The following is a 54,135-nucleotide window of genomic DNA, read 5'->3' as shown; positions in this document are numbered from 1 at the left end:
TGAGCCACCGCGACCTGAACGCCTGCGGCTTCTCCTCCGAGACCATCGCCGCCGAATACGAAACCGACCAAGCCCTCCGCGAGGCGGACAACGACATGGCTGACCCGTACTTCACCGCCGCATGGAAGGCAGAAGCCGCACACCGTGCTCTCGACTGGGAGGCGCAGCGATGACCGAACCCACCACCGACACCGGACCCCACCCCTGGCAGCCGAAGGGCTGGCGCCGCTGGATCTGCCTCCACTGCTACGCACCCAAGTCCCTGCACCCACGCACCGACTGGGGCCGCTCCCGCCCACTCCACGACAACCGATACATCAGCCCGAACGCCCCGCACCTCAACGAAGGCTGGTAACTACATGACCATCGCAGTCGACTTCGACGGCGTCATCCACGCCTACAGCAAGGGTTGGGCCAACGGCACCATCTACGACCCGCCCATGCCCGGCGCGCTCGAAGGTCTACGCCAGCTCATGGCGCAGGACGCCGTCTTCATCTTCACCACCCGCGAGCCCGAGCAGGTCGCGAAGTGGCTGAGTACGCGCCGCTTCATCTGCCGAACCGAGCACGACGGCCCTTTCTGGAACGTGCGCGGCCAGCTCTTGGTAACGAACCGCAAGCTCGCCGCGACCGCGTACCTCGACGACCGGGCAGTCCCCTTCACCGACTGGGCGCAGGCCCTTGCCGACCTCGCCCCGGAGGCGCAGCGATGACCACCCGCCGCCGCTACCAGCTCGCCTGCGCAGCGACCGCCTGCACCCTCGCCGTGTTCGGCCTCTGGTGCGCCCGACAAGGCCAGTGGCTGCCGACGTTCGCACTCGGGTTCGGCGCCATGTTCTTCGTCGATCTCAGCCTCCGCGAACGCCGCGCCTCTGTGCGCCCGCCTGCCGCACGCAACGGCCCCGCGAGGCCCACGGACCCCAACGACCCCGAGAACGCCCCCTGCTGCCCCGTCAACGCCCGATTCGGGGCCACCAGCCACGACACCCACTGTGCACGGAAGGACCGAGCAGCATGAACGAGCCCACCCTCGGCGACCGAATGAAACGACACGAGGCGGCGTACCGCACCTTCCTCCCACGCCGCACCTACACCGTCATCCGCGTCGACGGCCGCTCCTTCCACTCCTACCTACGCCGCGCCGACAAGCCGTTCGACCAGGCGTTCATGGCCGACATGAACACCGTCGCCGATGCCCTCTGCGCCGAGATCACCGGCGCCCGCTTCGCCTACACCCAGTCCGACGAGATCAGCGTGCTCATCACCGACTTCGCCACCGAGCAGACCGAGCCCTGGTTCGGCGGGGTGATCGCCAAGCAGCTCAGCCTCTCCGCAGCGCTCGCCACCGCAGTGCTCAACGAACGCCGCCCCGGAAAGCGCGCCCTCTTCGACTCCCGCGTCTTCACCCTCTCCGACCCCATCGAGGTGGCGAACTACTTCCTGTGGCGACAGCGCGACGCCGTCCGCAACTCCATCTCCATGGCCGCGCAAGCCCACTTCTCACACCGGCGACTGCACGGCGTAAACAGCGGCGGCATGCAGGAACTGCTCTGGTCCGAAGCCGGAGTGAACTGGAACGACTACCCCGACGGCTGCAAGCGCGGCCGGGCCACCGTCCGCCACACCGGCGAGCGGCCCGTCGAGTACGTCGACAAGCGCACCCAGCAGACCGTGCAGACCACCGCAGTGCGCTCCTGGTGGGAGACCACAGCCGCACCGCACTTCACCACCGCCCCGGACGGGTGGCTCGCTGCGGCTATCCCTCCGCTGCCCTCACTGGCGGCGCACCCCAACGGAGGCCAGCCATGACCGGGCCTTCGTCCGTCCCGCGTCGAGACCGCCACGGCACCCACGGCACCAACTGGGAAACCCGCCTCTCCAACCCTGGAGACCAGACCGAAACCTACGACGACGACCCGGCCGCCTACGCCGACCTCCCCCAACTCCCCGAACCAACCCCCGCAAACCGAGCCACCCGCCGCGCCATGCAACGCGCAGCACGGAGGAACCGATGACCAACCGGCACGAGGAACTCAGCGACAGCGCCCGCTGGTTCCTCGAGAACTTCGACGAAATCGACCTCGCCGATCTCTGCGCCAGCAAGGAAGCCACCATCGCCCGCATACGCGACCGAGCAGAGGTCGCCAGCGTTCGCGCCGACCGGGCCGAGGCCGAGCTGCGCCGCGTCCGCGACACCAACCAGACGCTCGTCGCCGAACGCGCCCAGGCCGAGGCCGAACGGGATGGTGCGTACCGCGAGCGCGCCCACCTCGTCGCGTGGCTCGCCTGCATCTACCCCGCAGCCGTAGCCCCGGCGCCCGACATCGACGAGCCTGGCTGGCAGATCGCGTACCTCGCTGCCTCCGGATGGCAACTCTCGTGGCACATCAGCCCACGGGACTCCGACCTGCTCACCCACCTTCCGCACGTTGCCGCTGAGCACCCCAAGGCGCAGTGGGACGGCCACACGACGGAGGAGAAGTACGAGCGGATCCGCCGCCTCGTCGCCATGGCCGCGCCGGACGCGGACGTCTGACCATGGCCGACCCGAACCTTGACGAGTCCGACATCTCCAAGGAGCCGACCCCGTGACCGGATACGACCTCGCCGCCGTCATCGCCGTATGCGTCACCGCGCTGCTCATCGCCCTCATCTGGGCCGCAGTCCGCGTCAACAAGGCCAAGGAGCAGTGACCGTGGAGCCCACCCGGATTGAAGACCTAGACGACGAGCAGCGGCAACCCTTCAACGGCATCACGAACGTCGTGATCTTCGAGGAGACCGAGCTCGCCCACGCCCTCGCTGCCTGGGCCCGCCAAGTACAAGCGGCCATCACCGCGCTCATGCACGCCTACGCGCAGGCCATCCGCCCGGCCATGAAGGAGCTCGACCGCACCCTCCAGACGCTGCGCGACGCCGGACTAGTCCACGAGGACGGCAAGCCCACGAAACGTCCGGACCGGCCCGCCTGACAATCCCCCTACGGGCCACCCCGACGCCACCACTGACCCGCACCGCCGCAAGGAGCCCGCCATGACGTCCCGAGTCTGGACCAACCCCATCGACGAACATCTCACCGCAGCCGGGCACACCGGCTACCACCTCCGGCAGGACAGCCACTACACCGTCCGCGTCATCCACGACGGGCCTGACCCCCAGCGCCACCTCGACGAGTACGCGCGGCTACTCCGAGACCTCGGCTACCACGCCACCGTTGAGCAACCCACCGACATCCGGCCCCTGCGTCTCCGCGTCACCCACCGCTGACCCACCCCGCATCACCGGCAAGGAGAACCGCCGTGAACGACGCCTCGACGCCCGCCTCGTGGCCCTGCGAGGTCTGCAGCCGCCCCTCCACGCCCCGCGTACACCCCGGCTGCCAGCAACGCATCCACGACAACCTCACCGCCCTCCCCGGCCTCTACCGGGCCCTCGCCGACGCACTGGTACCCGGACGGCGCGGCGGCGACGGGCGCACAGCCACCCGCTCCGCGCCCGTCCCCTGCAACCTCGACACACTCGACCTTCGGGCCCGCGGCGGCATCGAAGGTGTCCTCGCGTCCTGGGCGGCCGACCTGTGCGAACGCGAGACCTGGCAGCTGCCCCAGTACGGGACCGTCGAAGCAGCCGTCGACGGATACGCCGCTCTGCTGGAGCGGAACCTCAACACGATCTGCGACGAACACCCCGCCGTCCGGGAGTTCGCCGACGAGTTGAGGAACATCGTCGGGCAGGCGCGGCGCATCCTCGACGGCGAAAAGCCACCCCGCCGCATCCCCGTCGCCTGCCCCTGCGGCCAGGTCCTGCGCGTCACCGTCCACACCCCCGCGATCAAGTGCCACGGCTGCGACCAGCAGTACGGGCACGACGAAGTGCTGCGACTGCCTATGGCGGACAGATCCGCAGCCTGAACGACACCGAACCGCGGTATCCAGATGTTCTGTGTCATGTGCTCATCTCGGCTACGGTGGTGGCCTAGGCCAAAAGGGTCGGCAGGGAGGCCGTGATGAGCAGCGAGCCGTGGACCATCGAGCGGATTCGGGACGCGCTCGGCAACCCCACCCTCGCCCAGCGCTTCCTCAGCGAGATCAACAAAGCCCCCGCGCACGAACTCCTACAGGTGTTCGCGAAGTGGGAGCGCATCGCCAAGGACACCTTCGCCGCCGTCGAACGTGGGCGGGAAGTTGCCGCCGCCGAGGCCCGCGGTGAAGAACCGCCCGGCGAATGGATCGACGTCACCGACCGCGTCCTCGCGGACGCTGCCCGCATTCGGGCCCGCGGAGCAGCCTGACCCTGGCAGGGTAGGGGCCGTGTACCGGCTCCTCTGCGACGAGACCCTCCTGGCCGTCTGGGACTCCCTCCCCGACGACGCCAGCGAACAGCTCACCCTCGGCCTCGCAGACGTTTGCCACGACCCGGTCGCAGCCACAGAACCGTGGGGCATCGACGACGGCATCCACCGCCAGCTCATCCGCCCCCTCGTCACCGCACTGATCTCCGTCAACCCGGAGCGACAGACCGTGCGGATCTACAACATCCAACGACGCCACTGAAGAGGCCCACCGCATGACAAAGCGCCCCGACCAGGTTGGTCGGGGCGCTACTGCGCGTCCGGCTACTCACCGCCGCTGGGCTCCGGCGTCTCGACCCAGACCTGAGCCGCCAGCACATCCACCTCATCCTGAGCCAGCCCCGGCTCCACCGCGATCGTCACCTCGCTGCCATCCGGCAGCGCCGCTGTCCGTGTCTCCATGTAGCCCACGGTAGCGGCGCCTGAGGTGCGTGGAAGCCCCCCCAGCTCGACTGTCGCTGAGCCGGGGGGCTTCGGCGACACGGCAGCGGAGCAGCAGGACGGGGTGGTCGTGGGCGATCGCTGCGGCGGCGATGGGCGGAGCGGTATCCGCGATCTTCTAATTGGCCATCTGATCCTTCACTCCCGCTGGCCTTGGGGCTGTCCACCCGTCAACCACGTCGAGGACCAGACCAAGGGTCCGTGCGGGAAAGTACTCCCGCCCGCGGACGGGCGCTTCACGGGCATCTCGCAATGCAGCCAGGACGGCGCGCTCCGTTCGCAGCGCCAAGTCGCCAGGCAGCCCTACTCTGAGGCGAACGACGCTATCGAAGCCGTCGCGGGCATGGTCTGTGAGCCGAGGGCGCGCATCGCCTGATGTGACGCCGAACTTCAAAATGCCGTTGATCTCGTCAACGGTGACGTAGAACACGTCCCACGCCTTGCCAGCGCATGTGCGGCACATGCCCGCGCCCTGCTGCACGCGGCTCGGTGTCGGCGCGCCCTCGTGCCCCTCCGCGCAACGGATCCGATGAGGTGAGTTTGCGCCGAGCCAGACCGGCTCAAGAACCTTGCCACCGAGTTCTTTGACGCGGGCTCGGAATGCGGCCTCGGCAACCCATGGATCCTTGCCAGCGCATGTGCGGCACATGCCAACCCCCCGGCGCAAGTGTCCTGGTCGAGGCATGCACTCATGCCCTGAGGGGCACAGGCAGGCGTGTGGCTCATCTTTACCCTTCCAGGCTTCCTCGACAACGACCCCGCCGAGTTGCTCGACGAGGGAACGGAAGTTCTCCCAGGCCAGCTGCGGGCTCATGCCGGAGCACACTGTGCAGATGCCTCGGCCCTGATGGAGTCCGATGGGCCAAATTCGGGTCACATGACCGTCTGAGCATCTGACGGAATACGTCTCCCGGCTTCCCTTCCACGTCGGATCGAGGACTTCACTGCCCTGTTTACCCACGCTCGCCCGGAATTTCTCCCACGCCGCGACGGAGGCGGGGAGCGGGCACTCGGGGCATATCCTGCGGCCCGCCTTCGTCGTGTGCGGAATGGGGTAGCAGGTGTGGCCTGCGGAGCACGTCGCCTGATGCCTGGCGGTCACTCCAAGCCATTTCGGCTCTACCAGGGTCGCGCCCAGTTCGGCGAGGCGTGCGCGAAACGTGGCTTCGGCCCTCAGCGAGCGGGCCGACCGCTTCTGGTGGGTTGCCATGCGGGGGCTCCTTCGTGGTTCCGAAGCGCCTCCAGTGGTCACTTCCGTGGTGCTGCGGAAGTGACCACTGGAGGGCGGAAAGGTCGGTCAGAGTTCGGTCGTTGCGAAGGGTGGCGGGGACTTCGGCAGGGCGACGCGGAAAACACGGGCGAGCAGGTAGCGCGCCATGGTGTCGCGCTCCATCTCGCTGCGCCCAGGCGGCATCGCCAGGATGATGTCGCCGCTCTTCCGTTGGACCGCAGCACCGAGGAACGCCTCGTCGGTGATCGAACTGTCGACGAGTTCAGTGTGAGTGTCGGTCAGCAGTCGAGGGAGGGGGGCATTCAGGATGTGGGCTGCGGAGGGGGTAGGCGCTAAGCTCATGGGTGAGCTCCAATCTGAAGGTTGGGTTCGTTGATCAGCGGCTGGGGCCGCTGGTTGAACTGGCCGGGCGCTACGAACGCCCGGCCGTTCGCGTTCTAGCCGGGGAAGCCGTAGCTCCGGGGCCAGTCGTGCGGCAGCTTCAGGCGAGGCCCCTGCGGACGGGTAACGAAGAGCCCGCGTCCCGGCTGGAAGTCGAGCAGGCCTTCGCCTTGCAGAAGTGCAGACGCCTGACTGACGATTCGGCTGCTGACGCCGGTGGCCTTGCCGAGAGTGGTGAGCGACGGGATGCGCTGGCCCGGACCCCAGCGTCCGTTAGTGATCTCGCCGCGCATCAGGTCTGCGATCGACGGCACCCTGGGCCATGCCGTCACCTCGGGCCATGAGCTCGGGTCGAACGGGGCGTCGTCGTAGTTGTGCTTCCAGTTGTAGCGCGGGCGCTCCGCCTTGATCGCTTGCTCTTCCGCTGCGAGGGCGAGAGGACGGGAGTCGCGCCACTCGACGGAGCGGCGGACGGCTCGCCTCGGCCAGTCGTCGCGGCGCGACTCGTAGAGATGCGCCTTCGCGCGGAAGTCGGGCTTGTTTGAGATCCCGACATACAGCAGGACGTCATCGACGTCGAAGTAGCGGTAGAGCGCAGTGGGTTCGGGGGATTCGGGCACAGATGTCCTTCCATCGCACCAGTGACCTAACGCACAGCCACTTGCTGACTACAGGGACCATATCCCTTTAAAGCAATCCAAGCTAGGTCCTTGCCGGGATTGGCGACGCCCCCTCGGGGCGTGCGCATGTTGCAGCAGGTAGCGTTGCTGTAGAGCGCATTCCGATTCAAGGAGGACGTGTGTCACGTGACGGCGGCGCGCAGCCGAAGTACCGGCAGATCGCCGACGACCTACGTAGGCGCATCAACGAGGGCGAGTTCCAGTCCGGTCGGCTGCCCACGGAGCGGGATCTGGTCGAGCACTACTCCGCGATCTCGAAGGCTCAAGGCACCATTCGGCAAGCCCTTGACGTGCTGCGCAACGAGGGGTTGATCGAATCCCGAGTCGGCTCCGGCGTCTACGTGCGCGGCTGGCGGCCCATCGTCCGGAACGGGCGGAGGCGGCTGTCGGTCGAGCAGTGGGGTCAGGGGAAGTCGATCTGGAACGTAGACATTCAAGACGCAGACCCGGAGCCGGACAGGCTGGAGATCGAGCAGGTCCCTGCGCCGGAGGAGGTGGCTCGCGCCTTCGAGTTGGACGCTGGAGATCTCGTCTGGACGCGGACTCGGCGCTACCTCATTGACGGCGAGCCGGTCATGCGGTCCACGTCCTACATCCCGGACGACCTCGCTAGGGGCACGCTCATTACGCAGACGAACACTGGTCCCGGGGGAATCTATGCGCGTCTCGCCGATGCCGGGCACGCTCCCGTGCGGTTCCAGGAGGATGTCCACTGCCGGATGGCAACGACTGTCGAAGGGGATGATCTCAACCTATCTGCAGTGGCACCCGTCGCTGAGCTTGTCCGTTACGCCTTCGATGAGGTCGACCGGGTCGTCGAGATCAACCGAATGATTCTGGACGCCTCGCGCTACCTGTTGAGGTATGACTTCGACGCCTGACCTGCACTCCCTTTAAGTCCCCGCCTCTCGGTGGGGGCTTTTTTGCGCCTCGGATGCGACCCATTGCTTTGAAGGGCCTTGTTTGCTTCAAAGGGATCTGCTTCTATTTAAGTGTCCACCCCAGTCGACCGCAGGGGAGCGCTAAGTGACGCCTGTTTCCGTCGCCCCCACGGGCGACTACCTGACCACCGGAGAGGTAGCGAAGCGCATCGGCGGCACCGCCCAGCACGTGCGCCAGCTGATCAAGACCGGCCGCATCGCGGCGATCGACATCGCCAAGGGCGACGGCCGTCCCCGGTTCCGAATCTCTGAGGCTGCGCTCGCGGAGTTCCTCCGCACCGCCGCCTTCACCACCGAGGAGGTGGCTTGATGTCCACCGCAACCCCCGCCCCTACCCCCACTTTGTCTCCCGCCGATATGGCCGCGCACGATCTGGCGTCTTGCGTCCGTCCGGCTTCGGTGCCGGGCCACCTGCTTGTCGATCACGATGCTGGTCTTGGTGTCGGCGCGGCTCTCATGCCGCTGTCTGCTGTGCGAGTCGGCGAGCGGGTTACCGCCACCGCCGACATCACGGGCCTGCAGGTGTTCCCTGGCCGCGTCCGCGTGGTCCTCGATGACCGGCACGGCGGCTGTGCTGATGTGCTGGTGCCGTCGCCGCGGTTCATGGCTGCGTCCCGCAGCCTCGGCCGCCCGATCGAGGTTGGGGACCGGGTGCAGTTGCACGGCACCGTGGTTCGCCGAGCCGAGTGGATGCCGCAGGCGATCGACGCCTATGCGATTCGGACGGTGTCGTCGTGAGCACCCAGACTCGTGTCGCCTTCTTGGCGGAGTTCCGGGCTGCGCGTGCCGTCGCGGACGAACGGCAGGTCGTCACCCCCTAAGTCGCCGTGGGCGGCGGGTGTCCACGGTTCCCCCCCGGCCTGCCGTCCACGGTCCCCGGCCTCGGTATCCACGCCGTGAGGGTGCCGGATCAGATTCGGCCCGAGGTACGCACCACCCCAACCACCGAATCGAAGGGAGGCCCGTGATGGGCCTGTTCGAGGGCATGAGCCGCGCCGAGATGTCCGAGGCGGTCGACGACGCGTACAGCGCGCGAATCGACGCCATGATCGAGCACGGGAATGAGAGCCACGAGGCCGAGGCGGCCCAGGTGCGCGCCGACATGCTGGCGAAGGACTTCCGCAACGAGACCGGCCAGAAGGATCCCGTGGGCCCGCACGACGAGATGTGACCCGCGATGCCGAACGTGGAGACGCCGCCGGGTGAGTGCCCGCAGTGCTGGCACCACGCCCACGTGATCCACAAGGGCAATGCGCTGGGGCTCCTGCCGGAACCGGAGTGTGGTCCGTGCCTGGACCACATGGTCAACGGCTGTCCGAACGTCACGCCCAAGAAGTCCATGTGGCGGTGACGCCCGCCTCTTGATCGCCGCGTCGGTGGATCACCACAGTTCCCCCATCCACCGGCGCGGCCCCCAGCCCCTGCCCGGCCGATATCGGGCCCCGCTTCGAACGCAGGCAGGGGCACGCACCACCCCATCCACCGAACCGAGAGGACTCCCATGCCGAAGCAGTCACGCGCTGAGCGTCGCGCAGCCAATGAGGCCAGCAGGGCCGCGGACGCCGCGCTCCACGCAAACCAGCGGAGGGAACAGGCCGCCGGGATCACCGAGGAGACGCCGGAGTACCTGGAGCTGAACAAGAAGGCGAACGAGGCCGCCGCCAAGGCGTCCTGGTGGCGCCGCTAACCACCCTGTCCGGCCCGCGAGCCGGGCCGGACACCCCAACCACCTGAAGGGAGCCCGTCGTGCGGCTCGCGGTTTGGCTGCTGCTGGCGGCCCTCCTCATCCTCTGCGGCATCTACCCCCAGCTCGCCGCATCTCTCGCCACGCTCGTCGAGGTCGCGTTCGGCATGGTCCTCACCGGCATCGCCGAGGTGCTGGCGCAACCCGCACTCGCCGCCCTCGCCGCGGCCGGCGTGGTGGCCGTCCGGCTCCAGCGGAGGTGGGCGTGAGCATCGACCTGCTCGCCGACTGGGTGCGGGCGCACTGGCTGCCGATCGCTGTTGGCGGCTTGGCCGTCACGGTGGTGCTGCTCGCCCGCTGGCGACGCCCCGCACGCAAGGAGTCGGAGCGCCGCCGCCCTCCCGCCGCGGTGGTTGTGGCCGCCCTGGCTGCGGTCGCGTGTACCGCGTACAGCGCGGACACCAGCTGGCGGTTCGCCGCCCACCACCTCGACATGAACAGCACCGTCGAGCGGGCCGCGATGTTCGCCGCGGCGGAACTGGCCCTGTTTGCTACCGCGCTGATGGCCCGGCAGAACCTTCGCACCACCGGCGCACCTGGTGTGCCCGGCCTGCTGGTGTGGGCCATCACCGGGGTGCAGGTCATTCCCGCCTACGCCGAGTCCGGTGTCGTCGGCGGCACAGTCCGCGCATTCGTGGGCCCGGTCCTGGCCGCGCTGCTGTGGCACCTCGCCATGGGCATCGAGCTGCGGCACGCCAAGCCCGGCACGAATTCGCAGTCCCTGCCGAGCGTCATCGTGCGCGAGGTGCGGGAGCGGCTGTTGTCTCGGCTGGGACTCGCGACGCGGAACCGTACCGCGGAGCAGATCAGTCGCGACCGGGCCACAGATCGGGTTGTCCGGCTCGCCTCCCGGTCGAAGCTCGGCAGCTGGGGGCACAGTCGTCTCGCCGCCGCGGTGGCCCGATCCGGAGTCGGCATCGACGAAGCGCAGCGGAACAAGATGCTGCAACTGCTGGCCGCCCGCAGCGGCGCCAAGTCGCTGCCGACGATCGCCCTCCTGTCGCCGTTCGAGGCGGAACCGCAAACCGGAACCACACCGGAACCAAATCCGGCCCGTGTGGTCCTCGTTCCGGTTCCGGCCCGAGACCGCGGCCAGGTTCCGGCCGGAGCGGAAGTACGCCCGGAACTCCAAGCCGTGCCGGAACTCACCGCCGAGGCGGAAGTGAAACCCGCCCCGGAACCGGCACGGCGTACCAGCCGCCGCAACACCCGGAAGAACACCAAGGACGCCGCCCTCAAGAAGCACGTCGCTTCCGCCCGCCGCTGGCTCGCCACCGACCCGGAACTGTCCGGCTCCGCCATCGGCAAGAAGCTCGGCAAGAGCGACCGCTACGGCCGCATGGTCAAGAACGCCGCCCTCGAGCAGGCCAGCTGACCCACCGGTTCCGCGGCCCCTGGCCACGCGCACCGACCCGACAACGTCCACGCACTCACGGGAAGCCCCCATGGCCACCAACGGCACGATCACGAACGGGCACGACCAGCGGGTCAAGCTCGTATCGCTCCACAAGCCAGAGGCCGCCCCCACCCCAGCGGCCGACACCGCGGCCAAGGAGCAGCCGCAGGAAGCGAAGACGGAACGGCGCCGTCTGCGCCGCATCCGTACCGTCCTTGCCGACGACCGCACCCGCGAGGCATACCGGCTTGCCGTGCGGCACGGCTCCTACCTGACCGGCGGCGCCCGGATCGTGGCCCGCCGAGCCTGGGAAGACCGCACCACCGCCCGCTACGCACGGATGATGCGCACCGCCGAGGCCGCGGGGAACGCCGAGGAGACCCGCGAGTGGGAGGAGCGGGCCCACCGGTTTCGGCAGGCCCGCCACCAGCGGCGCATGGAACTCCTCGCTGCGATACGTCAGGCCCCGAAGGCTGCTGGCGCGGGCGTCCTCACCGGCACCGGGGTGCTGCTCCTGCTCGGCGCGGCCCTGGCCTGGGCAAACGGCGACGTCAAGGACGTGATCGCCCCGACCGTGTTCGTTGTGGACCTTGTGCAGTGGGCGTTCGTCATCGGTTCCGTCGTGTGGGGGCCGGCGAAGATGGTCATCCCGGCGTTCGGGTTGCTGGCCCTGTGGCGTGTCGGTCAGCAGCGGCAGGCCGCCCCGGCGTGGGCGCTGCCGGCGAAGCTCCGGGCCGACGGTGACCCGATCACCCCGTCGATCGTGGTGAAAGCCTTCCGTGACCTGGGGATTTCCGACCTGCGTAAAGCGATCACGGCGATGGAGGACGCCGGGGCATCCATGCTCACACCCATCACGATCGCGGGGTGTGGCGTCGAGCTCGAGGTGCACCTGCCGTCCGGTGTCGACACCTCGGAGATCGAGAAGCGGCGCAAGAAGCTCGCCGAGAACATGGGCCGTCACGAGCACGAGCTGTTCATCCTCAAGTCCCAGCAGGCCCGCACCGTCGGCCTGTGGATCGCCGACTCCGGCGCGCTTGACGAGCCCATCGGTCCGTCTCCGCTGGTCACGGACCCGGACATCCGCGCCGACTATAAGAACGGCCGCGCCCCGTGGGGTAACAGCCTCCGTGGCGACCCTGCCGGACTCAGTGTCTACCAGCGCCACCTGCTCATCACTGGCTTGTCTAATCAGGGCAAGACCGCGGCGCTCCGGGCGATAGCACTGTGGCTCGCACACGACCGCCGTGTCGAGTTCTGGATCGGTGACCTCAAGGGCATCGGCGACTGGCGGATGTTCGTGGGCATCGCCACCAAGCTCATCGAGGGCCCGACCGACGACCACGTCATCGACGTCACCGAGGACCTGATGGAGGCCGGTGTTGCCGAGATGGAGCGCCGTCTGCTGGCGCCGACCGGCACGAAGTGGGACCCGCTGATCATCATCGTTGATGAGGCGCAACTGGCGTTCATGTGCCCCGTGCGGACGGAGGAATGGACGGAGAGCGGCAAGCTCAAGGAAGGCGCCCCCTACGGCGGCACCAAGTCCACGAGCAGGTACTTCATGGCCGCCCGGAAGATCCACAACCAGGGGCGGGCCGTCGATGTGCTGCTCTGGCAGGGCACCCAGGACCCCACCGACCAGAACCTGCCCAAGCTGGTCCGTGAGGGCGCCCACATCCGGGCCTCGCTCGTGGTGGGCTCCGAATCACAGGGCCGTATGGCTCTTGGCGACAAGGCCGTCGACGGCGGCGCCGCACCGCACCTTCTGCGGCAGGGCCTGGACAAGGGAACCCTCGTCGTCGCAGGTGACGGCGCTGACCTCCCGCCGGGCGAGGCGTCCATGACCATCCGGACCCACTTCATCGACACCGACCCCGACGCCCACGATGTGGCCGAACGGGTCAAGGCGCTCCGCCGCGGCGTCGTCACGGATACCGGCGCCCAGGACGAAGAGCTCGACCACCTGGCCGACATCGAGGCCATCCTCCCGAGCCACACGCGGCGGATGCGCACTCAGGAAGTCCTTCAGCGTCTTGCCGAGCGCCACGAGACGTACCGGGAGTGGACGTTCGAGACGCTCACCGACTACCTGGAGACCTTTGACGCGGCACCGCACAAGAGTGACGGCCGCATGGTCGTAGACCGCGAAAAGATCCGCCGCGCCCTCCTCGAACGCGACTCCAAGGGGCAGGGAGGCGCCGAATCCTGAGGGAGTTCTCCCTGAACGCCTCCCTGGCTCCTGACCTGCGTGAACGCCCGATTCAGGGAGGCAGGGAGGCGCTTCGGCGACTCCCTGAAGCATCCGAAACAGCCCGGTCGCACCGCCTCACCCACCAACCCTCGAAGGAGAACTGATCATGACCGACAACTACCGCTCGTACACCGCGGCGGAGAGGCGCACGCGTGGATGGCTGGTGCTGCGTGGCGCGAAGCAGGCCGTCGCGGACTGTGTCGATCCGAGCCTCGAGAACCGGATCGACCGGATCGACGAGCGGGCCGAGGACCGTGGTCGTCGTGAAGTGACGGCGATGGCGCGCGAGCTGGAGGCGGCGCGCAACAACGCGGCCGCCGCTAAGGCCGCCGAGCAGGTCGCGGACCGCAACGACAAGCCCGCCCTGCGTCAGGCTCGGCGGGATGCGGAGAAGACACTCACCCGTGTCGAGCAGGCCGCCCGCCACCTCGGCTTCTGACCACACACCCAACCCCGAAGGAGAACCGCTATGTCCACTCTCACGATCCCGCCCCACCCCGCCGTGCAGTACGACGGGGATCGGTCGACCGTCACCGTCGAGGTCACCGTCACCGGCCGCTGCAGCCACGGCCACACCATCACCCGCCCTGTGCTCGTCGACGACGACCTGGCCCACGTCACGGGCGTCGTCGAGGCGTGGGCCGCCGAGCACGCCGATACCTGCCCCGCCGCCACCGCGGCCGTGGCCTGAGGCCGGGGGCTGACCGTCATGGGATTGAAGCGTCTCGCCTACCTCGCCACGTACACGAAGGCCAAGGACGAGGAGCGCGGCAGCCTCATCAACGAGGCGGGGGCGCTCATCGAAACCGCAGCAGCCGCCCGGCAGCGCGGCGACACCGAGACACGGCAGCGCGCCTTGGCCGCTGCGGACCGGCTGCTCGAGAAGACCAAGCCTGTGGAGGGCTGATTCCGATGTCTGAGCTGCCCGACCGGCTGCCCGACCCGTACACGGCCGGGCAGCGCCCCCTTCCCGCCCACCACCGGCCGCCGAACATCGTCTACGACGAGTGCGGCAGACCCGTCCACTTCACCATCGGCCAGCCCCCGCACCCGCAGCCGATCGTGGTGCAGCTCCCCGAGCGTGAGGGTCTGCCGCCCGAGTTGCAGCGCCTGATCATCATCACGTTCCTGATCCTCGCCGTGGTCGTGGTGTGTACCGGGGCGGTCGTCGCGATCGTCGTACTCGTCGGCGGGACGCTGATGGGGATCATCGGCGCGGTGTCCGCGAACTTGCCGATGATCGGCCTGTCGATGGTCGGCGTGATCCTCGCCGCCGGATGGGCCGCATCGAAGATCCGCCCGAGCAAGGAGAAATGACCGCTGGTGGGGCTCCAGCTCCACCCGAACCTGACCCGCACGCCAGCGCACCCCGGCCGATGGAAGCGGCCAGGGTGCTGCCGTGACCATACCCACCGGCCCGCCGTTGAGCCCCACATGGAGTACACGCTGGGAATCGAGGGCGGGCCACGCGACGGGCAGGTCCTGACCGTTGAGCCGGAAGCGGACGGCATTCCGCCGCACCTGATCAGCCTCGACGGAGCGTGGTACGTCAGGATCCCCGTCGGGATCCCGCCGCACGATGAGCGCTGGCACTACTGCCACCGGCCGCCCGGTCGGGCGGTGTAGGGACCGCGCGGGCAATCCACCGGTCCGAGGCGATCTGGCCCGGCAAGTTCGTCGGCACCGCACCCAAGACCCGGCACAACAGGCGGAGAGCCTCAGCGCACTCGCGCTCCGTCTCACCCAACACCGCGAACCTGACCCCCATCAGGGCAGTGTGACGCGGCGACAGACAGCCGGTGGGCGAATCGGGCAGATTCACCCACCGTCACGCCAGACACCGATAGCATCCCCGCCTCGCACACCCTTGGAGAGCCCATGCGCCGCGTCACCATCGCCGTACTCGCCGCCTGCCTGCTCGCCGCCGGGGCGGTCGGCTGCTCAAAGTCCGGCGACGAGAACGCCAAGGACTGCGCCGTCGCGCTCACCGAGAAGACTGGAGGTGAGCCCGGAGACAAGCCGACCGTCAAAGAGGCTGAGGAGCGGGTCGACGCGCTCGACACCACGCTCGCGGACATGGTCCGTTCCGGATACGAGAGCGTGGCCAAGGACGCGTTCGACACGGTGGAGAAGAAGGCCAAGGCGGGTGTGGAGAGCAGGCCGGGGGCGTGCGAGGTGCTTTCGGAGGATGACTACGCCGTGCTGCTCATGGCCAAGGCGATCGGCGGTCTGGGGTGGACGGACGAGGATGGGCAGTTCGACAAGCTCAAGATGGTGGATGGCCTGGGCGGCTAGCATCGTTGCCGTCGTGGTGAGGCCCCACTTGACACTTCACTTGCACCGAAGTCATGATCTGCTCGTATAGACATCGTGCGCTCTAAGGGCCGCCCACCGGGCGGCCCTTCGCCATTTCCGCTGGGGGTGAGCATGCCCCCCCAGCTCGTCACCGCCGCAGACGCCGCCGTCTACACCGGCCGATCCGTCGGCACCATCTGGCGGTGGGCCTCCGAAGGCCGCATCCACCGGTACGGACACGGTAAAGGCGTGCGCTACGACCTGCGGGAACTGCCCCGCAAGCTGGTCGACGACTGGACAGGTGAAGTCACACTCGGCGCCCCGCCACCCCTCCCTGAGGGCGCACGCGCCGCCTGACCCCCTGCTCAGNACCGGTACGGACACGGTAAAGGCGTGCGCTACGACCTGCGGGAACTGCCCCGCAAGCTGGTCGACGACTGGACAGGTGAAGTCACACTCGGCGCCCCGCCACCCCTCCCTGAGGGCGCACGCGCCGCCTGACCCCCTGCTCAGGGCGCGCATCCCCCTGGTTCGGCGCCCCGACGTCCCGCCGCCCCGCGCACCCCCGTCACGGGCGGCGGGACACCCAACAAGAGTCCCAGGAGGCGCTGCCGCTCTCCCGTATGGTGCACCCGGCAGTGGCTATGGGATGCGGTAACCGCAAGGCCCGTGGCGGCGCCACGTCCTAGGCAACGTGGCGCCGTAAGGCTGCAATCCGAAGACAGCGGCCGTTCCACCGTTCGACCCTCAAGTCTGGTCATCAGTAGTCCAGCGGCCCAAGACACCGTGAACCGTGGGGATCGAGCCCCCAGAGAGCGCGTGCACGCGCCTCGAACCCGTGCGAGCGGGAATGGCCCCGGCGCGGTAACTCCGGTTCGAATCCGGGCGATGACCACCCAGGAGGTGCCTCGTGGCCTTCCCTGTTGGCGCCACCACCATCACCGTCACCGGCACCCTCCCCATACCGGCCGGAGGCGCCGCCCACACCGGGCGCGTCGTCTTCACCCCCTCCACCGTCCTCGTCGACTCCACCCACCAGGCCATCTACAGCGGCGCCGGACCCGCGGCCCTCGACGCGTCCGGCCAGTTCAGCATCGACCTACTCGCCACCGACGACACCGACGTGCAGCCCGCAGGGTGGCGGTGGCGCGTCGATGAGCAGCCCACCGGAGGGCAACGGCGCACCTACTGGGTCGACCTGCCCTCCAGCCTCGGCGCCACCATCGACCTGTCTGAGCTCGCCCCCGTCTCCGCGCCGGGCGGCGCCGGCCAGTCCCTGCCACCCACGGGCCCGGCAGGCGGAGCCCTCGATGGCGCCTACCCCAACCCGTCGCTCGCCACGGCCACCATCGCCCTCTTCGACGCTGCAGGCGACGCAGCCGCCGCACAAGCAGCCGCCGAGGCATACACCGACACCGTGGCCGCCACCAAGGCAGCCCTCACGCACGCCGCCCAACACGCGGCAGGCGGCACCGACCCGGTCACCCTCACCCAGGCGCAGATCACCGGCCTCGCCGCCGCCCTTGCCGCCCTCGCCCCACTCGCCGGAGCCACCTTCACCGGTGACCTCATCGTCGACGGCGCCAACCTCACCGTCACCAGGGACGACGACACTGGCGCCTACAGGTTCCGCGTCACAGGCGGCGGCCTCGACCTCGAGATCGGGGGTCTCGACGTCTTCGTCTCCCACTGGACTGGCGCAGACTTCACCGGCACCCAGACGAACATGATGAGGTGGGAACCCGCAGGTCCCCACCTCATCGGCCGCGTCCAGTTCGGCACCGGGCCGTTCGACAACGTCCACGACATCGACTCCGGCACCGGTGTCGCTGGGCTCGGTGCGAAGAACGGACTGACCAACATCCGCCTCGCTGGATTCAAGGACAGCACCGGAGCGCCAACCACAGGCGCGTGGACGGCAGGCGACGTCGTGCTTGACTCGGCGGGCGCCTGGCACCTGTGCATCGCAGGCGGAACGCCCGGCACCTGGACGTGATCAGGGGGACGACAGTGGCAGACCTGACGAAGACCGCGTGTGACCACCAGGACCGCGTCGAAGTGACGCGCCTTGCCGACCCATGCCCCGTCGAGATGTGCACTCAGTGTGCGATCGAAATCGTCCAAGACGACGACGGAGACTGGACCGCGCGAGGCGGGGTCAAGCAGTAGCCGAGCAGGGCACGGTGGCGTACCCGCCGCTGCTCGTGTTCTCCGCGACGGTCTCCCCGTCGACCACGATGCGGCACGACACCGTGCCCGTCGCCCCCGTGTTCTGCGCCGAGACGTACAGGCTGGCACCCCGCGACGCCTTGAAGTCGATCGACATCGGGGCACCCGCACGGTCCGTCAACGGCACCGTCTTCCCCGTGGCCTGAGCAACCTGCCCCGACCCGTCCGACCACGTCAGGTCCGCGCCAGCAGCGGTACCCGTCAGGTGGTACTCCACCGCGCGAGGCTCCATCAGCCTCTCCTGCAGCCGCAACGACTCGACGGCCTCTGCCGCCTCCCTCCGGTGCCGCTCCTGGCGGTCCTGCCACCACAGCGCGCCACCGCCACCAGCAACCGCCAAGACCACCACAGTGGCCAGAAGACGCTTCATCCAAGGCCTCATCGCGACACCCCCCTCGTTCGGTGCGGCCAAGGTAGCGGGACGGAGGCATCATGGGCAGGCGAACCGGTTGGCGCGTGTGCTCAACTCCCGGCTGCCCCGAGTACACCGACCAGGGCGGGCGCTGCCCCGACCACCGGCGCGAAGCCGAACAGCGACGCGGTACGGCACGGCAGCGCGGCTACGACCGGCAGCACGAGACCCGCTTCCGGCCCGCAGTCCTCGCCCGCGACCCCATGTGCGTGCTGTGCCGCAAGGCGCCCAGCGTCCACGCCGATCACCACCCCCTCAGCAGGCGGGAGCTCGCTGACCGCGGCCTCGACCCCAACGACCCCCGCCACGGGCGCGGACTGTGCGGACCCTGCCACAGCAGCCAGACCGCCCAGCACCAGCCCGGAGGCTTCAACCGATGACCCCCCGGTACCCCCTCACCATCACCCCCTGCGACATCAACACCCGCTGGGATGCCGTGTGCCACCCGGCATCCCAGCGGGCTACACGCCCACGCCATCCCGTCCCTCCCCACTCCAGGTAGAGGAGGCAGGGGACGGGGCAGGCGGCTTGGTCATCCGCTACCGCCAGTTCAAGCGGGACGAGCACGGCCACAAGCTGATCGACCCCGACGACCGGGACCAGGTGTGGACGGTGGAGTGCACCCAGCCCTGCACCGTGCCACCCCCCGACCTACTGCTCGCCCAGCCCGAGGGAAGAGTCGTCGTGGGCGAGGTGGCCGTGAGCGGCAGGCCTACGACGGGCACGGGCGGCGGGCGCCGGCTGGAGCGCGGCGGTCAGGGTGGGGCTGCGCGGCCTGGCGAGCGCGCGCTGAGCGGTCAGCCGAGCCGTCACCCGACGGACTGTTGGCTTCGCCGGCTTGCTGTCTTGTCTGCGTGATCGAGGTCTGTGATCAACTCAGCGTCGATCAAGGGCTGATGATCAACAGCTAAACGATCACGCTTGATCATTCTCCAAGATCAATGTCACTTTAAGTCATGATCACTGGGGGGTGATCCTTTAGGAAAGATCTTGAAGGACCGCCGGGGAGGGCCGCCCCTGGTCGGGCAAGTTCTGATCTTCGAGAACGATCTTGCCTGTCACGCAAGGTGACGGGCCTTTGTCCGCGCAACGCGGCAGTTGGAGTGATCGATATGGCGAAGGGTGGAGCACGCGCGCGATCCGGTCCCGCCCCGGACCCGAATGCGCTGAGGCGTGAGCGGGACGCCGGCGAGTGGACGATTCTGCCCGCCGAGGGCCGCCAGGGCGCAACGCCCGACTGGCCGTTGACGGAGATGAGTGTCCGGGAAGCCGAGCTGTGGGCCGACTTGTGGCGGAAGCCGCAGGCCATAATGTGGGAGAGGTTTGGTCAGGAGCTTGAGGTGGCGCTGTATGTGCGCCGTCTGACCGAGGCCGAGCTGATGGACTCCCGCGTCAACCTGTCGACGCTGGTACGTCAGATGGGCGACTCCCTTGGGCTGACGACGCCGGGGATGCGGGCCAACCGGTGGCGTGTCGACCGGCCCCGTGAGGAAGAAGAGGCGCCGACCGGCACCAGTTCGGCCCCGATTGCCGGGGTGTACGACGCGCGGGCCAGGCTGAGGGCGGCAGCCGGTGGTAGCGGCTGACGACGGGACGTGGTCCCTCGACTTCCCCGCGCTGTTCATCGTCCCGACCTGGATTCACCGGCATTGCAGTCTCCAATCGGTCGGCGGCATCGACCCCGAGCCGCAGCCGTTTGAGATGTACGGCTGGCAGTTGCGGATCACGGCCAACCTGTACCGGGTCAAGCCGACCGCCGATCTCGGCCAGCTGTCGACTGCGTTCCATTACCGGCGTGTCCAGGCGGTCGCACCGCAGAAGTCCGGTAAGGGGCCCTGGGCTGCGTCCATCGTCGCGGCAGAGGGTGTCGGCCCGGTGTTGTTCAACGGCTGGGCGCGTGGCGGTGAGCGGTACCGGTGTGCGGATCACCGGTGTGGCTGCGGCTGGGTGTACGAGTACGAGCCGGGTGAGCCGATGGGCCGTCCGTGGAACAAGCCGCTAATCCAGATCACGGCGACGTCTGAGGATCAGACGGACAACACCTACCGTCCGCTTCAGGAGATGATCCGCAACGGGCCGCTTTCCGAGGTCATGCGGGTGGGTGAGCAGTTCATCCGACTGCCCAACGATGGGCGTATTGACGTCGTCACGGCCTCGGCGCAGAGCCGCCTGGGTAACCCGATCACGTTCGCTGCGCAGGACGAGACGGGGATCTGGGCCGAGGGCAACGGCATGACCAAGGTGGCGACCACTCAGCGGCGCGGCCTGGCGGGCATGTCCGGCCGGTCGCTGGAGCAGACGAATGCCTGGGACCCCACGGAGAGCTCCGTGGCGCAGAAGACGGCTGAGACCAAGGTCAAGGACGTCTACCGGTATCACCGGCTGCCACCCAAGGACCTGGACTACATCAAGAAGAGCGAGCGGCGGAAGATCCACGCCGCGGTGTACCAGGGCAGTCACCATGTCGATCTGGACTCCATCGAGGGTGAGGCCGCGGAGCTGCTGGAGAAGGAGCCGGCGGAGGCGGAGCGCTTCTACGGCAACCGAATCACGGCCGGTATGGGCACCTGGCTGCAGCAGGATCGTTGGGACGCCCGCATCGCTCTGGAGGATGTGCCGGACGGTACTCGCCTCGTTCTGGGCTTCGACGGCTCCGAGGTCGACGACTGGACCGGGATCCGAGCGGAGACGCTGGACGGCTATCAATTCACCCCCACCTACGGTCCTGACAAACGGCCGTGTATCTGGGACCCAGAGGACTGGGACGGTCAGGTGCCGCGCTTGGAGGTCGACGCTGCGCTGGACGAACTGATGGAGCGCTTCGACGTGGTCCGCATGTATGGCGATCCGCCCTACTGGACGAGCGAGATGGCGGCATGGCAGGCCCGCTATGGCGAGAAGCGCGTCACTGAGTGGCAGACGTACCGCGTTGCGCAGATGCACGCTGCGTGCGAGCAGTTGCTGACGGACGTCACGAAGAAGGACACAACGTTCCGGCACGACGGCTGCGAGACCACGTCCATCCATGTGCGGAACACGCGCAAGGCCGCGCGGCCGGCGAAGCGGTACGTCCTGCGCAAGGCGACGCACACCCAGAAGATCGACCTCGCTGTGGTCTCGGTCCTCGCACATGAGGCGGCCTGCGACGCCATCGCCGCGGGCCTGGCCCGTCCGAAGAAGAAGTCGAAGATGCTGATCCTGCGATGAAGGCGAGGTGGCTGTGGAGCGCACCGAGCTGGAGTGGCTGAAGCACCTGATCGACTGCCACGACCGGGAGAAGCCGGCCCTGCGACTGCTGGACTCGTATTACGAGGGCGAGCAGCCGCTGTCCTACATGGCGCCGGAGTTGCAGGCGGAGATGGATGAGCGGGTCCGTCAGGTGGTGGTGAACTGGCCGCAGTTGGTGGCCGACTCGGTCGAGGAGCGGCTGGATGTGGAGGGTTTCCGGTTCCCGGAGGAGGCGGAGGCTGACACGGAGCTGTGGCGGATCTGGCAGGCGAATCGGCTGGATGCGCAGTCTCATCAGGGGCATTTGGATGCGCTGGTGATGCGCCGCTCGTATGTGATCGTCGGGGCGCGTGAGGGTGATGCGGAGACGCCGGTCGTCACGGTTGAGAGCGCCCTCGATGTGTTCGCGGAACATGATCCGCGAACGGGCGCGGTGGTGGCAGCCATCAAACGGTGGTGTGAGGAGCGTGAGGGTGAGCCGGATGTCGACTACGCGACGTTGTATCTGCCGGATGTGACGTCGTGGTGGGTGAAGGACCGGTCCGGTGTATGGGTGGAGGACCCTGACCGGGAGAGGGACGAGCATGGGCTCGGCGAGGTGCCGGTGGTGGTGCTGGCGAACCGTCCCAGGCTGAAGAAGCCGGGCGGCGTCAGCGAGTTCAAGAGCGTGATCTCGCTTTCGGATGCCTGCTGCAAGATCGCCACGGACATGATGGTCAGCGCGGAGTATCACGCGACGCCGCGCAGGGTGGCGTTCGGGTTCGGCGAGGAGGACTTCGTCGACGAGCAGGGGCGTCGGGTGTCGGCGTTCTCGCGCGTCATCGGCCGGATTTGGGCGACGGAGAAGAACCGCAAGGAAGATGGCGCCGACGTTGAGCAGTTCCCTGAGGCTGATCTTGCGAACTTCCACAACACGATCAACCAGTTGGCGCGGCTCGTCGCGAGCTTGGCGGGTCTGCCGCCGCATTTCCTCGGCTATGCCACGGAGAATCCCGCGAGCGCCGATGCGATCCGTTCGTCGGAGTCGCGGCTGGTGAAGCGCGCGGAGCGCAAGCAGCGCGACTGGGGCGAGGCGTGGGAGCAGGTCATGCGGCTCGTGCTGCGGATCCGTGACGGCGCGTGGGATCCGGATGTGCTGTCGTTGGAGACGGTGTGGCGGGATGCGTCGACGCCGACGGTCGCGCAGAAAGCCGACGCGGCGACCAAGCTGTTCACGGCGAAGATCGTGCCGCTCAGGCAGACGCGTGAGGACATGGGCTACACGCAGGCGCAGATCGCGCGCATGGAGCAGCAGGACGAGGCTGCCGCGCAGGATGCGATGTCGCGTGTTCTGGCCGGTGACCTCGCCGCACTGGAGGCCGGGCCGAAGCCTCAGCCTGATGAGGACGCTGACGAGGACGATCCGGTTTCTGAGCCCGCAGGTGTGGTGTGACGACGGCTCCGGAGCGGATGTCGGCGGTGGAGCTGGCGCAGGCCTACTACGTGGCGCAGGCGTCGCTGGCGCGGCGTACCGCGGACCGGGTGCAAGCCCTGTGGCGGGAGCTGGACGCTCGGGATCTGACGGGCTCGTGGGAGTCGCTGGTGGGGCCGCGGGTGGTGGAGGCGGTGGCGGCCGGGCAGGTGGCTGCTGCGGCCCGCGCGGACCCGTACATCGACGCGATCGAGCGTGTGGACGGGGGCGAGCCGGATGGGGCGCGGGTGCGGGCGGCGACGTTCGCCGGGCACGCCTCGGATGGTCGTCCGCTCGACAGCCTGCTGTATCTGCCGGTCATCACCACGAAGCAGAGCATCGCGGCGGGCCTAGGTGACGTCGAGGCGATGATGCGGGGCCTCAACCAGATGCTCAAGATGGCCGCAACGCAGGTCACTGACGCGGGCCGCACGGCGGTTGGAGCGGGCATCGCGGGCCGCCGCACGATCCAGGGGTACATCCGCATCGCTGCGGCGCCGTGCTGCGCGAGATGCGCGATCCTCGCTGGGAAGGAGTTCGGCTGGAACCGCGGGTTCCAGCGGCATTTACCCCCGATGCGACTGCATCCACATGCCCGCGACGCTGATCGCCCGCGGGCGTGGGCGAGGCGAAGCGCTCGTACCGCCGCGGCGGGGGCTGGTGACGGACGCTGGCGACTACTTCAACAGTCTGTCCCGCAGGGAGCAGGAGCGGCTGTTCACGGTGGCGGGGGCACAGGCGATCCGTGACGGCGCGGACATCACGTCGATCGTGAATGCGCGCCGCGGCATGGCGACGGCGTCGGCTTACGGCAGGCGGCTGCGGGCGACGCGTGAGGGCACGACGACGCGCGGCGCGTTCTACCGCTCCGAGCGGGCCCGTGCGATCGCCCGAGGGCAGGCCCCGGCCGACATCGGGCGGGCGTTCAGGCTGCGGACGCCGCGCCTGATGCCCGAGGAGATTTACAGGCTCGCCGAGAGCAGGGATGAGGCCATCCGGATGCTTCGGCGCTTCGGCTATATCAGCTAGCCGATCTTTGTGGGTCGCGCGCAAGGCGCGGCCTGGTCCTACTCCGCAATGGAGATCACTGTGCAGAGCACACGACACAGCTGGCTGTCTGCCGCCCAGGGCGCGGGCTGGTTCCGGCTGACCCGCCACGACGACCCCGACCCTGCCGATCCGCCGGAGCCGCAGCCCGAGGGCGATCCGGCGCCGGACCCCGCCCCAGAGCCTGAGGGTGATCCTGACGGCACCGACCAGCTCGGCGACAAGGGCAAGCAGGCCCTGGAGCGCATGAAGGCCGACAAGGCTGCCGCGAAGAAGGCGGCTGCGGCGGAGAAGAAGCGCGCCGACGACCTGGCCGCCAAGGTGGCCGAGTTCGAGGACCGCGACAAGTCCGAGCTCGACAAGGCGACGGCCAAGGCTGAGCGGCTCGCCGAGCAGGCCACGAAGGCGACGCAGCGGGCGGTGCGTGCCGAGGTGAAGGCCGCGGCCGCCGAGTTCGCGGACCCGGAGGACGCTGCCGCGTTCCTGGATCTGTCGCGGTACGCCGACGACAGCGGCGACATTGACGCCGAGGCGATCGCTTCAGACCTCGCCGATCTTCTGGAGCGCAAGCCGCACCTGAAGCGGGCCACCACGCCCGAGCCGCCGAAGGGGCCGAAGCCGGACCCGTCACAGGGCACCCGCAAGGACCCGCCGCCAACCGACTACCGCACCGCACCCCGCGACGAGCTGAAGAAGAAGCTCGCCGAGTACGGGGTCCGCCTTCGCTGATGATCCGTGTTCGCGCCCTGCTGGGCGACGGCCGCACCTCCATTGAGGTCACCGGTCACGAGGGTCACGTCGAAGACGGGCGGGTCTGTGCCGCCATCACGGCCATCACCCAAACCGCACTGCTGGGCCTGGAGCAGTACGCCCAGCAGTACCCGGACCTCGTGTCCGTTGAAATCACACAGGAGTAGAGATGACCTCACTGACGGCTGCCAAGCCGTGGTTCCGGCTCGACCGTCACGATGTGCGGTCGACCCTGCCCGCCGCGATTCAGGCGATGATGCAGGACGGGCTGCTCGACGGCATGTTCCGCGAGTCGCTGATGCCGCAGCTGCTGTTCCCGCAGATCGCGGACGTCGAGCCGTGGCAGGGCGCCAAGGGCGACACGAAGATCATGACCCGTAACGGGCTCATGACCCCGGACCCGACACCCACCACCGGCTCCGACGCCACCGCTGGCTCGTACAGCATCGAGCAGTGGACCGTGACGATGGACCAGTACGGCAAGTCCATCGACACCGACCTCCTGCAGTCGAAGATGACGCAGGCCTCGAAGTACCTCAACGACGTCGGCCGCCTCGGCGTCCACGCCGGACAGACCATCAACCTGCTCGCCCGGAACAAGCTGTACGCGGGCTACGCCGGCGGCCGCACTTACTGCCGCACGGCAGGCACCTCGGATACCACGATCGAGGTTGCATCCACGGACGGGTTCACGCACGTCCTCGTCAACGGCGTTCCGACCGCGGTGTCGGCCACCAACCCGCTGAACGTCACGATCGACGGAGTCGCCAACACGGTGACGGGCGTCGGCTCCGGCACGCTGACGCTGGGTACGGCACGTGTCGACGTGCTCGGCGACTCGGTGATCTCCTCGCAGGCCCCGTACTCGGTGCGGGCGGGCACCGGCAACGACACCGCATTCGACCTCGCGGCCGGGGACCTGATCACGTTCTCGGACTTCCGTGCCGCGGTGGCGCGACTGCGGCGCATGCACGTCCCGACGGCGGAGGGCAGCAACTATGTGGCCCACATCGACTCGGTGACGGAGTCGCAGCTCTTCGAGGACTCCGAGTTCCAGAACCTGTACCAGGGGCGTGCGGACTCGCAGACGTACCGGGATCTGGCGATCGGCGTGTTCGGTGGCCTGGTGTGGGTGCGCAACGAGGAGGTGCCCTACCTGACCACTTCGTCGACCGGGTACGAGGACCTGTCGACGACGGTTCACCGTCCGATCGTGATGGGTGGCGGTTCGCTGATCGCGGCGCCGTTCGACAATCCGGCGGATCTGCTGCGGGAGACCGGGGTGGCGGATGTCCCGGAAATCTCGATGATCAATGTGTCGCCGGGTGTGGACGTGGCGCGGATCGTGCGCCCGCCGCAGGACCGCTACCAGCAGAACGTGGCCACGACCTGGTCGTGGGTGGGCGACTACGGCGTCCCGAGCGACAGCCTGGCGAACGGTGACTCGGCTCTGTTCAAGCGCTCCGTGCTGCTGGAGCACTCCGCGAACTGACCGCACGCCCCACCTGGCTCCGGCTGGGTGGGGCCTCTGGAGAGGAGGATCTCGTGCGCGTCGTCGTCAACGAGAACGTCAAGGTGTTCCACGGGCACAAGTCCGTGCGGCTCGCCAAGGGCCAGGAAGTGTCCGGGGAGCTGGCCGCTCTATTGCTGGAGCGGGCGCCGAAGAAGGTCACCCGCCTCGACGAGCCGGAGGAAGGCGGGGGAGATGGTGACGGTCGGACAGAGCCGCCCGCGTCCCTGGCTGACGCCACCACGGCCGCCGAGGTGCTGGCCTGGGTCGGCGAGGACAGCGGGCGTGCCATTGAGGCGCTGGCGGCGGAGGAGGCGCGGGACAAGCCCCGCTCGACTCTGATCCGCGATCTGAAGAAGCTCGCCGAGGGCTGAGGGGAGGCTGCCGTGGCTCTTCCCCCGCTGGCGACGGTGGCCGACCTTGAGGCCGCTATGCGGCTCGATGCCGGGTCGCTGTCCACGGCGCAGGCCGATCTGGCTCTGCGCCGCGCGTCGGCCCGCGTCCGCTCCTACACACGGCAGGACATCACCCTCGTCGAAGACGACACCATCGACGTGCCGGGTGGAGGCCGGGTACTGGCGGTGCCGCAACGGCCGCTGGTCGTCGACGCCACCCACTCCCTGACCGTGGTGGAGATCAGCGTCCCCGGCAGTGTCGAGACAACACTGACGGAGGACACGGACTTCACCCGCCTCGGGAACGAGCTGACCCGAGGCTATCCGTGGTATGCGCCGACGCGGACGATGGGTTGGCCGTGGCGGCAGCAGCAGGGCGTGTGGGCACCCACTGTGAGGCTCACGTACAGCCATGGCTACGCCGAGGTGCCGGACGACATCGTCGACATCGTCCTCGACCTGGCCAGCATGAACCTCTCCAACCCGGAGAATCTGCGCTCGATCAGCATCGATGACTACGCGCGGACGTTCGCGTCGGAGACCATCGGCAACGCGACGCTGACGAGCGGCCACAAGGCTGATCTGCGCCCGTACAAGCGGTCTGCCTTCTCGGTGGTGCCGTCGTGACGGCGCTGGATGCCGCACTGGTATCGGGGCGGCGTGAGGCTGAGGCCCTGATGGTCGACACGATCACCCTGTACCGGCCGGGCGCCGACATCTTCGACCGGGACACGGGGCAGACGATTCCGGGGCCGCCAGTCGTCACCTTCTACACGGGTAAGGCCAGGGTGAAGCCCGCGCAGCTCGCCGTGAGCGAGGTGCAGGCGGGCGAGCAGGAGCTGCGGCTGCGCCAGTACAGGATCACGATCCCGCAGTCGACGCCACTGCCGACCTCGGGTGAACGCCCCAGGCCGGGCGATGTGGTGGACGTGACCGCCTCGCCGGATGCGCGGCTGGCCGGGGTTCGGCTGTGGGTGCAGAGCGTGCTGGAGAGCGCCACGGCAACGGCGTGGCGGATCATCGCGGAGGACCGGTCATGACCATCAACGCCAACACGAGGCAGCTGGACGAGCTGGCTGCGGTGTTCCGGCACAACGCGGTGCGCGCCCAGGTGCAGGCGACGGCGGTGGTCCGGCGGGGCGCGCTGAATGTGAAGAACGGGTGGCGGGCCAACGCGACCGCCACGGCTGGCCGTCACGCTCGCCTCTACCCGGCCAGCATCAGCTTCGACATGCGTGCGCATCCGGCGGGTGCGTCGGCAGAGATCGGCCCGGACAAGGGCCGCCCGCAGGGGGCACTCGGCAACCTGCTGGAGTTCGGCTCGGTGAAGAATCCGCCGCACATGGACGGGGCGCGGGCTCTGGCTGCTGAGGCGACGGCGTTCGCGGCGCATGTCGCGGCGATCGGTACGCAGATGGGCCGCGGGTGAGTACGCCAGCGGTGCTGCCACACCGGGATGCGGTGGTAGCGGCCCTGGAGGGCGTGGGCTTGGTCGTGGGGCTGGGCGTGGCCCCGGACCCGGTGCCGGACTCGGGGATGTATGCGGTGGTGCACATGTCGCCGGGCCGGTCGGTGTCGGAGTCCCTCGCGGATGTGCGCAGCGATTTCGACGGGTTGATGCAGGTAACCGCGGTGGGCCCGGACCAGGAGCGCTGCCTGTGGGTGGCGGACAAGGTCCGCGCGGCGCTGTATGGGCCGCTGACGGTGGCGGGGCGGGTCGCCTACCGGCCGGAGGAACTGGGCGGGCCTCCGGCTGTGCGGGACGACGACGTCAGTCCGCCGCTGTGGTTCGTCCCCATTCAATTCATGATCCGATCCATCAGCTAGGAGGCTGTCCGTGGCCACTCTGACCGTTCAGAACATTGCGGCTGCCGGGCTCAGCCCCGTCTACAGTGCTGCGGCTGGCGGGGGCGACAAGCTCAAGCCGGGCCGTACCACGTTCCTGCACGTCATCAACGGGGACGCGTCGCCGATGACGGTGACGATCGCCACGCCGGGCACGGTGTCAGGGCTGGCGATCGCCGACCGGGACGTGGTCGTCGGCGCCAGCGACGAGCAGATGATCCCTGTGCCTGTCGAGTTGTACGGCGACCCGGCCGATTCGGGGCTCGCCTCGGTGACGTACTCGGCCGTGACCAGCGTCACCGTGGCTGCCCTGCGGATCTGATCCGCCGCCTGCCCCACCCCCTGTTCGCCCCGCCTGTCGGGGCTTTTTTCATGCCCCGAGGAGGAGCACGCCATGTCCGATGTGATCAACGATGGTAAGACGCGGGTGTATTGGGTGGCGGCGATCGCTGACATCGCCGCGCCCACCGTCGCCGAGCTCGATGCCGGTGACGACTTCACCGAGCGGATCACCCCTGACGGTCTGAATATTCCGGCCGAGACCGCCGACGTCGACAACAGCTCGCTGGCGTCGACGTTCACGACGATGCGTGTCGGCCGCCGCGGGTTCAGTCCGGAGGTGACGTTCAAGCGCGGCGACAACGCCACCGACGACCTGCCGTGGACGACACTCACCTACCAGACGACCGGATACCTCGTGGTGCGCCGCATCCTGGCGTACACCACCGCCTGGACTGCGGCGCAGGAGTGCGAGGTGTATCCGGTGGAGTGCGGTGAGCGGAACACCATCCCGCCCGCCCCGAACGAGATCGCCAAGTTCACCAGCCCGATGAAACTGCGGGCGGAGCCGAACACGTCTGCGGTGGTGGCGGCCTGATGCCCGACATCTCGGAGATCCTCGCCAAGGCGAAGCCGCGGGAGCACACGGTACGCATCTGCCTGGCCGGGGATGTCGCCGCAGAGGTGGACCGGCTGGAGGGGGAGTTGCAGGCGCTGGGTCAGTGGACGTCACAGTCCCTTGCCGAGGAGAACCCCGGTGTGGCCCTGGCGGAGCAGATCGCTGCGGCTCGGGAGCGGATGCGCGAGGCCGAGGTGGCGTTCACGTTCCGGGCGCTCGGCGCGAAAGCCTGGTCGGATCTGGTGGCGCAGCATCCAGGGAAGGCGGAGGGGGAGGCGTGGGATGTGGACACGCTGGCCCCGGCGCTGGTGGCCGCGTCCGCAGTCGATCCAGCCATGTCCCCAGATCAGGTTGACGAACTGTTCGAGCAGCTCAATCACGGGCAGCGCGAGGAGCTGATCGGCGCCGCCTGGTCGGTGAACGGCGAGGCCACATCCGTCCCTTTCTCGTTGCACGCCTCCGCGATCCTCGCCTCCCACACCGCCGAGAAGTAGAGACCGCCCGCGCCTGGGGCGTCCCGCGGTCGATCTTCCTGGGCAGGGCGTGGCCGCAGCCCGGCGAGGCGCTGTGGTTGGAGGACGACCGGGCGTGGGCGATGGCCCTGGCCGCGGTCGAGGCGGATGCGTGCCCGGACTGCCGCCAGCCCTGGAGCGAAACCACTGACCCGGCCACCGAGGGTGCGTGGCGCGGGGAGTTGGTGCGCTGTCACGCCTGCGCGGCGGCGGCCCGTGCGATGACGCAGCATGAATCGAACGGCGGCGACACCCGCGGCCTGCACGTCCATGTCGTGAAGGGGTGAGCCGTGGCCGTCCGTACCGTCAACGTCCTGCTGACAGCGAATATCGCGGCGTTCCGGGCCCGCATGAACGACGCGTCGCGGGTCACTAACCAGACTGCTAACCGTATCCGCGCGAGCATGCGCCGGACCGGGGATGCGATGAACCGGGTGTCGCAGAACCAGCGCACCATGCTGACCGCGGGCAGGAACGCCAGCGTTGGCCTGGTCGCCGCGTTCGGATTCGCTGTCGCGGCGTCGGCGAAGTTCGAGCGATCCATGGCGCAGGTGAAAGCCGTCACCCAGGCGTCTGCGGGCGAGATGGGAAAGCTGCGCAGCGCTGCCCTGGAGGCCGGGCGCACGACCGCCTACTCGGCAACGCAGGCGGCGGAGGCGGAGTTCGAGCTGGCCAAGGCCGGTATCGCCGTCGCCGACATCGCGGGCGGCGCCCTCAAGGGCTCCCTCAACCTCGCTGCGGCGGCGCAGATCGGCCTGTCTGAAGCGGCCGAGATCAGCGCGACCACCATGACGGTGTTCGGGCTGAAGGGCAAGGATGTCGGGCACATCGCCGATGTCCTGGCCGCCGCCGCCAACAAGTCCGCGACGGACGTCCACCAGCTCGGGCTCAGTTTCAAGATGACGGCGCAGGTCGCCGCGCAGACGGGGCTGTCGCTGGAGGACACCACCGGCGCTATGGCTCTGTTCGCCTCTGAGGGGCTGAAGGGCTCCGACGCCGGTACGTCATTCAAGGTGATGCTGCAGCGGCTCACCCCGCAGTCCAAAGAGGCGCAGGCCACGATGGACAAGCTCGGGTTCACGGCGTATGACGCGAACGGCAACTTCGTGGGCCTGCAGCAGGTGTCGCAGCGGCTGAAGGATTCGTTTTCGGGCCTCACCCCCGAGGCCCGTAATGCCGCCATGGGCGTGATCTTCGGCTCCGACGCCGTGCGCGCTGCAGGCATCCTCTACAAGCACGGCGCCGAGGGCGTGAAGACGTACACGGACGCCGTCAACGATCAGGGGTACGCGTCCGCGGTCGCCGCCACGAAGATGGACCACCTCCTCGGCGACCTCGAGCTCCTCAAGAGCGCGCTGGAAACCGCACTCATCGAGTCTGGGTCCGCGGCGAACGCCGCGCTGCGGGACATGGTGCAGTGGGTCACGCGGGCAGTGAACATCTACAACCAGCTGCCGCCCGGCGTACAGCAGGCGGCCGGAGCGATGACCGGCATCGTTGGCGTCCTCGGTCTGGTCGCGGCGTCCATGCTGCTCGTCCTGCCGCGCGCCCTGACGCTGCGCCGTGAACTGGCGCAGGTGGGTTGGACGTCGGCCAGGACCCGCAGCGCCCTCATGATGCTCGCCCGTACCGGGATTGTGGTCGGTGCCCTGCTTGCCATCAGCTACGCGGCTAAGGAGATACGTGGCGCGTTCGCCGATGCTCCGCCTGGCGTGTCGAGGACCGCCAATGCGCTCCTTGAGCTCGGCAAGAGCGGCAAGGTCAGCGGGGAACTGCTGAGGACGTTCGGGGCGGACCTGGACGGCATCGGTGAGGCCGTGGCCCGTATCGCGCATCCAAGCGGGGAGGCCCGCGCCACCGACATCGTCAACTCCTTGACGCTCGGCCTCACCGAGGGTCTGATGGAGACGCAGATCCCTCTCGAGGAGGCCCGCGACCGGGTAAAGGCGATCGATGCGGCGCTCGCCGAGCTCGTGTCCTCCGGGGCATCGACAGAGGTCGTCGGGGCGGCCTTCAAGAAGGTCGCCGCGGCCGCGAGGGAGCAGGGCACCAGCGTCGAGAAGCTGCACACCCTGCTGCCGCAGTACGGCGAGGCTCTCGCCTCGTCGGGTACGCACGCCGAGCTGGCCGCAGAGTCTCAGGGCGCCCTCGGCGACGAGACGGCGATGACCGCGGACGACATGGCCGACCAGCGCTCCGAGGCGGAGAAGCTGTCGGACGCGCTGAAGACCCTCAACGGCACGGCGATCAGTGCGGCCGAGGGTGAGATCTCGTTCCGTGAGTCGCTGGCGGGCCTGACCGAGGCGGTGAAGGAGAACGGCACCAGCCTGGACGTCACCAGCGAGAAGGGCCGTGAGGTCAAGGGCGCGTTCCTGGATGCGGCGAAGGCGGCGATGGCGCACGCCGAGGCCGTGTCCGAACAGATGGGCTCTCAGGAGGCCGGGAACGCGGTCCTGGAGAAGAACATCGGCGCTCTCAGGCGCACCATGAAGGCGGCCGGGTTCACGGACAAGCAGATCCGCGAGCTGACTGACACCTATGCGCGGCTGCCCTCGACGGCGAGCACGAAGGTCACCGTGCCGGGTGCGATTGAGTCGTCGAAGCAGATCGACCGCCTGGACAAAGAGGTGCGGGACCTCAAACCGGGCAAGACCATCACGATCAAGGCCCCCACGGCAGCGGCCATCAAGGAGTTGCGGGCGGCTGGGTTCAACGTCAAGAAGATCCCCGGCAGCAAGAAGATCAAAATCACTGCCCCGACGGGTACGGCACAGGCCAACGCCCGCGCCCTGAAGCGCGCCATCGACGCTCTGAGAAGCAAGTCGATCACCATCACGACCACGCGGATCTTCCGCTCTGTGCAAGCAGCGGGCGGCTCCAACCAGGCGGCCAAGAACGCCGCCGCCACTCTGCGCGCCCAGGGCGGGCCGGTGGGGCGTGGCTACGCCGCAGGCGGGCGCGTACAAGCCTTCCCCGACGGCGGCTTCGTGGCCGGGCCCGGCAGTAGTACCTCCGACAGCATTCCCTCCTGGCTGTCCAACGGCGAATACGTCATCCGCGCCGCCGCCGTGCGCCGCTACGGCATGGCCCTGTTCCACCGGCTCAACAACATGAGCACCCCCACCAGTGGACGGCGCGGCACGGTCCTGTCCGGGAGCCGCTTCACCGGCTACGGCACGTCCACCGCAGCCGCCCGCCGCATGATGCTCGGCGCCGGCGCCGGAGAACCCATACACGTCCACCTCAGCGTCGGCGACCGCAAGCTCGGCGAGATCGTCCTCGATCCGCTGCGTCACGCCGTACACACCCGCGGCGGTGACGTCCAAGCCGTCATCGGCAGACGCAAGAGGAGCTGACCGTGGCCTTCCCTCAGACGCCCCTGGCCATCACGGTCGAGCTGCTCCTTGGCGGGGTGTGGACGGCCATCTCGACCGACCTGTACGCCCGTGACGACATCGTCATCAAGCGAGGCCGCTCTCGTGAAGGCGCACAGGTGGACACCAGCACCTGCGAGCTGACCATCAACAACGTGGACGGCCACTTCACCCCCCGGAACCCGGCCTCGCCGCTGTACGGGCTGATCGGCCGTAACACGCCGCTGCGCGTCTCGGTTCTGGCTGACTCTGGCCTGCGCTACTACCGGTTCGCGGGGGAGGTGTCGGAGTGGCCCACCCGGTGGATCAGTGGCGGTCTGGACGTGTGGGTACCGATCCAGGCGTCCGGGGTGTTGCGCCGCCTGGAGGCGGGATCGCCGCCGCCGCGGGATGCGATGCGCCGCTTCGTGGACGTCCACGAAGCGGCGCTCCTGTCGTACTGGCCGTTTACCGAGGACGCTGGGGCGCGGTCCGCTACCGAGGTGGCCGCTGGCGGCCAGCCGATCCGGGCCCTGGGTCAGTCCGGAAGCTTCTTCCAGGACCAGCCGGAGTGGGGGTCGGGGCAGCTCGCGCCGTGGCTAGACGATGTGGCGCAGCTGCCGCAGCGCAAGACAGGCGGCACCCTGACCGGGTCGGTGAGCGTCGCCGACACCACCGGCTGGTCAGTCGACCACGTCCGCTCCGGCACAGGCCGAGTGGAGAACCTGTACCTGCGGGATGCGGGCGAGGGCACAAACGCCGACCCGCGGGTGCAGTGGCGGCTGGAGTGCGATGCGACCACCGCGGGCGACACTCTCAAGGTCTACATCGAGGAGACCGACGACACGGGGGCGACGGAGACCCTCGTCGACACCGTGTCGTCCCCCGGCATCTACGACGCTGACCCACACCACGTCCGCCTCACGGTCGCCGATGACGGTGCCTCGGGTACGGACTGGGAGCTGTATCTCGACGGCGCCCTGGCGGCCAGCGGCAACCGGTCCGGTGTCGCCACCCAGGCGCTGTCCGGGGTCACCTACACGTGGGCTGCGGAGGACACGAGCGAGACCACCGAGGCGGTCGCGCTCGGGCATCTCGCCTACTGGGGCACTGGTGCCCCGCACGCGATCGACGCCTACCGGGCGCTGCTCGGGCATGAGCGGGAGCGGGCCGGGCGCCGTATCGAACGCATCTGCGCCGAGGACGGTGTGGCGCTGACGGTGCATGGCGATCTGGATGACACGCACGAGATGGGCCCGCAGCGGCCGGGCGCCCTGCTGATGCTGCTGCGGGCGGCGGAGGCGGTGGACGGCGGGACGCTGGGCGAATCCCGGCAGGAGGTCGCGCTGGAGTACCGCACGGGCCGCTCCCGCTACAACCAAGGAGCCGCCGTATGAGTGTCGTGCATGTGTGGGCGGGCGCTCTGTCGGACACCGGCGTGTGGGTGCGCGGCAAGGTCACCGGCAGCAGCACGCGGCTGGCGGTCGACACCGACTCCGGCTTCTCATCGCCGACGTACTTCGGCCCGGACACGCCGACGGCGGACGGCATGGTGTCGCTGACCGCCACGGGGCTGACCGCGAACACCCGCTACTACTACGCGTTGGAGGACGACTCCGTCCTGGATACGGCGTTCTCGGGGACGTTCCGCACGCACCCGGCTGCCGTCGGCGAGCGCGCGTCGTTCGTGTTCGGCGCGGCTGGGGACGCGGGGCTGACCGGCGCGGGTGACGACTCGTACATCACCAGCGCCGTCAGCGACAACCCGGTGTTCGACACCATGAGGAGCCAAGCCGGGGCGGAGGACTGGCTGTTCTTCTCGCACCTCGGGGACCTGCACTACCGGAACATCGCCACGGCCACCACGTCCCTGTACCGGGACGCGTATGACGACACGCTGACCTTCAACGGCACGCTCGGCGCCAGCGCGCGGCAGGGTCGGTTCTACCGGGACGTGGCCACCACCTACGCCTGGGACGACCACGACTTCGGGCCCAACAACTCCGACCGCACCGACGCGGGCAACGCGACTGCCAACGCCGTGTACCGGGAGCGGGCCCCGCATTACACGCTGCCGTCCGCGTCGGCGATCTACCAGTCGTGGCAGGTCGGCCGGGTGCTGTTCATCGCGTCCGATGTGCGCTCGGCCCGCGACCCCAACAGTGATCCACAGGGCCCGGCCAAGACGCTGCTCGGCTCGGCGCAGAAGACCTGGATCGAGAGCCAGTTGACGGCGGACACGGGCGCGGAGGCGCTGGTGTGGATCAGCCCGTCACGTTGGATCGGCGGCTCCGACACCTGGTCGAGCTTCATCCACGAGCGCGCCGAGATGGTCGCCATGTTCGGCGACACGGGCTGGCTCGACCGCATGATCCTGCTGACCGCAGACGAGCACGCCCTCGGTATCAGCTCCGGCCCGAACAATCCGCACGGCGGATTCCCGATGTACATGCTCGCGTCGATGGACAGCTCCTTCACCACCGCGACCGACGACGCCGACCCCATCTACAACCTCGGCCGCAGCGGAGGCCGCCAGCGCTACGGCACCGTCACCGTGCGGGACGACGGGCACACCATCGGCCTCACCGGCACCGGCTGGATCAACGGCGCCGTGTGGCGGGCGCACACCAAGCACGTCGACGTCGGCAACCCCCTCCTCGCCCTCGACTACACGACTGACATCGTCCCGCCGATGGAGCCCACCGATGACGACCAGCTGACCGTCAACGATGTCACCGCTACTCGCGAGGGCGGCGGCGAGGAGCGGGTCGCCAAGGCCAGCGGACCCCTATCTGTGCAGGCCCCGCCTGACGGCGTCGGCCCCTACCCGGATCAGGTCACCGTCGAGGTTGCGGACGACGAGGACCTCGCCTCGCAGGCAGGGTGGCGCGTCCACCTCGGTACGGTCGATGAGCAGCGCTTCCCCGCGATCAGCGTGGACCTGGGGCGGAGCCCCGAGCTGATCGATGCGGTGGCGACGCAGGACGTCGGCGATGCCCTGACGATCGACCAGACTCCGTCATGGCTGCCACCAGACGGCATCGACCAAATCATCGAGGGCTACACCGAAACCCTCAACGCATTGACGTGGGACTGGCAGGCCAACTGCTCCCCTGGATCCCCGTGGGGGTCGATTGCGCAGCTGCCGCCGGGTGATGAGGCGACGGCACAGCCCGATCAGCCCAACCGGCTCGACACCACCGGCAGTGTCCTGACCGACGCCGCGTCCGGGCCGGCACTCAACTCGAACCCCACCTTCGAGGCGGACTTGACCGGCTGGGCGGGCAGCAATGCCACCGTCGCCCGCGTCGCCAGCCCCGGCGCGCCGCCCTTCGGCGGGTCCTGGTCGGCACGCATCACCCCCAACGGCAGCAGCGGGTCTGGTGGCCTCAACGCCTCCCCCGCCACCGCCGCGGGCACCATCACGCCGGGCGAGACCTACCACGTCTCGTGCTGGGCGTACTCGGCAGGCGGCTGGTCAGACCTCGGCCCCGCGGTCGACTGGTATAACGCGGCAGGCGGCTACCTGTCGTCGAGCTTCGGCGGCACCGCGGTGGCGGCCGGGGTGTGGACGTACCTGGAGGCGGCCTACGTGGCGCCGGCGTCCGCGTCGCGGGCGAGTGTGCGGGCCCGTCACGGCGGCACTCCCAGCGCTTCGGACGTGTGGCATGCGGATGAGGTGACGCTGCGGCTGGGTGCCACGAAGCCGAGCGAGCTGCTGGTGCACACGCCGCAGGACGGCGTCCATGACCGGGCGGTGTGGCTGACGGCGATGCGCGTGTTCAACGGCAACTACGACTTCGAGGAGAGTCTCGACGAGTGGGTGGGGAACGGGGCCACGGTCAGCCGCGCGGCCACCCCCGCGGGTGCGCCGTTCCCCGGCGACTGGAGTCTGCGCCTGGTGCCCGATGGGGTGGCCGAGTTTCCCAACGCCGGGTCCGACCAGTACGCGGTGGTGCCGGGTGAGTCGTACACGGTGTCCGGGTGGCTGTACTGCGAGGTCGCCCGCGCCCTCGATTTGAACATCAACTGGTTCGACGCCTCGCACAGTTACCTGTCCACTGGCTCCAGCAGTGTCAGCGTCGCGGCGAACACGTGGGTGTTCCTCCAGGGGACGTTCACCGCGCCCGGCACGGCCGCCTACGCCAACATGGCCCCGACCATGGACTCGTTCCCCCCGGCGTCGCATGTGCTGTACGGGGACATCCTGACGATCCGGCCGACGGGCCCGGCGGGGGCGTTGCCGGAGCAGCTGCCCTATGACCTGAAGCTCGGCGGGGAAACCGTTCGGGCCACGTCGGTGGAGCCGTTGGTGTGGGACGAGTTCGGCCGCACCGACACCAACACCTGGGGCACCTCCAGCTCCGGGCAGGCGTACACGGAGGTCGGGGGCGCCGCTACGGACCGGGCGGTCGCGGCCGGGGTGGGCACGATCACGCTGGCGTCGTCGCCTTCCACGATCCGTGTGCAGCAACTCGCGGCCGATGTCGGGGACTGCGAGATCCATGTGACGCTCTCCGTGGACCAGGTCGCGACCGGCGAGTCGATCATTCCGGGCATCCTGATGCGGTACACGGGCGGCACCGACTACTACCGGGCCCGCCTGCACTTCTCGCTGAGCGGGACGATGTTCACGTCGGTGACGCGCGGCACCACTCAGATCGGTACCGCGAAGTCGCTGCTCTTCTCCTACGCGGCGAACGACATCTTCCATCTGCGGGCCCGGCTGATCGGGCACCGGATGCTGATCCGGGCGTGGCCGGATGATCAGGCGGAGCCGGTGGGCTGGCACAACGACGAGACCATCACCGCCGACACGATCGCTTCGGGTGCGGTGGGCGTGACGTGCTCGGCGTTCGCCGGAAACACCAACACCAACCCGGTGATCAGCTACGACGAGTTCCAGGTGGTGACCCCGCAGCGCATCACGGTCGAGCGATCCCTGAACGGCGTCGCCAAGAGCCAGTCTGCCGGGACCGCGGTGTCTCTGGCCCGTCCCGCCGTACTCGGCCTGTAGAGAGGAGCCGCAGATGCCCAACCCGAGGAAGCGCGCAGGTGAGATCATGACCGCCGACGCGTGGAATGCCCGCATCCCGCTGCTGGTGACGCAGGAGAACGACCAGACCGTCAACAACTCCACTACCTACGTCGACAGCGAGATCACGTTCACGCCGGAGATCAACGCCGTGTACCGGTACCTCCTGCTGATCTCGTACTCGACCGGCGGCGATGGCTCCGGCTCGACCGGGGACTTCAAGTGGAACTGGGATGCGCCGAACGCCTTGTTCGCGTCGTTCACGCAGGCAGTCGCGCTGGCCGCGACGGGCACGTTCAACTCCCCGCAGAGCGTCATCTTCCGGCGCCCCGGCAATACCACGGACAGGGTGGCCGGTGGCGCGAACGGCTCCGGGACGTTCTGGTCTGCCTATGACCAGGGGACTTTCGAGACCGACGGCACCCTCAACACGATCACCATGCGGTTCGCGCAGGACACCGCCGCTGTGGAGGACACCATCCTCCGCGGCGGCAACCAGACCAGAATGATCTACGAGCGCATCATCTAGGAGCTGATCATGGCTGATCCACTCTCCGCTGACCGGCTCCTCGCCGCCCTCCGTGCCGAGGGCTGCCGTGTGGTCGAGGTCGGCGGCTGGCGTACCCACAACCGCAACCACAAGGGTCTGTGGGGCGGCGTGAACGGCGTCATGATCCACCACACCGTCACGTCCGGCAGCGCGGCCACGGTCCGCATCTGCCGCGACGGGCACAGCAGCCTGCCCGGCCCGCTATGCCACGGCGTCATCACCAAAGACGGCACAGTCCACCTCGTCGGGCACGGCCGCACCAACCACGCGGGCTCGGGCGACGGCGACGTCCTGGCCGCGGTCATCGCCGAGCGGGCGCTGCCCCGGCCGAACGAAGCGAACACCGACGGCAACCGGCACTTCTACGGCTTCGAGTGCGAGAACCTCGGCGACGGCGACGACCCCTGGCCGGCCGCCCAATTGGAGGCGATCGAGCGGGTGTCGGCGGCGATCTGCCGGGCGCACGGCTGGGGCGCCGGCAGCGTGATCGGGCATCTGGAGTGGCAGCCCGGCAAAGTCGACCCCCGCGGCTTCACCATGCAGACGATGCGCGGCCGGATCGCCGCCCGCCTCGACGGCAACCAACAGGAGGACGACATGGCTCTCACCAGCGACGACATCGAGAAGATCGCCCAACGCGTCTGGGAGAAAGACCACTTCATCAACGTGCCGTGGGGCACCGACGACAACCCGCAGTGGATGGCCAAGTCGATCGTCGTCGACACCGGCAAGCGCGTGCGGGGCATCGAGCAGCAGCTCGGCAGGCAGAAGGCCACCATCGACGAACTCGTCAAGACCGTGGCCACCCTCGCCTCCGGGCTCGGCGACCTCGACCCGGCGGCCATCGTCGCCGAACTGACAGCTGCCATCGAGTCCATCGAGATCCGTCTCGACATCCCCGACGCCTGAACTGAAACGAGAACCCCATGAAGATCTTCGGTAGAGAACCGGCGCTTATCGTCGCCGTCATCAGCGCGGGCCTGTCCCTCCTGGTCACCTTCAACGTCGGCATGTCCGGAGAGCAGGCCGGTGCGATCGTCGCGGTCATCACCGCCGCGTTCGCCGCCATATCGGCCGCGTTGACCCGTCCGATCGCCCCGTCCGCGTTCACCGGCGTCGTCGCAGCCGCCGCCGTCCTGCTCGGCGCCTACGGCTTCAACGTGTCCGCGGAAACCGTCGGCGCCCTGAACGCAGTCGTCCTGGCCGTCCTCGGACTCCTCACTCGCGGACAAGTCTCGCCAGCCAGCCCCGCACACGCGCCCGTGACGCCGTCCCACTCCTGACCTGAAGGGTGGTGACCGTTGCCCAATGAGCCGACTCTCGGAGAGCTCGCCCGCCGCCTCGAGGCCGTCCACCTGGACCTCAAGGAAGACATCCGCCAGCAGGGCGTCCGGCTCGACGGCAAGGTGTCCCAGGACGTGTTCGAACTGCGGATGGCTGCATTCGACAAGGACCTGCAGGCGGTGACCGCGCGGACGTTGGCGCTGGAACAGGCCGACCGGGAGCGGGTGCGGCAGCGTGCGGCAGACCGGCGTTGGATCGTGACTGCCCTTGTCGTGCCGGTGCTGCTGGTGTTCCTGCAGGCGTATCTGACGGCGCAGGGGGCGGGGACATGAGCAGTCATGGCTCCGGGGCGGGGGCTCGGCGTCGTACCGATGTGTGGTTCGGGCTCGGTGTGCTCGCTGTTCTGGTGGTGTTGGCGTGGGTGGTCATCACGATGCAGCAGATGTCCCACGAACTGCGCGACGCGAACGAAGCCCGCGATGCGTTGGCGACGCAGGTGGAGGAGTTGGGTCAGAAACCGATCGCCGGCCCGCCGGGCAGTCGCGGCGAGCCTGGCCAGTCCGTGGTCGGCCCGCGGGGGGCTCAAGGCGAGCGTGGGCGACCTGGTTCGCCGGGGCCTTCCGGACCGCCGGGGAAGCCGGGTAGGGACGGCGACGATGGGGCGGACGGCGTCGATGGTGTCGGCGAGCCGGGGCCGACCGGCGCCCCTGGTTCTGACGGCGAGACCGTCGTCGGCCCGCCCGGCTCGCCCGGTCCGGCTGGCCCACAGGGTGAACCCGGTCCGGTGGGCCCTCGAGGCGAACCGGGACCGACGGGCCCGGCGGGGGCGGATGGCCGTGACGGTCAGACGTGCCCGGACGGCTACTCGCTGCAGGCCCCGTCGTGGGATGAGGACGCACTGGTGTGTCGCCGCGATGGGGCCCCTGATCCGGAGCCGGGTCGCGGCCAGCAGGCTGCCGGGTTGGACCCGTACCGCCGCCAGTACCCGTAGCTCATGCCCCCGTCGTCTGCCCTCGCGGGCGGGCGGCGGGGGTTCGTCATGCCCGGCTGTCAGTCCCCGCGGCTAGGCTGCCCGCAACATCCGTGTCTGCTGGCTGCGACGCACCGCGCCCCGCTCCCGATCAGGGGGCGGGGCGCATGGTCTATACGGCTGGGTCCTCGTCGGCGTGGCGCACTGCCGCCTTCACGGCGGCCTCGACGTCGAAGCGGCTCTGTCCGGCCGCTGCCGCGTGTGCGGTGATGGCGGCCTGGACAGCTTCGGCCGCCTCGCGCCAGCGTCGCCACTGCGCGTCGTGCTCCTCGCCATCGAGGCCCGCGAGCTTCGCCCGCTCTGTCTCGGAGGATCGTTCCAGCATGATCAGCTCATCGGGGATGTCAGCCACGGCCGGATCTTAAGCCGCCTCGACCATCTCGGCGCGTACCGCCGCAGCCCACTCCGCCACCAGCACCTCATACCGGGCCCGCTGCTCGTCCGACAGACGCACCGCCGGATGCGGCCAGAGCGCCCGGATCTGCCGGTTGAGCTCGGCGGCAGAGCGCACAGTGCCGTCAGACGGGGGAGGCGGGGGCATGACGCAAGCCTAGGCGCCCGGTGTGACAGGCGTCAGCTGACGGGCGGCTGCTCGACGATGAACGTACCGCGCGCCGGCAGCGTCACCACCAGGCCGCGGTCCCGGAGCTCCTGGATCGCCCGCCGCGCCGTACCGATTGCCACCCCGTACTCGGTAGCCAGGTCCCGCTCACCCGCCAGCCGGGCGCCTGCGGAGATCTGCCCAGCGGCGATACGGGCGGCCAGGTGATCGGCAACCTGCACGTACACGTACACCGGCCGCGACGGATCAACCACCGGCTCTTGATCATCCATGGTGTCAACGTAAAGCGGCCCACCACACCCAGAAACCGCAGGTAGCGGCATGCTGCTCCATGTAGCGGTATAGAGCGGTACGGTGTGAGGCCAACGGAAAACCCCCGCATCCGCAGGCACGGACCGGGGGCACGGCCGACGACGACTGACCGGAGCGTCGACATGCACCAGCCTACGGACCCACACCAGCACAGCGAAGGCCACACACGCAGCCCCGAGGCGAGGGCCGCCCTCATCGAGGAAGGCCTCCAGGCGCGCCCGCCGCTGCCGCCGATCGAGCGACTCCGCGAACTCGACAGGCAACTCCGCGCCGAGCTCGACGTACTCACGCCGATAGTGCAGAAGCAGGCCGACCGCATGTGGCGCGGCGACCCCGACTGGTATTCATGCCAGCGCACCCTCGACGCCGCAGCCGCCACACTTACCGAAGACCTCGGAGCAGGGCTAGCGTCCGCCGCCCAGCACGTCGACAAGCTCGCCCGCTGCCTCCGCGACCTCGACAGCTACACAACCGGAGCCCGGACGTGACGCGAGGCCTACCTCCGGGACGGTAGAAGTGGGCGGGATTCACACGGGGTGCGAACGGAGTGCACAGACATATGCATACGGCACTCTTACGCCTTCAACAAAGCTGAGCTTTACTGTCTCAATACTTCCTCGGCCCAGCCCTCGCCGAGCCTCACGATCAAGCCTGCCCCTGCGGCGGACACAGACGGATCATCCAGCGGTCAACCGGGAGGATCAGATCAGATGTCTCCAACGGACGCCCCTCCGCATCCACACGAGTCCGCACCACCCGATAGGCCACCGTGTCCACCAGTAGCCCCAGGGCGTGCGCCTGTTCGTCGCCGAGCCGCACCGTCCCCAGCTCGGCCGTGAACGACGCATGCGCCCGACGCTGACCGTGCCACCACGTGGACGTGAGCATCGCCGACCGGCCGCCCGGATCGAGGCACTCCACCGTCTCGTGCTGCAGTCGCACCCCAATCCGGACGCCGAGGCGGGCCGCGAGTTCCTCGGTGGCTGGCTGGGGGCGGGTGTCCGTGGTCTCGCTGGAGAACGGCCACTCGGCATCGATGTCGGTGAGGGTGCGCATGGCAGGAGGATGCGCGACAGTGACCTGCTTTCGCTCCTCTCCCTCCAGGACTCCGATCCTGCGGAGCAGGGTGTAGGCGAGGTTCATCGTCTCGTGGTGGACGTCGTATTCGGCGGCTAGGCGGCGGCGGGATGGGAGTGGTTCGCCGGGGCGCCAGTCGCCGCGGTCGATGCGGGCGCGGATGTCAGCGGCGATGCGGCGGTAGCGCGCTGCTGACATCGGGACCCCTGGCGTCGATCATGACGTGAGGTCTGAAGCTACGAACCAGGCGTATGGCTGGTTACAACCAGGAGCCTCAGGCGCCTTGGGCTATGCCAGGGGCACTTGAGGAGTGAAGCTTCGGAGCGTCGAGATCAGGTACTCGGCACTTCGAATGGGCCGCCACCCGGCCGCCGTACCCCTATAGCGGGCGCGGTGGCGGCCCTAGCGCCGACGGCAGCCTGTACTCGACGTTCATCTGAAGGAGTGATCTGAATCCCGTAATCCATGCACCGGACACTCGTTCATCAAAGAAGCCGGAGCCAGACCTGTCACCGCCTCCGAGGGCGTTCAGGGTCTGGCTCCGGCGTTCTGCTGCCTGCAGGTGCTCTGGGCGAGGGGTCGTTGGGAAACAAGTGGGAACCGAACGTGGCCATTCGTGGGTATCGGTGGTTAGCGATGAGTAACACTCTGCCTGATACCAGCACGTCAGAGACGTTGCCCCGCCAATCGGCGGTGGCCAAGCCGATGGCTAGACAATCACACACAACATCATGTGCATGTTCAGGGGGACGTTCTTCCCCGCCGCCTTCCTGATGTCCGCCTTGAACTGCTTCATCCGCTCGCTGTCGGACTCGAACGGCTCGAAGGACAGCAGCACATGCACGCCGTCCAGAGCCTTCTTCGTCGCGTCCTTGGCGAGCAGCGCCGGGTCGTAGTCGGTCGGGTCGGTGATGACGCCCTTGAACCCGGCGCGCTTGACGGCCGTGAACAGGCCGATGTTGTACGGCGTCTGCATCACCGAGACCACCACGTCGGGTGCCTTGCCGCCGTCGCTGCGCAGTATCTCCTTCGTGTACGCGGTCCAGTCGCTCGGCAGCGAGGTCGCCGGGACGGCGGCCTTGGCGTAGGCCACCTTGAACCCGGCGGCCGCGAAGCCCTGCTTGTAGGTGCGGATGGCGAACGTCCCGGCGTCGTTGTCGTTGGCGAGGATCGCCACCGACCTGCCCTGCGCGCCGCCCAGGACGTCGGCGAGCCCCTCGGGCCAGCTCTGGGTGATGGTGCCGCCGGGCATCGGCACCATGCAGCCGCCGAATCCGTAGATGTACGTGGGGCCGCAGAACTGCGGGACGGTGCCCCAGCCGAAGGTCGGCACCTGCTGCTCCTGGAGGAAGTCGGCTCCGGAGAAGGTGACCGAGCTCATCGGGGAGACGGCGAACACCTTCTTACGCTGGACGAGTTCGCGGGCCGCGGCGAGGTTCTTGCCCGGGTCCTGTCCGTCGTCCTCGGTGCCCACGTAGTCGATCTTCCGGCCGTTGACACCGCCCTCGTCGTTGGCGCGCAGATAGCGGGCCCTGGCGCCGAGGTCGGTGTCCTTCTTGGAGTAACCGCTGGCCGTGGTCATGGAGACGATGCCGCCGACCTTGATCGCGTCGTCGGTCACCCCCCGTGCCGAACTGCCCTTGCCGGATGGGGAATCGGATGTCGAGGCGGAGTTGCACGCGGTGGCGAGCAGCAGTGCGGCGGCGGCCGTGGCGATGGTGCGGATGGGTCGCAACACAGTCGGGTCCCTCCCTCGGAGTGACCGAAATTCTGCGGTGGACCTGACGACCCGTCAATAACTGACGCATCGGTAACTGATGAACCGTCAGAATCTCAACCGCGGTACAGAGCCTCGACCTCGGCCGCGTAGGCCTGTTCGATGGCTTTGCGCTTCAGCTTCAGCGACGGGGTCAGCAGCCCGTGCTCCTCGGAGAACGGCTGGGCCAGAATCCGGAAGGTGCGGATCGACTCGGCCTGTGAGACCAGGGTGTTGGCGGTGACCACGGCCCGCCTGATCTCGCTCTCCAGGTCCGGGTCGCGTACCAGCTCGGCCGGTTCGGGCTTCGGCTTGCGGCGCATGTTCAGCCAGTGGTCGACGGCCTCGGGGTCCAGGGTCAGCAGCGCCGCGATATACGGACGGTCATTGCCGACCACGATGCACTGCGCCACCAGCGGGTGGTCGCGCACCCGCTCCTCCAGCTGCGCGGGCGAGACACTCTTGCCTCCGGAGGTCACCAGGATCTCCTTCTTGCGCCCGGTGATGGTCAGATAGCCGTCCTTGTCGAGCCGCCCCAGGTCGCCGGTGGCCAGCCAGCCGTCGTTGAGTACGGCGTCGGTGGCCTTCGGGTCGCTGAGATAGCCCTGGAAGACATGGCCGCCGTGCAGCCAGACCTCGCCGTCCTCCGCGATGGCCACGGAGGTGCCGGGGATCGGGCGACCCACCGTGCCGAAGCGGGTCCGCTCGGGCGGGTTGGCGGTGGCGGCCGCGCTGGACTCGGTCAGCCCGTACCCCTCGTAGATCATCACTCCCGCGCCCGCGAAGAACAGTCCGAGCCGCCGGTCCATCGCCGAGCCGCCGGACATCGCGTGCCGGATGCTGCCGCCCATCGCCTCGCGCACCTTGGAGTACACCAGCTTGTCGAAGAACTGATGCCGCATCCGCAGCGATGCCGATGGCCCGGGTCCGGTGCCGAAGGCCTTGTGCTCCAGTGCCTCCGCGTACTGCACCGCGACTTCCACGGCCTTGTCGAAGGGCCCGGCCTTCCCCGCCAGTTCGGCCTTGCGGCGCGCCGCGTGGAAGACCTTCTCGAAGACGTACGGCACGGCCAGGATGAACGTCGGCCGGAAGGAGACCAGGTCGGGCAGGAGCGCGGCCGCCGTGAGTTCGGGCTGATGGCCGAAGACGACCCGGCCGCGGATCCCCGCGACCTGCACCATCCGGCCGAAGACATGCGCGAGCGGCAGGAACAGCAGGCTGGAGGCCTCGTCGCCCGGCTTGGAGTGGAAGACCGGCTCCCAGCGTCCGAGCATCGTGTCGCACTCGAACATGAAGTTGGCGTGGGTGAGCAGACAGCCCTTGGGGCGGCCCGTGGTCCCAGAGGTGTAGATCACGGTGGCGGTCGACTCGGGTGTGACCGCGCGCCGGTGCCGGTGCACCACGTCGTCGTCGATGTGCTCGCCCGCGGCGCGCAGTTCACCCATCGCGTCCGCGTCCAGCTGCCAGAGCCGCTTCAGGTGCGGCAGCCGGTCGACGACCGAACCGACCGTCATCGCGTGGTCCTCGTGCTCGACCAGACAGGCCGTGACCTGCGCGTCGTGCAGCATCCACCAGACCTGGTCGGCCGACGACGTGGGGTAGACGGGGACCACCTGGGCGCCGACCGTCCACAGCGCGAAGTCGAAGAGCGTCCACTCGTAGCGGGTACGGGACATCAGGGCGACCCGGTCCCCGAACCGCACGCCCTGCGCGAGCAGCCCCTTGGCCAGCGCCAGTACCTCGTCTCGGAATCGCGCCGCGCTCACATCCCGCCAGCGGTCCTCGACCTTGCGGCGCAGCGCGACGCGGTCCGGGTCCGTCCCGGCATGGTCGAAGACGGCGTCGGCCAGGCCGCCCACCGGTGGCGCCGACGCCAGAGGAGGGGAGGTGAACTCGTGCACTTGCACTCCCTTGTGGCGCTCCGTACAGCGCCGGTGACGGTACCCCACCCGGTGCCCCGTGGGGAGAGGGTGTACGGCACCGGGGGGCGGGGAATCGGCACAGGTCAGGCGCCGAAATGCGGCCACAAGGGGAGGGGCCGGGACAGAATTCTGACTCCAAAGTAAGTTACGGTCCCGTAATCTCCACGGAATCTGTACGGTGCGGTCATGGACGCGCCCCCCGCGGACGGGCGCCTTTCGGCTTTCTGGCGCGCCCCTCCCGGCCTGCGGAAGCGCCCCTCCCGGCCTTGCTGACGCGACGCTCCCGGCCTGCGGCGCAGGGCCCGGCCCGCCCGGCCGACGCGGGCACTTCGGCTACTGGCCGCGCGCCCGGTGCAGCCGGTCCCCGCCCGCCAGGATCGTCGCCGCCAGCGCCCGGGCCGGGCCCTGCGCCGCCGATGCCCCGGCGCCGTGCAGCAGTACGAAGTCCACACCGCCCAGCTCCGGCAGCCCCGAGCGCACCCGCGCCAGACCCGGTGGGATCAGGCCACGGCTGTGCGCCATCACACCGNCCCCCCCCCCCGCCGATGCCCCGGCGCCGTGCAGCAGTACGAAGTCCACACCGCCCAGCTCCGGCAGCCCCGAGCGCACCCGCGCCAGACCCGGTGGGATCAGGCCACGGCTGTGCGCCATCACACCGAGCCCCGCGTGCGCCGCCGCGAGCAGGCCGTTCAGGCTGCCGCTGGTGCAGGCGATGCGCCACGGGCGGCCGTGCCGCTCTAGGACCTCCAGGGCGCGGGCGCGGGTGATCCCCGGCGGCGGGTAGACGATCAGCGGCACCGGCCGGTCCGGGTCGAGGCGCAGCCGCTCTGCACCGATCCAGACCAGCTCGTCGTGCCAGACCACCGTCTCCCGCGCCCCCTGCGGGTCGCCGGGGCCGCGCTTGGCCAACACCAGATCGAGCCGCCCGTCCGCGAGCTGCTCGTGCAGCGTCCCGGACAGCTCGACCGTCAGCTCCAGGTCGACCTCAGGGTGCTCCTGGCGGAACGACTTCAGGATCTGCGGCAGCTGGGTCAGGACGAAGTCCTCCGACGCCCCGAAGCGCAGTCGCCCGCGCAGCCGGGTGCCGGTGAAGAAGGCCGCGGCCCGCTCGTGTGCCCGCAGGATCGTCCGGGCGAAGCCGAGCATCGCCTCGCCGTCCTCGGTCAGCCGCACGCTGTGGGTGTCCCGCGAGAAGAGCTGGCGTCCGGTGGCCTCCTCCAGGCGGCGCACATGCTGGCTGACCGTGGACTGGCGCAGCCCGAGCCGATGGGCGGCCTGGGTGAAGCTCAGCGTCTGCGCCACCGCCAGGAACGTACGCAGCTGGGTCGGGTCGTACACCCCGCCAGGCTATCGCGATACGTGATGACAGTCAGTCCCGTATACGGGATTCCCGATTACGGTGATCAGGAGGACGATGGGGAGGGCACGATCCGACCTGACGATGACCCGATGACGACGTGACGACGACCGTTGGCGACGTGACGACGACTGTTGGCGACGTGACGACGACTGTTGGCGACGTGACGACGGCCCGTTGACGAGTCGATGACCTGGAGCAAGTGCGCCGTGAAGTTTCCGTTCGGCGGGGGCCGTAAGTGGCCCTCTTGGATGCCCGTCGACCCGTTCATAGTGACGCTCGTCGGGACCGTCGGGATCGCCGCGCTGCTCCCGGCCCGCGACGCCGCCGCCGAGGTCGCGTCCGGGGCCTCGACCGCCGCCATCGCCCTGCTGTTCTTCCTGTACGGCGCCCGCCTGTCGACCCGCGAAGCCGTCGACGGGCTGCGCAACTGGCGGCTCCATCTGACCGTGCTGGCCTGCACCTTCGCGGTGTTCCCGCTGCTCGGCCTGGCGGCGAAGGGCCTGGTCCCGTACGTCCTGACGCCCGCGCTCTACAGCGGCCTGCTCTTCCTCACCCTGGTCCCCTCGACCGTCCAGTCGTCGATCGCCTTCACCTCGATCGCCCGCGGCAACGTGCCCGCGGCGATCTGCGCGGGATCGTTCTCCTCGCTCGTCGGGGTCCTCCTGACGCCGCTGCTGGCCGCGGCGCTGATCGGCGGGCACGCGGGCTTCTCCGCCGACTCGCTGGTGAAGATCGTGCTTCAGCTCCTGGTGCCGTTCCTGGCGGGGCAGGTGCTCAGGCGCTGGATCGGGGGCTTCATCGCCCGGCACCGGAAGGTGCTGGGCCTGGTCGACCGGGGCTCGATCCTGCTCGTCGTCTACACCGCCTTCAGCCAGGGCATGGTGCAGGGCATCTGGGGGCAGGTCACCCCGGCCCGGCTCGGTGCGCTGCTCGGTGTCGAGGCGGTGCTGCTCGCGGTGATGCTCGCGCTGACCTGGTACGGCGGCAAGCGGCTCGGCTTCAACCGGGGGGACCGGATCGCCCTCCAGTTCGCCGGTTCGAAGAAGTCCCTGGCGGCCGGGCTGCCCATGGCGAGCGTGCTGTTCGGGGCGCAGGCCGCGCTCGCCGTACTGCCGCTGATGCTGTTCCACCAAATGCAGCTGATGGTGTGCGCGGTCATCGCCAAGCGCCGCTCGCGCGACCCGGAGGCCGTGGCGCCGCAGGTCAGTCCGCCGGACCGAGCTTCAGTCGGACAAAGCGCGGCCGGTACAGGTCCACGTTCCGCGTGATGTGCGACTGCCCGACCCGCGGCGTCGGGTCCAGCCAGTTGACGTCGTAACTGAGCACCAGCTCCCCACCCCGCCCACTGAGCGCGGGGTGTGCCTGCGGGTTGTAGGCGGCCGCGTCCTGCCGCGCGGCACTGTCGTCGGGCAGCGGCGGTACGAAGGCCTTCGCCGGGCCGTACCACGGCCCGCTCGGTGAGCAGGCCCAGTACGAGGTGACCGTGGTCAGCCCCTCGGTGCCCGCGGCCATGGTCAGCAGCACCCAGGTCGACCCGTCGCGTACGACCGTGAACGCGCTGCCCACACCCTTCTTGCCGCCGTCGCCGAGTACCGGCCGCGCTTGGCGGTCGCGGGTGTCCCAGCCGGTTCCGTCCCAGTACTCCCACGCGGCCGGTTCGGCGAGCCTGCCGTCCGGCACGCGCGCGAGGTGGGCGGCCGAGGTCGGGCGCGCGGTGGCCTGCTCGTCGCTGCCGCCGAACACATAGGTGTAGCCGTCCTGGTCGACCGTCGAGGTGCCGTACAGCACGCGCCGCGCCGGGTCGGCGACCGCGGACTGGTCGGACACCCGCGCGATGCTCTCCACCCGCAGGTCGGGCAGCGAGAGCGTGGCGACCTCGGTGGCCAGCGGCACCCCGAAGATCCACGGCCCGGTCCCGGTCTCGCGCGTCCACAGCAGCACCCGTACGACCCGCTCGGACGCGCCCGGCGTACGGGCCTCGACCTTGGCCGCGACCGGCCACCGCCACTGCCCCGCCGCGGGGTCCGGGAACAGCGGCGCGGGCAGGGTCTGCTCCAGGCGGCCCGCCGCCGACATCACCACGCCGGAGTTGCGCAGCAGCGGGGTGTTCTCGTCCCGCCAGGGGTGCGGCTGGCCCGCCAGGTTGGGCGGCGGGTTGACCCGGCCCAGATAGGTGTCCGAGAACAGCCACAGCACCCGCCCGTCCGGCAGCCGCACCGAGTGGGTGCCGTCGCCCCCCGACCAGTCGTCGTCCCGCGCCGCGTCGTTGCCGTACCGCGCGAACTCGCCCGTGGTGCCCTCGTCCGCCGTCCACGAGGTGACCTTGCGCGCGGTGCAGTCGGCGCCGCCCTCACCGTCGTCGTCCGGGAGAGCGGTCACCACGGCGGCCACGAAGAGCAGCACCAGCAGGAGGACGAAGCCCGTCCCCTGCTGCTGCTTGCCACTCTGCTGGCCTTTCCGCGCGGCCGCGCGGTCCCCGGCGGGTATGACGGACACGCTCGGGACGCTAACGGGTGGCGCGGACGCGGTCCATGGGGCGCCGGGGGACGGTGTCCCGTGTCACACCCGGCCCAGCCCGCCCCACACAGGCACGGGGACAGCGCGAAGCGGGGCCCGCGGCCGACGCAGGGGGCGCTCCCCGCCGACCGGGGCCCCGCCGCCGTGCCGCGGGCGGCCGGCTCAGCTCTGGGCGGCCGGGGACCGCAGAGCGATGCGATGCTCACCCGCGTACACGTTCATGGAGGAGCCGCGCAGAAACCCGACCAGCGTGAGACCGGTCTCGGCGGCGAGGTCGACCGCGAGCGAGGACGGCGCCGACACCGCGGCGAGCACCTCGATGCCCGCCATCACCGCCTTCTGCGCCAGCTCGAAAGAGGCCCGCCCGGACACCAGCAGGACCGTACGGGACAGCGGCAGCCGCCCCTCGCGCAGCGCCCGCCCGACCAGCTTGTCGACCGCGTTGTGCCGCCCCACGTCCTCGCGTACGTCGAGCAGCTCCCCCGAAGGCGAGAACAGCGCGGCGGCGTGCAGACCCCCGGTCCGGTCGAACACCCGCTGCGCCGCGCGCAGCCGGTCGGGGAGGCCCGCGAGCAGCTCGGGCGTCAGCCGGACAGGGGGAGCGGCGAGGTCGTCGGCGCCGATGCCGTCACCACCGCCGTCGGCGCCGTTGATCGGCCAACGCGCCTGGGTGCGCACGGCGTCCAGGCTCGCCTTGCCGCACAGGCCGCAGGACGAGGTGGTGTAGACGTTCCGTTCGAGGGTGATGTCGGGCAGGACGACACCGGGCGCGGTCTTCACATCCACCACGTTGTACGTGTTGGAGCCGTCGTCCGTCGCACCGGCGCAGTAGACGATGGACTGCAGCTCGTCCGCCGAGCCGAGCACGCCCTCGCTCACCAGGAACCCGGCCGCGAGCGCGAAGTCGTCGCCCGGGGTGCGCATCGTGATGGCGAGCGGCCTGCCGTTCAGCCGGATCTCCAGCGGCTCCTCCGCGACCAGTGTGTCCGGCCGGGTGGAGACCACCCCGCCCCGGACGCGGATCACGCGCCGTCGCTCCGTGACTCGTCCCATGTCCTGATCAGTCCCGTCAGTCCCGGTTCTGTACGTGCTGGTAGCCGAAGCGACCCTTGATGCAGAGGTTGCCGTGGGTCACCGGGTTGTCGTGCGGTGAGGTGACCTTGACGATCTCATTGTCCTGCACGTGGAGCGTGAGGTTGCAGCCGACGCCGCAGTACGCGCACACCGTCGTCGTCTCGGTCTGCTGCGCCTCGTCCCAGGTGCCCGCGGCCCGCATGTCGAACTCCGACTTGAAGGAGAGCGCCCCCGTCGGGCACACCTCGACGCAGTTGCCGCAGTAGACGCACGCGGAGTCGGTGAGCGGGGCGTCGTGCTCGACGGCGATCCGGGCGTCGAAGCCGCGGCCCGCGACCGCGATGGCGAAGGTGTTCTGCCACTGCTCGCCGCAGGCGTCCACGCACTTGTAGCAGAGGATGCACTTGTCGTAGTCGCGGACGTACAGGTCGTTGTCGACCTTGGGGGACTCGTTCAGCCGGGCCGCGTCCGGGCCGAACCGGCCGGGCTTCGCCGCGTACTCCTTGATCCACTCGGCGACGTGCGGGGTCGTCGACAAGTCGACCGAGGACGCGAGGAGTTCGAGTACGACCTTGCGGCTGTGCCGGGCCCGTTCGGTGTCCGTACGCACCTCCATCCCCGGCTCGGCGCGGCGCGAGCACGCCGGGGCGAGGGTGCGGGCGCCCTCGACCTCGACGACACACACCCGGCAGGCGTTCTTCGGGGTGAGCGTGTCGCCCTCGCACAGGGTCGGGATGTCCTTGCCCGCGGCCCGGCAGGCCTCCAGGATCGTCGCCCCCTCGGGAACCCGTACGGCCTCCTCGTCCAAGGTGAACTCGATCATCCGGCGCGGCAGTCCCAGCGGTATCGCGGTCATTCGTACGCTCCCAGACGGTCGATGGCTGATTCGACGGCGCTGAACGCGGTCTGTCCGAGGCCGCAGATCGAGGCGTCCCGCATGGCCCGCCCCACCTCGCGCAGCAGCGTGAGGTCGTCAGCCGCCGCGGCGCCGGTGCGGTCGGCGATCCGGTGCAGCGCCTCTTCCTGGCGTACGGTGCCGACCCGGCAGGGGACGCACTGGCCACAGGACTCGTCGCGGAAGAACTCCGCGATGCGCAGCAGCACGCGGGGGAGCGGCACGCTGTCGTCGAGGGCGAGCACGACCCCCGACCCGAGTGTGGTGCCCGCCGCCCTGGTCCCTTCGAAGGTGAGCGGGATGTCCAGCTCGTCGGGCCGTACGAAGCCGCCCGCGGCGCCGCCGAGCAGCACCGCCCGCAGCCGCTCGGGCGGACCGGCCAGGTCGAGGAGCTCGCCGAGCGTCGCTCCGAAGGGCAGCTCGTAGATACCGGGCCGTTCGACGTTTCCCGATACGCAGAAGAGCTTGGGGCCCGTGGACCGCTCGGTGCCGATCGCGGCGTACGCCTCGGCGCCCATGGTCAGGATCGGGAGGACGTTGACGAGCGTCTCGACGTTGTTCTCCGCGGTCGGCTTGCCGAACAGGCCCTTCTCCACGGGGAACGGCGGCTTGGAGCGCGGCTCGCCGCGGTAGCCCTCGATGGAGTTGAAGAGCGCGGTCTCCTCGCCGCAGATGTACGCGCCGGCGCCGCGGCGGATCTCGATGTCGAAGGCGTAACCGTTCCCGAGGATGTCCCCGCCCAGGAGTCCGCGGGTGCGGGCCTGGGCGATGGCGTGTTCCAGGCGGCGCTGGGCGCGGGGGTATTCGCCGCGCAGGTAGAGGTAGCCGTGGTGGGCGCCGACGGCGTAGCCCGCGATGGTCATCGCCTCGATGAGGGCGTACGGGTCGCCCTCCATGATCACCCGGTCCTTGAAGGTGCCGGGTTCGGATTCGTCGGCGTTGCAGACGAGGTAGTGGGGGTGGTCGGGCTGGGCGGCGGTCGCCTGCCACTTGCGGCCGGTGGGGAAGGCGGCGCCGCCGCGGCCGAGCAGTCCGGCGTCGGTTACTTCGCGGATGACGGCGGCTGGGCCGAGGGTGAGGGCGCGGCGGAGGGCGGTGTAGCCGCCGCTGGCTCGGTAGTCGTCGAGGGAGGTGGGGTCTGCGACCCCGATCCGGCTCAGCAGGATCAGGCTGTCCTGGCCGGCCTGGGGGACGGCCATCGCGGCCGGGGGTTCGGCGTCGGAGGACTCGGGCGCGGCGGCCGCGTGGATGGCTGTGTCGGCTGTCGCTGGGGCGACGACGGCCGTGGCCCGCAGCGGCGCGGTCGTCGGTTGCGGTCCAGGCTCTTTCCCCCACCCCGCCCCTTCCCGAAACTGGGGCTCTGCCCCAGGCCCCATTGTCCTCAATCGCCGGACGGGCTCAATTTGAGCCCGTCCGGCG

Annotated in this window: 73 protein-coding genes (2 of these 73 running past the window's edge); 56 read left to right on the top strand and 17 right to left on the bottom strand. The window is 69.3% G+C overall.

The window, feature by feature from the left end; all coding sequences use genetic code 11:
* A protein-coding gene (locus U9R90_RS05395) for a hypothetical protein (protein WP_411055221.1) crosses the window boundary here: on the top strand, positions 1-3 show its 3' end. 303 nt of this gene lie to the left of the window's left edge; only the last 3 of its 306 coding nucleotides appear in the window; its start codon lies beyond the left edge, outside the window; the stop codon is at positions 1-3.
* Positions 1-173: the 3' portion of a hypothetical protein gene (locus U9R90_RS05390; protein WP_411055220.1), read on the top strand. Its footprint begins 1 nt before the window's first position; the window shows 173 of its 174 coding nt (coding positions 2-174); its start codon straddles the left edge of the window (only 2 of its three bases are visible, at positions 1-2); the stop codon is at positions 171-173. Before U9R90_RS05395 ends, U9R90_RS05390 begins: the two co-directional genes overlap by 4 nt.
* Positions 170-355 (top strand): hypothetical protein, encoded by a 186-nt coding sequence (locus tag U9R90_RS05385; RefSeq protein ID WP_411055219.1) that lies wholly within the window; start codon positions 170-172, stop codon positions 353-355. Before U9R90_RS05390 ends, U9R90_RS05385 begins: the two co-directional genes overlap by 4 nt.
* 4 nt (positions 356-359) lie before the next feature.
* Positions 360-713, top strand: a complete 354-nt coding sequence (locus U9R90_RS05380) for a hypothetical protein (protein ID WP_411055218.1) — start codon at positions 360-362, stop codon at positions 711-713.
* Positions 710-1,018 (top strand): hypothetical protein, encoded by a 309-nt coding sequence (locus U9R90_RS05375; RefSeq protein WP_411055217.1) that lies wholly within the window; start codon positions 710-712, stop codon positions 1,016-1,018. The genes U9R90_RS05380 and U9R90_RS05375 overlap by 4 nt, the downstream gene beginning before the upstream one ends.
* The gene (locus U9R90_RS05370) at positions 1,015-1,809 is read left to right on the top strand and encodes a tRNA(His) guanylyltransferase Thg1 family protein (protein ID WP_411055216.1); all 795 of its coding nucleotides are present in this window, start codon (positions 1,015-1,017) and stop codon (positions 1,807-1,809) included. Before U9R90_RS05375 ends, U9R90_RS05370 begins: the two co-directional genes overlap by 4 nt.
* 202 nt (positions 1,810-2,011) lie before the next feature.
* Positions 2,012-2,536, top strand: a complete 525-nt coding sequence (locus tag U9R90_RS05365; RefSeq protein WP_411055215.1) for a hypothetical protein — start codon at positions 2,012-2,014, stop codon at positions 2,534-2,536.
* 153 nt (positions 2,537-2,689) lie between these two features.
* Positions 2,690-2,971, top strand: a complete 282-nt coding sequence (locus tag U9R90_RS05360) for a hypothetical protein (RefSeq protein ID WP_411055214.1) — start codon at positions 2,690-2,692, stop codon at positions 2,969-2,971.
* A gap of 61 nt (positions 2,972-3,032) precedes the next feature.
* Entirely contained in the window at positions 3,033-3,266 is a 234-nt protein-coding gene (locus U9R90_RS05355) for a hypothetical protein (RefSeq protein ID WP_411055213.1), read from the top strand.
* 32 nt (positions 3,267-3,298) lie between these two features.
* Positions 3,299-3,910: a hypothetical protein gene (locus U9R90_RS05350; RefSeq protein WP_411055212.1), complete on the top strand. Its 612-nt coding sequence runs from the start codon at positions 3,299-3,301 to the stop codon at positions 3,908-3,910.
* 95 nt (positions 3,911-4,005) lie between these two features.
* On the top strand, positions 4,006-4,290 hold the full coding sequence (locus U9R90_RS05345) for a hypothetical protein (RefSeq protein WP_411055211.1): 285 nt from the start codon (positions 4,006-4,008) through the stop codon (positions 4,288-4,290).
* A 19-nt stretch (positions 4,291-4,309) separates the two neighbouring features.
* Positions 4,310-4,552 carry a hypothetical protein gene (locus tag U9R90_RS05340; protein WP_411055210.1) on the top strand — a complete coding sequence of 81 codons (243 nt, stop codon included), beginning with the start codon at positions 4,310-4,312 and terminating at the stop codon, positions 4,550-4,552.
* A 62-nt stretch (positions 4,553-4,614) separates the two neighbouring features.
* Here the strand turns inward: U9R90_RS05340 and U9R90_RS05335 are convergent, their stop codons facing one another.
* The 4 genes from U9R90_RS05335 to U9R90_RS05320 all read right to left on the bottom strand — a co-directional run bounded on the left by U9R90_RS05335 (position 4,615) and on the right by U9R90_RS05320 (position 7,023).
* Positions 4,615-4,752, bottom strand: coding sequence for a hypothetical protein (locus U9R90_RS05335; protein WP_411055209.1), 138 nt, complete (start codon positions 4,750-4,752; stop codon positions 4,615-4,617).
* A gap of 157 nt (positions 4,753-4,909) precedes the next feature.
* The gene (locus U9R90_RS05330) at positions 4,910-5,605 is read right to left on the bottom strand and encodes a hypothetical protein (RefSeq protein ID WP_411055208.1); all 696 of its coding nucleotides are present in this window, start codon (positions 5,603-5,605) and stop codon (positions 4,910-4,912) included.
* Positions 5,606-6,088: 483 nt separating this feature from the next.
* On the bottom strand, positions 6,089-6,364 hold the full coding sequence (locus tag U9R90_RS05325) for a hypothetical protein (protein WP_411055207.1): 276 nt from the start codon (positions 6,362-6,364) through the stop codon (positions 6,089-6,091).
* Positions 6,365-6,459: 95 nt separating this feature from the next.
* Positions 6,460-7,023, bottom strand: a complete 564-nt coding sequence (locus U9R90_RS05320; RefSeq protein ID WP_411055206.1) for a winged helix-turn-helix domain-containing protein — start codon at positions 7,021-7,023, stop codon at positions 6,460-6,462.
* A gap of 179 nt (positions 7,024-7,202) precedes the next feature.
* Here U9R90_RS05320 and U9R90_RS05315 point away from each other — a divergent pair, with 179 nt between their 5' ends.
* The 17 genes from U9R90_RS05315 to U9R90_RS05235 all read left to right on the top strand — a co-directional run bounded on the left by U9R90_RS05315 (position 7,203) and on the right by U9R90_RS05235 (position 17,709).
* The gene (locus U9R90_RS05315; RefSeq protein WP_411055205.1) at positions 7,203-7,964 is read left to right on the top strand and encodes a GntR family transcriptional regulator; all 762 of its coding nucleotides are present in this window, start codon (positions 7,203-7,205) and stop codon (positions 7,962-7,964) included.
* Positions 7,965-8,109: 145 nt separating this feature from the next.
* Positions 8,110-8,334 (top strand): helix-turn-helix domain-containing protein, encoded by a 225-nt coding sequence (locus U9R90_RS05310; protein ID WP_411055204.1) that lies wholly within the window; start codon positions 8,110-8,112, stop codon positions 8,332-8,334.
* Positions 8,334-8,762, top strand: coding sequence for a hypothetical protein (locus U9R90_RS05305; RefSeq protein ID WP_411055203.1), 429 nt, complete (start codon positions 8,334-8,336; stop codon positions 8,760-8,762). Before U9R90_RS05310 ends, U9R90_RS05305 begins: the two co-directional genes overlap by 1 nt.
* 229 nt (positions 8,763-8,991) lie before the next feature.
* Positions 8,992-9,195 (top strand): hypothetical protein, encoded by a 204-nt coding sequence (locus U9R90_RS05300; protein WP_411055202.1) that lies wholly within the window; start codon positions 8,992-8,994, stop codon positions 9,193-9,195.
* A gap of 6 nt (positions 9,196-9,201) precedes the next feature.
* The gene (locus tag U9R90_RS05295; protein WP_411055201.1) at positions 9,202-9,375 is read left to right on the top strand and encodes a pRL2-8; all 174 of its coding nucleotides are present in this window, start codon (positions 9,202-9,204) and stop codon (positions 9,373-9,375) included.
* 150 nt (positions 9,376-9,525) lie between these two features.
* A complete protein-coding gene (locus U9R90_RS05290; protein WP_411055200.1) occupies positions 9,526-9,711 on the top strand; it encodes a hypothetical protein in 186 nt (61 codons plus the stop codon).
* A 59-nt stretch (positions 9,712-9,770) separates the two neighbouring features.
* A complete protein-coding gene (locus U9R90_RS05285) occupies positions 9,771-9,977 on the top strand; it encodes a hypothetical protein (protein ID WP_411055199.1) in 207 nt (68 codons plus the stop codon).
* A complete protein-coding gene (locus U9R90_RS05280; protein WP_411055198.1) occupies positions 9,974-11,143 on the top strand; it encodes a hypothetical protein in 1,170 nt (389 codons plus the stop codon). The genes U9R90_RS05285 and U9R90_RS05280 overlap by 4 nt, the downstream gene beginning before the upstream one ends.
* A 70-nt stretch (positions 11,144-11,213) precedes the next feature.
* Entirely contained in the window at positions 11,214-13,376 is a 2,163-nt protein-coding gene (locus tag U9R90_RS05275; RefSeq protein WP_411055197.1) for an ATP-binding protein, read from the top strand.
* Between the two features lie 148 nt (positions 13,377-13,524).
* Positions 13,525-13,857 (top strand): hypothetical protein, encoded by a 333-nt coding sequence (locus U9R90_RS05270; protein WP_411055196.1) that lies wholly within the window; start codon positions 13,525-13,527, stop codon positions 13,855-13,857.
* 30 nt (positions 13,858-13,887) lie between these two features.
* A complete protein-coding gene (locus tag U9R90_RS05265; RefSeq protein ID WP_411055195.1) occupies positions 13,888-14,109 on the top strand; it encodes a hypothetical protein in 222 nt (73 codons plus the stop codon).
* Between the two features lie 18 nt (positions 14,110-14,127).
* Entirely contained in the window at positions 14,128-14,325 is a 198-nt protein-coding gene (locus tag U9R90_RS05260; protein WP_411055194.1) for a hypothetical protein, read from the top strand.
* A 5-nt stretch (positions 14,326-14,330) separates the two neighbouring features.
* The gene (locus U9R90_RS05255) at positions 14,331-14,735 is read left to right on the top strand and encodes a hypothetical protein (protein ID WP_411055193.1); all 405 of its coding nucleotides are present in this window, start codon (positions 14,331-14,333) and stop codon (positions 14,733-14,735) included.
* A gap of 117 nt (positions 14,736-14,852) precedes the next feature.
* Positions 14,853-15,044 (top strand): hypothetical protein, encoded by a 192-nt coding sequence (locus U9R90_RS05250; protein ID WP_411055192.1) that lies wholly within the window; start codon positions 14,853-14,855, stop codon positions 15,042-15,044.
* 252 nt (positions 15,045-15,296) lie between these two features.
* The gene (locus U9R90_RS05245) at positions 15,297-15,713 is read left to right on the top strand and encodes a hypothetical protein (protein WP_411055191.1); all 417 of its coding nucleotides are present in this window, start codon (positions 15,297-15,299) and stop codon (positions 15,711-15,713) included.
* 132 nt (positions 15,714-15,845) lie between these two features.
* Positions 15,846-16,070 (top strand): helix-turn-helix domain-containing protein, encoded by a 225-nt coding sequence (locus U9R90_RS05240; RefSeq protein WP_411055190.1) that lies wholly within the window; start codon positions 15,846-15,848, stop codon positions 16,068-16,070.
* A gap of 553 nt (positions 16,071-16,623) precedes the next feature.
* Positions 16,624-17,709 carry a hypothetical protein gene (locus U9R90_RS05235; RefSeq protein ID WP_411055189.1) on the top strand — a complete coding sequence of 362 codons (1,086 nt, stop codon included), beginning with the start codon at positions 16,624-16,626 and terminating at the stop codon, positions 17,707-17,709.
* 162 nt (positions 17,710-17,871) lie between these two features.
* Here the strand turns inward: U9R90_RS05235 and U9R90_RS05230 are convergent, their stop codons facing one another.
* Positions 17,872-18,312: an MmpS family transport accessory protein gene (locus tag U9R90_RS05230; protein WP_411055188.1), complete on the bottom strand. Its 441-nt coding sequence runs from the start codon at positions 18,310-18,312 to the stop codon at positions 17,872-17,874.
* A gap of 62 nt (positions 18,313-18,374) precedes the next feature.
* On the opposite strand from U9R90_RS05230, the gene U9R90_RS05225 reads away from it, so the two are divergent.
* Positions 18,375-18,734: a holin gene (locus U9R90_RS05225; protein WP_411055187.1), complete on the top strand. Its 360-nt coding sequence runs from the start codon at positions 18,375-18,377 to the stop codon at positions 18,732-18,734.
* Between the two features lie 271 nt (positions 18,735-19,005).
* On the opposite strand, the gene U9R90_RS05220 is transcribed toward U9R90_RS05225, so the two are convergent.
* Entirely contained in the window at positions 19,006-19,167 is a 162-nt protein-coding gene (locus U9R90_RS05220) for a hypothetical protein (RefSeq protein ID WP_411055186.1), read from the bottom strand.
* Between the two features lie 440 nt (positions 19,168-19,607).
* Between U9R90_RS05220 and U9R90_RS05215 the strand changes: the two genes are divergently transcribed.
* The 24 genes from U9R90_RS05215 (at position 19,608) to U9R90_RS05100 (ending at position 40,543) form a co-directional block, all read left to right on the top strand.
* Positions 19,608-19,940, top strand: coding sequence for a hypothetical protein (locus U9R90_RS05215; RefSeq protein ID WP_411055185.1), 333 nt, complete (start codon positions 19,608-19,610; stop codon positions 19,938-19,940).
* Positions 19,941-20,055: 115 nt separating this feature from the next.
* Complete coding sequence (locus U9R90_RS05210; protein ID WP_411055184.1) at positions 20,056-21,561, top strand: hypothetical protein; 1,506 nt, start codon at positions 20,056-20,058, stop codon at positions 21,559-21,561.
* 13 nt (positions 21,562-21,574) lie between these two features.
* The gene (locus tag U9R90_RS05205) at positions 21,575-23,014 is read left to right on the top strand and encodes a phage portal protein (protein WP_411055183.1); all 1,440 of its coding nucleotides are present in this window, start codon (positions 21,575-21,577) and stop codon (positions 23,012-23,014) included.
* Entirely contained in the window at positions 23,011-23,781 is a 771-nt protein-coding gene (locus U9R90_RS05200) for a hypothetical protein (RefSeq protein WP_411055182.1), read from the top strand. Before U9R90_RS05205 ends, U9R90_RS05200 begins: the two co-directional genes overlap by 4 nt.
* On the top strand, positions 23,756-24,061 hold the full coding sequence (locus tag U9R90_RS05195) for a hypothetical protein (RefSeq protein ID WP_411055181.1): 306 nt from the start codon (positions 23,756-23,758) through the stop codon (positions 24,059-24,061). The genes U9R90_RS05200 and U9R90_RS05195 overlap by 26 nt, the downstream gene beginning before the upstream one ends.
* A gap of 60 nt (positions 24,062-24,121) precedes the next feature.
* Positions 24,122-24,808: a hypothetical protein gene (locus U9R90_RS05190; protein WP_411055180.1), complete on the top strand. Its 687-nt coding sequence runs from the start codon at positions 24,122-24,124 to the stop codon at positions 24,806-24,808.
* Entirely contained in the window at positions 24,808-24,996 is a 189-nt protein-coding gene (locus U9R90_RS05185; protein WP_411055179.1) for a ribosomal-processing cysteine protease Prp, read from the top strand. Before U9R90_RS05190 ends, U9R90_RS05185 begins: the two co-directional genes overlap by 1 nt.
* Positions 24,997-24,998: 2 nt before the next feature.
* Positions 24,999-26,321 (top strand): hypothetical protein, encoded by a 1,323-nt coding sequence (locus U9R90_RS05180; protein ID WP_411055178.1) that lies wholly within the window; start codon positions 24,999-25,001, stop codon positions 26,319-26,321.
* A gap of 53 nt (positions 26,322-26,374) precedes the next feature.
* The gene (locus U9R90_RS05175; RefSeq protein ID WP_411055177.1) at positions 26,375-26,713 is read left to right on the top strand and encodes a hypothetical protein; all 339 of its coding nucleotides are present in this window, start codon (positions 26,375-26,377) and stop codon (positions 26,711-26,713) included.
* A gap of 12 nt (positions 26,714-26,725) precedes the next feature.
* On the top strand, positions 26,726-27,361 hold the full coding sequence (locus U9R90_RS05170) for a hypothetical protein (RefSeq protein WP_411055176.1): 636 nt from the start codon (positions 26,726-26,728) through the stop codon (positions 27,359-27,361).
* Positions 27,358-27,774 (top strand): DUF6093 family protein, encoded by a 417-nt coding sequence (locus tag U9R90_RS05165; RefSeq protein ID WP_411055175.1) that lies wholly within the window; start codon positions 27,358-27,360, stop codon positions 27,772-27,774. The genes U9R90_RS05170 and U9R90_RS05165 overlap by 4 nt, the downstream gene beginning before the upstream one ends.
* Positions 27,771-28,163: a hypothetical protein gene (locus tag U9R90_RS05160; RefSeq protein ID WP_411055174.1), complete on the top strand. Its 393-nt coding sequence runs from the start codon at positions 27,771-27,773 to the stop codon at positions 28,161-28,163. Before U9R90_RS05165 ends, U9R90_RS05160 begins: the two co-directional genes overlap by 4 nt.
* Positions 28,160-28,561: a hypothetical protein gene (locus tag U9R90_RS05155; protein WP_411055173.1), complete on the top strand. Its 402-nt coding sequence runs from the start codon at positions 28,160-28,162 to the stop codon at positions 28,559-28,561. Before U9R90_RS05160 ends, U9R90_RS05155 begins: the two co-directional genes overlap by 4 nt.
* Positions 28,562-28,571: 10 nt before the next feature.
* Positions 28,572-28,901, top strand: coding sequence for a hypothetical protein (locus U9R90_RS05150; protein WP_411055172.1), 330 nt, complete (start codon positions 28,572-28,574; stop codon positions 28,899-28,901).
* Between the two features lie 72 nt (positions 28,902-28,973).
* Complete coding sequence (locus U9R90_RS05145) at positions 28,974-29,456, top strand: hypothetical protein (RefSeq protein WP_411055171.1); 483 nt, start codon at positions 28,974-28,976, stop codon at positions 29,454-29,456.
* The gene (locus tag U9R90_RS05140; protein ID WP_411055170.1) at positions 29,456-29,971 is read left to right on the top strand and encodes a hypothetical protein; all 516 of its coding nucleotides are present in this window, start codon (positions 29,456-29,458) and stop codon (positions 29,969-29,971) included. The genes U9R90_RS05145 and U9R90_RS05140 overlap by 1 nt, the downstream gene beginning before the upstream one ends.
* Positions 29,972-30,048: 77 nt before the next feature.
* Entirely contained in the window at positions 30,049-30,276 is a 228-nt protein-coding gene (locus U9R90_RS05135; RefSeq protein ID WP_411055169.1) for a hypothetical protein, read from the top strand.
* A 3-nt stretch (positions 30,277-30,279) separates the two neighbouring features.
* Positions 30,280-33,345 (top strand): phage tail tape measure protein, encoded by a 3,066-nt coding sequence (locus U9R90_RS05130; protein WP_411055168.1) that lies wholly within the window; start codon positions 30,280-30,282, stop codon positions 33,343-33,345.
* Between the two features lie 2 nt (positions 33,346-33,347).
* Positions 33,348-34,739 (top strand): hypothetical protein, encoded by a 1,392-nt coding sequence (locus tag U9R90_RS05125; RefSeq protein ID WP_411055167.1) that lies wholly within the window; start codon positions 33,348-33,350, stop codon positions 34,737-34,739.
* A complete protein-coding gene (locus U9R90_RS05120; protein ID WP_411055166.1) occupies positions 34,736-38,359 on the top strand; it encodes a carbohydrate binding domain-containing protein in 3,624 nt (1,207 codons plus the stop codon). The genes U9R90_RS05125 and U9R90_RS05120 overlap by 4 nt, the downstream gene beginning before the upstream one ends.
* A gap of 46 nt (positions 38,360-38,405) precedes the next feature.
* Positions 38,406-38,906 (top strand): hypothetical protein, encoded by a 501-nt coding sequence (locus U9R90_RS05115; protein WP_411055165.1) that lies wholly within the window; start codon positions 38,406-38,408, stop codon positions 38,904-38,906.
* A 9-nt stretch (positions 38,907-38,915) separates the two neighbouring features.
* Complete coding sequence (locus tag U9R90_RS05110) at positions 38,916-39,836, top strand: N-acetylmuramoyl-L-alanine amidase (protein WP_411055164.1); 921 nt, start codon at positions 38,916-38,918, stop codon at positions 39,834-39,836.
* Positions 39,837-39,853: 17 nt separating this feature from the next.
* On the top strand, positions 39,854-40,210 hold the full coding sequence (locus U9R90_RS05105; RefSeq protein WP_411055163.1) for a hypothetical protein: 357 nt from the start codon (positions 39,854-39,856) through the stop codon (positions 40,208-40,210).
* Between the two features lie 18 nt (positions 40,211-40,228).
* Positions 40,229-40,543 (top strand): hypothetical protein, encoded by a 315-nt coding sequence (locus U9R90_RS05100; RefSeq protein WP_411055162.1) that lies wholly within the window; start codon positions 40,229-40,231, stop codon positions 40,541-40,543.
* 810 nt (positions 40,544-41,353) lie between these two features.
* On the opposite strand, the gene U9R90_RS05095 is transcribed toward U9R90_RS05100, so the two are convergent.
* The 3 genes from U9R90_RS05095 to U9R90_RS05085 are packed head-to-tail and all read right to left on the bottom strand — an operon-like array spanning position 41,354 to position 42,075.
* Positions 41,354-41,593, bottom strand: a complete 240-nt coding sequence (locus U9R90_RS05095; protein ID WP_411055161.1) for a hypothetical protein — start codon at positions 41,591-41,593, stop codon at positions 41,354-41,356.
* 9 nt (positions 41,594-41,602) lie between these two features.
* Positions 41,603-41,782: a hypothetical protein gene (locus U9R90_RS05090; protein ID WP_411055160.1), complete on the bottom strand. Its 180-nt coding sequence runs from the start codon at positions 41,780-41,782 to the stop codon at positions 41,603-41,605.
* Between the two features lie 32 nt (positions 41,783-41,814).
* Positions 41,815-42,075: a GntR family transcriptional regulator gene (locus tag U9R90_RS05085; protein WP_411055159.1), complete on the bottom strand. Its 261-nt coding sequence runs from the start codon at positions 42,073-42,075 to the stop codon at positions 41,815-41,817.
* A 162-nt stretch (positions 42,076-42,237) separates the two neighbouring features.
* On the opposite strand from U9R90_RS05085, the gene U9R90_RS05080 reads away from it, so the two are divergent.
* The gene (locus U9R90_RS05080) at positions 42,238-42,603 is read left to right on the top strand and encodes a DUF6415 family natural product biosynthesis protein (RefSeq protein WP_411055158.1); all 366 of its coding nucleotides are present in this window, start codon (positions 42,238-42,240) and stop codon (positions 42,601-42,603) included.
* A 157-nt stretch (positions 42,604-42,760) separates the two neighbouring features.
* Here U9R90_RS05080 and U9R90_RS05075 read toward each other — a convergent pair whose 3' ends face one another.
* The 4 genes from U9R90_RS05075 to U9R90_RS05060 all read right to left on the bottom strand — a co-directional run bounded on the left by U9R90_RS05075 (position 42,761) and on the right by U9R90_RS05060 (position 48,208).
* A complete protein-coding gene (locus U9R90_RS05075) occupies positions 42,761-43,390 on the bottom strand; it encodes a GntR family transcriptional regulator (protein WP_411055157.1) in 630 nt (209 codons plus the stop codon).
* Between the two features lie 511 nt (positions 43,391-43,901).
* A complete protein-coding gene (locus U9R90_RS05070; protein ID WP_411055156.1) occupies positions 43,902-44,930 on the bottom strand; it encodes an ABC transporter substrate-binding protein in 1,029 nt (342 codons plus the stop codon).
* 95 nt (positions 44,931-45,025) lie between these two features.
* Complete coding sequence (locus tag U9R90_RS05065) at positions 45,026-46,849, bottom strand: AMP-dependent synthetase/ligase (RefSeq protein WP_411055155.1); 1,824 nt, start codon at positions 46,847-46,849, stop codon at positions 45,026-45,028.
* Between the two features lie 354 nt (positions 46,850-47,203).
* Entirely contained in the window at positions 47,204-48,208 is a 1,005-nt protein-coding gene (locus tag U9R90_RS05060; RefSeq protein ID WP_411055154.1) for a LysR substrate-binding domain-containing protein, read from the bottom strand.
* A 270-nt stretch (positions 48,209-48,478) separates the two neighbouring features.
* Between U9R90_RS05060 and U9R90_RS05055 the strand changes: the two genes are divergently transcribed.
* Positions 48,479-49,498 carry a bile acid:sodium symporter family protein gene (locus tag U9R90_RS05055; protein ID WP_411055153.1) on the top strand — a complete coding sequence of 340 codons (1,020 nt, stop codon included), beginning with the start codon at positions 48,479-48,481 and terminating at the stop codon, positions 49,496-49,498.
* On the opposite strand, the gene U9R90_RS05050 is transcribed toward U9R90_RS05055, so the two are convergent.
* The 4 genes from U9R90_RS05050 to U9R90_RS05035 form a co-directional block, all read right to left on the bottom strand.
* Entirely contained in the window at positions 49,434-50,726 is a 1,293-nt protein-coding gene (locus tag U9R90_RS05050; protein ID WP_411055152.1) for a DUF4185 domain-containing protein, read from the bottom strand. The genes U9R90_RS05055 and U9R90_RS05050 overlap by 65 nt on opposite strands.
* Positions 50,727-50,909: 183 nt before the next feature.
* On the bottom strand, positions 50,910-51,800 hold the full coding sequence (fdhD, locus tag U9R90_RS05045) for a formate dehydrogenase accessory sulfurtransferase FdhD (RefSeq protein WP_411055151.1): 891 nt from the start codon (positions 51,798-51,800) through the stop codon (positions 50,910-50,912).
* A 16-nt stretch (positions 51,801-51,816) separates the two neighbouring features.
* Positions 51,817-52,677, bottom strand: coding sequence for a 2Fe-2S iron-sulfur cluster-binding protein (locus tag U9R90_RS05040; protein ID WP_411055150.1), 861 nt, complete (start codon positions 52,675-52,677; stop codon positions 51,817-51,819).
* Positions 52,674-54,135: NADH-quinone oxidoreductase subunit F (locus U9R90_RS05035; RefSeq protein WP_411055149.1), on the bottom strand; the 1,462-nt coding region annotated here is incomplete at its 5' end. The genes U9R90_RS05040 and U9R90_RS05035, both read right to left, overlap by 4 nt.

This window comes from Streptomyces sp. E11-3, from assembly GCF_046540415.1.
Classification (GTDB): Bacteria; Actinomycetota; Actinomycetes; order Streptomycetales; family Streptomycetaceae; genus Streptomyces.
This window is presented reverse-complemented; position numbering and strand designations above follow the sequence as displayed.

Excerpts from the sequence above, each read along its gene's own strand:
- U9R90_RS05385 (WP_411055219.1), top strand. The coding sequence starts at position 170 with ATGACCGAACCCACCACCGACACCGGACCCCACCCCTGGCAGCCGAAG.
- U9R90_RS05380 (WP_411055218.1), top strand. The coding sequence starts at position 360 with ATGACCATCGCAGTCGACTTCGACGGCGTCATCCACGCCTACAGCAAG.
- U9R90_RS05375 (WP_411055217.1), top strand. The coding sequence starts at position 710 with ATGACCACCCGCCGCCGCTACCAGCTCGCCTGCGCAGCGACCGCCTGC.
- U9R90_RS05370 (WP_411055216.1), top strand. The coding sequence starts at position 1,015 with ATGAACGAGCCCACCCTCGGCGACCGAATGAAACGACACGAGGCGGCG.
- U9R90_RS05365 (WP_411055215.1), top strand. The coding sequence starts at position 2,012 with ATGACCAACCGGCACGAGGAACTCAGCGACAGCGCCCGCTGGTTCCTC.
- U9R90_RS05355 (WP_411055213.1), top strand. The coding sequence starts at position 3,033 with ATGACGTCCCGAGTCTGGACCAACCCCATCGACGAACATCTCACCGCA.
- U9R90_RS05345 (WP_411055211.1), top strand. The coding sequence starts at position 4,006 with ATGAGCAGCGAGCCGTGGACCATCGAGCGGATTCGGGACGCGCTCGGC.
- U9R90_RS05335 (WP_411055209.1), bottom strand. The coding sequence starts at position 4,752 with ATGGAGACACGGACAGCGGCGCTGCCGGATGGCAGCGAGGTGACGATC.
- U9R90_RS05330 (WP_411055208.1), bottom strand. The coding sequence starts at position 5,605 with ATGAGCCCGCAGCTGGCCTGGGAGAACTTCCGTTCCCTCGTCGAGCAA.
- U9R90_RS05325 (WP_411055207.1), bottom strand. The coding sequence starts at position 6,364 with ATGAGCTTAGCGCCTACCCCCTCCGCAGCCCACATCCTGAATGCCCCC.
- U9R90_RS05305 (WP_411055203.1), top strand. The coding sequence starts at position 8,334 with ATGTCCACCGCAACCCCCGCCCCTACCCCCACTTTGTCTCCCGCCGAT.
- U9R90_RS05300 (WP_411055202.1), top strand. The coding sequence starts at position 8,992 with ATGGGCCTGTTCGAGGGCATGAGCCGCGCCGAGATGTCCGAGGCGGTC.
- U9R90_RS05295 (WP_411055201.1), top strand. The coding sequence starts at position 9,202 with ATGCCGAACGTGGAGACGCCGCCGGGTGAGTGCCCGCAGTGCTGGCAC.
- U9R90_RS05290 (WP_411055200.1), top strand. The coding sequence starts at position 9,526 with ATGCCGAAGCAGTCACGCGCTGAGCGTCGCGCAGCCAATGAGGCCAGC.
- U9R90_RS05275 (WP_411055197.1), top strand. The coding sequence starts at position 11,214 with ATGGCCACCAACGGCACGATCACGAACGGGCACGACCAGCGGGTCAAG.
- U9R90_RS05270 (WP_411055196.1), top strand. The coding sequence starts at position 13,525 with ATGACCGACAACTACCGCTCGTACACCGCGGCGGAGAGGCGCACGCGT.
- U9R90_RS05265 (WP_411055195.1), top strand. The coding sequence starts at position 13,888 with ATGTCCACTCTCACGATCCCGCCCCACCCCGCCGTGCAGTACGACGGG.
- U9R90_RS05260 (WP_411055194.1), top strand. The coding sequence starts at position 14,128 with ATGGGATTGAAGCGTCTCGCCTACCTCGCCACGTACACGAAGGCCAAG.
- U9R90_RS05255 (WP_411055193.1), top strand. The coding sequence starts at position 14,331 with ATGTCTGAGCTGCCCGACCGGCTGCCCGACCCGTACACGGCCGGGCAG.
- U9R90_RS05250 (WP_411055192.1), top strand. The coding sequence starts at position 14,853 with ATGGAGTACACGCTGGGAATCGAGGGCGGGCCACGCGACGGGCAGGTC.
- U9R90_RS05245 (WP_411055191.1), top strand. The coding sequence starts at position 15,297 with ATGCGCCGCGTCACCATCGCCGTACTCGCCGCCTGCCTGCTCGCCGCC.
- U9R90_RS05240 (WP_411055190.1), top strand. The coding sequence starts at position 15,846 with ATGCCCCCCCAGCTCGTCACCGCCGCAGACGCCGCCGTCTACACCGGC.
- U9R90_RS05230 (WP_411055188.1), bottom strand. The coding sequence starts at position 18,312 with ATGAAGCGTCTTCTGGCCACTGTGGTGGTCTTGGCGGTTGCTGGTGGC.
- U9R90_RS05225 (WP_411055187.1), top strand. The coding sequence starts at position 18,375 with ATGGGCAGGCGAACCGGTTGGCGCGTGTGCTCAACTCCCGGCTGCCCC.
- U9R90_RS05215 (WP_411055185.1), top strand. The coding sequence starts at position 19,608 with ATGAGTGTCCGGGAAGCCGAGCTGTGGGCCGACTTGTGGCGGAAGCCG.
- U9R90_RS05210 (WP_411055184.1), top strand. The coding sequence starts at position 20,056 with ATGTACGGCTGGCAGTTGCGGATCACGGCCAACCTGTACCGGGTCAAG.
- U9R90_RS05185 (WP_411055179.1), top strand. The coding sequence starts at position 24,808 with ATGATCCGTGTTCGCGCCCTGCTGGGCGACGGCCGCACCTCCATTGAG.
- U9R90_RS05180 (WP_411055178.1), top strand. The coding sequence starts at position 24,999 with ATGACCTCACTGACGGCTGCCAAGCCGTGGTTCCGGCTCGACCGTCAC.
- U9R90_RS05160 (WP_411055174.1), top strand. The coding sequence starts at position 27,771 with ATGACCATCAACGCCAACACGAGGCAGCTGGACGAGCTGGCTGCGGTG.
- U9R90_RS05145 (WP_411055171.1), top strand. The coding sequence starts at position 28,974 with ATGTCCGATGTGATCAACGATGGTAAGACGCGGGTGTATTGGGTGGCG.
- U9R90_RS05140 (WP_411055170.1), top strand. The coding sequence starts at position 29,456 with ATGCCCGACATCTCGGAGATCCTCGCCAAGGCGAAGCCGCGGGAGCAC.
- U9R90_RS05120 (WP_411055166.1), top strand. The coding sequence starts at position 34,736 with ATGAGTGTCGTGCATGTGTGGGCGGGCGCTCTGTCGGACACCGGCGTG.
- U9R90_RS05115 (WP_411055165.1), top strand. The coding sequence starts at position 38,406 with ATGACCGCCGACGCGTGGAATGCCCGCATCCCGCTGCTGGTGACGCAG.
- U9R90_RS05110 (WP_411055164.1), top strand. The coding sequence starts at position 38,916 with ATGGCTGATCCACTCTCCGCTGACCGGCTCCTCGCCGCCCTCCGTGCC.
- U9R90_RS05105 (WP_411055163.1), top strand. The coding sequence starts at position 39,854 with ATGAAGATCTTCGGTAGAGAACCGGCGCTTATCGTCGCCGTCATCAGC.
- U9R90_RS05090 (WP_411055160.1), bottom strand. The coding sequence starts at position 41,782 with ATGCCCCCGCCTCCCCCGTCTGACGGCACTGTGCGCTCTGCCGCCGAG.
- U9R90_RS05085 (WP_411055159.1), bottom strand. The coding sequence starts at position 42,075 with ATGGATGATCAAGAGCCGGTGGTTGATCCGTCGCGGCCGGTGTACGTG.
- U9R90_RS05080 (WP_411055158.1), top strand. The coding sequence starts at position 42,238 with ATGCACCAGCCTACGGACCCACACCAGCACAGCGAAGGCCACACACGC.
- U9R90_RS05075 (WP_411055157.1), bottom strand. The coding sequence starts at position 43,390 with ATGTCAGCAGCGCGCTACCGCCGCATCGCCGCTGACATCCGCGCCCGC.
- U9R90_RS05055 (WP_411055153.1), top strand. The coding sequence starts at position 48,479 with ATGCCCGTCGACCCGTTCATAGTGACGCTCGTCGGGACCGTCGGGATC.
- fdhD (WP_411055151.1), bottom strand. The coding sequence starts at position 51,800 with ATGGGACGAGTCACGGAGCGACGGCGCGTGATCCGCGTCCGGGGCGGG.
- U9R90_RS05040 (WP_411055150.1), bottom strand. The coding sequence starts at position 52,677 with ATGACCGCGATACCGCTGGGACTGCCGCGCCGGATGATCGAGTTCACC.